This window comes from Escherichia sp. WS1152 (genome assembly GCF_046487665.1).
Taxonomy (GTDB): domain Bacteria; phylum Pseudomonadota; class Gammaproteobacteria; order Enterobacterales; family Enterobacteriaceae; genus Escherichia; species Escherichia coli.
The window spans coordinates 227,093-284,763 of the sequence record NZ_JBJQJA010000006.1; the positions used below are offsets into that span (position 1 = coordinate 227,093).

Annotated in this window: 50 protein-coding genes and 3 tRNA genes (1 of these 53 cut by a window edge); 23 read left to right on the forward strand and 30 right to left on the reverse strand. The window is 50.1% G+C overall.

The genetic code is table 11. The features are described 5' to 3' along the window. The first annotated feature begins 245 nt into the window (after positions 1-245). The 5 genes from fucP to fucR all read left to right on the forward strand — a co-directional run bounded on the left by fucP (position 246) and on the right by fucR (position 6,110). The gene (gene fucP / locus ACJHW7_RS12265) at positions 246-1,562 is read left to right on the forward strand and encodes an L-fucose:H+ symporter permease (RefSeq protein WP_000528603.1); all 1,317 of its coding nucleotides are present in this window, start codon (positions 246-248) and stop codon (positions 1,560-1,562) included. 32 nt (positions 1,563-1,594) lie between these two features. Continuing rightward, the gene (fucI, locus tag ACJHW7_RS12270; RefSeq protein ID WP_000724150.1) at positions 1,595-3,370 is read left to right on the forward strand and encodes an L-fucose isomerase; all 1,776 of its coding nucleotides are present in this window, start codon (positions 1,595-1,597) and stop codon (positions 3,368-3,370) included. A gap of 108 nt (positions 3,371-3,478) precedes the next feature. Then, positions 3,479-4,897, forward strand: coding sequence for an L-fuculokinase (gene fucK, locus ACJHW7_RS12275; RefSeq protein WP_000808376.1), 1,419 nt, complete (start codon positions 3,479-3,481; stop codon positions 4,895-4,897). A 1-nt stretch (position 4,898) separates the two neighbouring features. After that, the gene (gene fucU / locus ACJHW7_RS12280) at positions 4,899-5,321 is read left to right on the forward strand and encodes an L-fucose mutarotase (protein ID WP_000920840.1); all 423 of its coding nucleotides are present in this window, start codon (positions 4,899-4,901) and stop codon (positions 5,319-5,321) included. 57 nt (positions 5,322-5,378) lie between these two features. Further along, on the forward strand, positions 5,379-6,110 hold the full coding sequence (gene fucR / locus ACJHW7_RS12285) for an L-fucose operon activator (RefSeq protein WP_000642344.1): 732 nt from the start codon (positions 5,379-5,381) through the stop codon (positions 6,108-6,110). A gap of 43 nt (positions 6,111-6,153) precedes the next feature. Here fucR and rlmM read toward each other — a convergent pair whose 3' ends face one another. The 4 genes from rlmM to ACJHW7_RS12305 form a co-directional block, all read right to left on the reverse strand. Continuing rightward, complete coding sequence (gene rlmM, locus ACJHW7_RS12290; protein ID WP_001045520.1) at positions 6,154-7,254, reverse strand: 23S rRNA (cytidine(2498)-2'-O)-methyltransferase RlmM; 1,101 nt, start codon at positions 7,252-7,254, stop codon at positions 6,154-6,156. Continuing rightward, positions 7,247-7,642 (reverse strand): DUF423 domain-containing protein, encoded by a 396-nt coding sequence (locus ACJHW7_RS12295; protein ID WP_000203905.1) that lies wholly within the window; start codon positions 7,640-7,642, stop codon positions 7,247-7,249. Before ACJHW7_RS12295 ends, rlmM begins: the two co-directional genes overlap by 8 nt. An 18-nt stretch (positions 7,643-7,660) precedes the next feature. After that, positions 7,661-8,578 (reverse strand): glycine cleavage system transcriptional regulator GcvA, encoded by a 918-nt coding sequence (gcvA, locus tag ACJHW7_RS12300; RefSeq protein WP_000044401.1) that lies wholly within the window; start codon positions 8,576-8,578, stop codon positions 7,661-7,663. A gap of 350 nt (positions 8,579-8,928) precedes the next feature. Further along, positions 8,929-9,156, reverse strand: coding sequence for a YgdI/YgdR family lipoprotein (locus ACJHW7_RS12305; RefSeq protein WP_000750398.1), 228 nt, complete (start codon positions 9,154-9,156; stop codon positions 8,929-8,931). 191 nt (positions 9,157-9,347) lie between these two features. On the opposite strand from ACJHW7_RS12305, the gene csdA reads away from it, so the two are divergent. Further along, positions 9,348-10,553, forward strand: coding sequence for a cysteine desulfurase CsdA (gene csdA, locus ACJHW7_RS12310; protein WP_001307370.1), 1,206 nt, complete (start codon positions 9,348-9,350; stop codon positions 10,551-10,553). Next, positions 10,553-10,996: a cysteine desulfurase sulfur acceptor subunit CsdE gene (gene csdE, locus ACJHW7_RS12315; protein ID WP_000184251.1), complete on the forward strand. Its 444-nt coding sequence runs from the start codon at positions 10,553-10,555 to the stop codon at positions 10,994-10,996. The genes csdA and csdE overlap by 1 nt, the downstream gene beginning before the upstream one ends. Before the next feature lie 50 nt (positions 10,997-11,046). Here csdE and tcdA read toward each other — a convergent pair whose 3' ends face one another. Continuing rightward, positions 11,047-11,853, reverse strand: a complete 807-nt coding sequence (gene tcdA, locus ACJHW7_RS12320) for a tRNA cyclic N6-threonylcarbamoyladenosine(37) synthase TcdA (protein ID WP_000117728.1) — start codon at positions 11,851-11,853, stop codon at positions 11,047-11,049. A gap of 238 nt (positions 11,854-12,091) precedes the next feature. Next, positions 12,092-13,189: a murein transglycosylase A gene (gene mltA / locus ACJHW7_RS12325; protein ID WP_000678646.1), complete on the reverse strand. Its 1,098-nt coding sequence runs from the start codon at positions 13,187-13,189 to the stop codon at positions 12,092-12,094. A gap of 208 nt (positions 13,190-13,397) precedes the next feature. Between mltA and ACJHW7_RS12330 the strand changes: the two genes are divergently transcribed. From ACJHW7_RS12330 to ACJHW7_RS12340, 3 genes are all read left to right on the forward strand, one after another. Then, positions 13,398-13,474, forward strand: a tRNA-Met gene (locus tag ACJHW7_RS12330). A gap of 33 nt (positions 13,475-13,507) precedes the next feature. Beyond that, positions 13,508-13,584, forward strand: a tRNA-Met gene (locus ACJHW7_RS12335). Between the two features lie 33 nt (positions 13,585-13,617). After that, positions 13,618-13,694, forward strand: a tRNA-Met gene (locus ACJHW7_RS12340). A 74-nt stretch (positions 13,695-13,768) separates the two neighbouring features. Here ACJHW7_RS12340 and amiC read toward each other — a convergent pair. Next, entirely contained in the window at positions 13,769-15,022 is a 1,254-nt protein-coding gene (gene amiC, locus ACJHW7_RS12345; RefSeq protein WP_000016907.1) for an N-acetylmuramoyl-L-alanine amidase AmiC, read from the reverse strand. A 231-nt stretch (positions 15,023-15,253) separates the two neighbouring features. Between amiC and argA the strand changes: the two genes are divergently transcribed. After that, positions 15,254-16,585, forward strand: a complete 1,332-nt coding sequence (gene argA, locus ACJHW7_RS12350; protein ID WP_000237948.1) for an amino-acid N-acetyltransferase — start codon at positions 15,254-15,256, stop codon at positions 16,583-16,585. A gap of 61 nt (positions 16,586-16,646) precedes the next feature. Here the strand turns inward: argA and recD are convergent, their stop codons facing one another. From recD to ygdT, 13 genes are all read right to left on the reverse strand, one after another. After that, positions 16,647-18,473 (reverse strand): exodeoxyribonuclease V subunit alpha, encoded by a 1,827-nt coding sequence (recD, locus tag ACJHW7_RS12355; protein ID WP_000775946.1) that lies wholly within the window; start codon positions 18,471-18,473, stop codon positions 16,647-16,649. Then, positions 18,473-22,015, reverse strand: a complete 3,543-nt coding sequence (recB, locus tag ACJHW7_RS12360; protein WP_040234902.1) for an exodeoxyribonuclease V subunit beta — start codon at positions 22,013-22,015, stop codon at positions 18,473-18,475. Before recB ends, recD begins: the two co-directional genes overlap by 1 nt. Continuing rightward, a complete protein-coding gene (ptrA, locus tag ACJHW7_RS12365; RefSeq protein ID WP_021557154.1) occupies positions 22,008-24,896 on the reverse strand; it encodes a pitrilysin in 2,889 nt (962 codons plus the stop codon). Before ptrA ends, recB begins: the two co-directional genes overlap by 8 nt. A gap of 175 nt (positions 24,897-25,071) precedes the next feature. Beyond that, positions 25,072-28,440 carry an exodeoxyribonuclease V subunit gamma gene (gene recC / locus ACJHW7_RS12370; protein WP_021557155.1) on the reverse strand — a complete coding sequence of 1,123 codons (3,369 nt, stop codon included), beginning with the start codon at positions 28,438-28,440 and terminating at the stop codon, positions 25,072-25,074. A 12-nt stretch (positions 28,441-28,452) separates the two neighbouring features. Continuing rightward, positions 28,453-28,776, reverse strand: a complete 324-nt coding sequence (locus tag ACJHW7_RS12375; RefSeq protein WP_001276460.1) for a prepilin-type N-terminal cleavage/methylation domain-containing protein — start codon at positions 28,774-28,776, stop codon at positions 28,453-28,455. Next, positions 28,761-29,168 carry a DUF2509 family protein gene (locus tag ACJHW7_RS12380; RefSeq protein WP_021557156.1) on the reverse strand — a complete coding sequence of 136 codons (408 nt, stop codon included), beginning with the start codon at positions 29,166-29,168 and terminating at the stop codon, positions 28,761-28,763. The genes ACJHW7_RS12375 and ACJHW7_RS12380 overlap by 16 nt, the downstream gene beginning before the upstream one ends. Then, on the reverse strand, positions 29,165-29,728 hold the full coding sequence (locus ACJHW7_RS12385) for a prepilin peptidase-dependent protein (protein ID WP_001144322.1): 564 nt from the start codon (positions 29,726-29,728) through the stop codon (positions 29,165-29,167). The genes ACJHW7_RS12380 and ACJHW7_RS12385 overlap by 4 nt, the downstream gene beginning before the upstream one ends. Then, on the reverse strand, positions 29,719-30,189 hold the full coding sequence (locus ACJHW7_RS12390) for a prepilin peptidase-dependent protein (protein ID WP_021557157.1): 471 nt from the start codon (positions 30,187-30,189) through the stop codon (positions 29,719-29,721). Before ACJHW7_RS12390 ends, ACJHW7_RS12385 begins: the two co-directional genes overlap by 10 nt. Before the next feature lie 183 nt (positions 30,190-30,372). Further along, positions 30,373-31,167, reverse strand: a complete 795-nt coding sequence (thyA, locus tag ACJHW7_RS12395) for a thymidylate synthase (RefSeq protein ID WP_000816232.1) — start codon at positions 31,165-31,167, stop codon at positions 30,373-30,375. Between the two features lie 6 nt (positions 31,168-31,173). Then, a complete protein-coding gene (gene lgt, locus ACJHW7_RS12400; protein ID WP_021557158.1) occupies positions 31,174-32,049 on the reverse strand; it encodes a prolipoprotein diacylglyceryl transferase in 876 nt (291 codons plus the stop codon). Between the two features lie 150 nt (positions 32,050-32,199). After that, entirely contained in the window at positions 32,200-34,446 is a 2,247-nt protein-coding gene (gene ptsP, locus ACJHW7_RS12405) for a phosphoenolpyruvate--protein phosphotransferase (RefSeq protein ID WP_000957914.1), read from the reverse strand. A gap of 12 nt (positions 34,447-34,458) precedes the next feature. After that, positions 34,459-34,989 (reverse strand): RNA pyrophosphohydrolase, encoded by a 531-nt coding sequence (gene rppH / locus ACJHW7_RS12410; protein WP_000564489.1) that lies wholly within the window; start codon positions 34,987-34,989, stop codon positions 34,459-34,461. Between the two features lie 352 nt (positions 34,990-35,341). Then, a complete protein-coding gene (ygdT, locus tag ACJHW7_RS12415) occupies positions 35,342-35,488 on the reverse strand; it encodes a protein YgdT (RefSeq protein WP_000953278.1) in 147 nt (48 codons plus the stop codon). 185 nt (positions 35,489-35,673) lie between these two features. On the opposite strand from ygdT, the gene mutH reads away from it, so the two are divergent. From mutH to ACJHW7_RS12435, 4 genes are all read left to right on the forward strand, one after another. Continuing rightward, positions 35,674-36,363: a DNA mismatch repair endonuclease MutH gene (gene mutH, locus ACJHW7_RS12420; RefSeq protein ID WP_000082188.1), complete on the forward strand. Its 690-nt coding sequence runs from the start codon at positions 35,674-35,676 to the stop codon at positions 36,361-36,363. Positions 36,364-36,431: 68 nt separating this feature from the next. Next, entirely contained in the window at positions 36,432-37,145 is a 714-nt protein-coding gene (locus tag ACJHW7_RS12425; RefSeq protein WP_000895624.1) for a TerC family protein, read from the forward strand. Between the two features lie 137 nt (positions 37,146-37,282). After that, complete coding sequence (gene ygdR / locus ACJHW7_RS12430) at positions 37,283-37,501, forward strand: lipoprotein YgdR (protein ID WP_000758655.1); 219 nt, start codon at positions 37,283-37,285, stop codon at positions 37,499-37,501. 107 nt (positions 37,502-37,608) lie between these two features. After that, complete coding sequence (locus ACJHW7_RS12435) at positions 37,609-38,649, forward strand: NADP(H)-dependent aldo-keto reductase (RefSeq protein WP_001199299.1); 1,041 nt, start codon at positions 37,609-37,611, stop codon at positions 38,647-38,649. 31 nt (positions 38,650-38,680) lie between these two features. Here the strand turns inward: ACJHW7_RS12435 and lplT are convergent, their stop codons facing one another. Both lplT and aas read right to left on the reverse strand, forming a co-directional pair. Continuing rightward, positions 38,681-39,874 (reverse strand): lysophospholipid transporter LplT, encoded by a 1,194-nt coding sequence (gene lplT, locus ACJHW7_RS12440; RefSeq protein ID WP_000004606.1) that lies wholly within the window; start codon positions 39,872-39,874, stop codon positions 38,681-38,683. Then, positions 39,867-42,026: a bifunctional acyl-ACP--phospholipid O-acyltransferase/long-chain-fatty-acid--ACP ligase gene (aas, locus tag ACJHW7_RS12445; RefSeq protein WP_000899069.1), complete on the reverse strand. Its 2,160-nt coding sequence runs from the start codon at positions 42,024-42,026 to the stop codon at positions 39,867-39,869. Before aas ends, lplT begins: the two co-directional genes overlap by 8 nt. Positions 42,027-42,611: 585 nt before the next feature. Between aas and galR the strand changes: the two genes are divergently transcribed. After that, entirely contained in the window at positions 42,612-43,643 is a 1,032-nt protein-coding gene (galR, locus tag ACJHW7_RS12450; protein ID WP_000201064.1) for an HTH-type transcriptional regulator GalR, read from the forward strand. A 6-nt stretch (positions 43,644-43,649) separates the two neighbouring features. Here galR and lysA read toward each other — a convergent pair whose 3' ends face one another. Continuing rightward, positions 43,650-44,912: a diaminopimelate decarboxylase gene (gene lysA / locus ACJHW7_RS12455; RefSeq protein WP_021557159.1), complete on the reverse strand. Its 1,263-nt coding sequence runs from the start codon at positions 44,910-44,912 to the stop codon at positions 43,650-43,652. A gap of 121 nt (positions 44,913-45,033) precedes the next feature. Between lysA and lysR the strand changes: the two genes are divergently transcribed. After that, on the forward strand, positions 45,034-45,969 hold the full coding sequence (lysR, locus tag ACJHW7_RS12460; protein WP_000741819.1) for a DNA-binding transcriptional regulator LysR: 936 nt from the start codon (positions 45,034-45,036) through the stop codon (positions 45,967-45,969). Here the strand turns inward: lysR and ygeA are convergent. The 5 genes from ygeA to ACJHW7_RS12485 all read right to left on the reverse strand — a co-directional run bounded on the left by ygeA (position 45,956) and on the right by ACJHW7_RS12485 (position 51,605). After that, a complete protein-coding gene (gene ygeA / locus ACJHW7_RS12465) occupies positions 45,956-46,648 on the reverse strand; it encodes an amino acid racemase (protein WP_021557160.1) in 693 nt (230 codons plus the stop codon). The genes lysR and ygeA overlap by 14 nt on opposite strands. 128 nt (positions 46,649-46,776) lie before the next feature. After that, positions 46,777-48,195 carry an arabinose-proton symporter AraE gene (gene araE, locus ACJHW7_RS12470; protein ID WP_000256438.1) on the reverse strand — a complete coding sequence of 473 codons (1,419 nt, stop codon included), beginning with the start codon at positions 48,193-48,195 and terminating at the stop codon, positions 46,777-46,779. Between the two features lie 314 nt (positions 48,196-48,509). Beyond that, a complete protein-coding gene (kduD, locus tag ACJHW7_RS12475) occupies positions 48,510-49,271 on the reverse strand; it encodes a 2-dehydro-3-deoxy-D-gluconate 5-dehydrogenase KduD (RefSeq protein ID WP_000603529.1) in 762 nt (253 codons plus the stop codon). Positions 49,272-49,300: 29 nt separating this feature from the next. Further along, complete coding sequence (gene kduI / locus ACJHW7_RS12480; protein ID WP_001625819.1) at positions 49,301-50,137, reverse strand: 5-dehydro-4-deoxy-D-glucuronate isomerase; 837 nt, start codon at positions 50,135-50,137, stop codon at positions 49,301-49,303. A 286-nt stretch (positions 50,138-50,423) separates the two neighbouring features. Continuing rightward, positions 50,424-51,605 (reverse strand): acetyl-CoA C-acetyltransferase, encoded by a 1,182-nt coding sequence (locus ACJHW7_RS12485; RefSeq protein ID WP_000656026.1) that lies wholly within the window; start codon positions 51,603-51,605, stop codon positions 50,424-50,426. A gap of 254 nt (positions 51,606-51,859) precedes the next feature. On the opposite strand from ACJHW7_RS12485, the gene ACJHW7_RS12490 reads away from it, so the two are divergent. The 4 genes from ACJHW7_RS12490 to yqeJ all read left to right on the forward strand — a co-directional run bounded on the left by ACJHW7_RS12490 (position 51,860) and on the right by yqeJ (position 55,799). Continuing rightward, a complete protein-coding gene (locus tag ACJHW7_RS12490; RefSeq protein WP_000065946.1) occupies positions 51,860-53,089 on the forward strand; it encodes an amino acid permease in 1,230 nt (409 codons plus the stop codon). 459 nt (positions 53,090-53,548) lie between these two features. Further along, positions 53,549-54,181, forward strand: a complete 633-nt coding sequence (locus tag ACJHW7_RS12495) for a helix-turn-helix transcriptional regulator (RefSeq protein WP_001305805.1) — start codon at positions 53,549-53,551, stop codon at positions 54,179-54,181. A 333-nt stretch (positions 54,182-54,514) separates the two neighbouring features. Continuing rightward, on the forward strand, positions 54,515-55,324 hold the full coding sequence (locus tag ACJHW7_RS12500; RefSeq protein ID WP_001313226.1) for a transcriptional regulator: 810 nt from the start codon (positions 54,515-54,517) through the stop codon (positions 55,322-55,324). Further along, positions 55,317-55,799, forward strand: coding sequence for a protein YqeJ (yqeJ, locus tag ACJHW7_RS12505; protein ID WP_000568340.1), 483 nt, complete (start codon positions 55,317-55,319; stop codon positions 55,797-55,799). Before ACJHW7_RS12500 ends, yqeJ begins: the two co-directional genes overlap by 8 nt. A 32-nt stretch (positions 55,800-55,831) precedes the next feature. Here yqeJ and ACJHW7_RS12510 read toward each other — a convergent pair whose 3' ends face one another. Together ACJHW7_RS12510 and yqeK are read right to left on the reverse strand one after the other, a co-directional pair. Further along, positions 55,832-55,912, reverse strand: coding sequence for a hypothetical protein (locus ACJHW7_RS12510; RefSeq protein ID WP_072132081.1), 81 nt, complete (start codon positions 55,910-55,912; stop codon positions 55,832-55,834). Positions 55,913-55,947: 35 nt separating this feature from the next. Beyond that, positions 55,948-56,373, reverse strand: a complete 426-nt coding sequence (gene yqeK / locus ACJHW7_RS12515; RefSeq protein WP_000350601.1) for a protein YqeK — start codon at positions 56,371-56,373, stop codon at positions 55,948-55,950. A 429-nt stretch (positions 56,374-56,802) separates the two neighbouring features. On the opposite strand from yqeK, the gene ACJHW7_RS12520 reads away from it, so the two are divergent. After that, positions 56,803-57,294 (forward strand): hypothetical protein, encoded by a 492-nt coding sequence (locus ACJHW7_RS12520; RefSeq protein ID WP_001625828.1) that lies wholly within the window; start codon positions 56,803-56,805, stop codon positions 57,292-57,294. A gap of 225 nt (positions 57,295-57,519) precedes the next feature. Next, a protein-coding gene (locus ACJHW7_RS12525) for a tetratricopeptide repeat protein (RefSeq protein ID WP_001031495.1) crosses the window boundary here: on the forward strand, positions 57,520-57,671 show its beginning. 340 nt of this gene lie beyond the right edge of the window; only the first 152 of its 492 coding nucleotides appear in the window; it begins with the start codon at positions 57,520-57,522; the stop codon falls past the right edge of the window.

Below are 57,671 nucleotides of genomic sequence, written 5' to 3' on the forward strand. Positions count from 1 at the left end.
TGATTTATTTTCTGAAACGGGCATGAAATTTCGATTATTAAAGTGATGGTAGTCACATAAAGTCACCTTCCAGCTAATAAGTGTGACCGCCGTCATATTACAGAGCGTTTTTTATTTGAAAATGAATCCATGAGTTCATTTCAGACAGGCAAATATTCACTGATATGAAGCCCGAACTCGCTGGTTTTGCACTTTTGAAAACATAACCGATTACGTGCTTAAGCTTCTGAACCTAAGAGGATGCTATGGGAAACACATCAATACAAACGCAGAGTTACCGTGCGGTAGATAAAGATGCAGGGCAAAGCAGAAGTTACATTATTCCATTCGCGCTGCTGTGCTCACTGTTTTTTCTTTGGGCGGTAGCCAATAACCTTAACGACATTTTATTACCTCAATTCCAGCAGGCTTTTACGCTGACAAATTTCCAGGCTGGCCTGATCCAATCGGCCTTTTACTTTGGTTATTTCATTATCCCAATCCCTGCTGGGATATTGATGAAAAAACTCAGTTATAAAGCAGGGATTATTACCGGATTATTTTTATATGCCTTGGGCGCTGCATTATTCTGGCCCGCTGCAGAAATAATGAACTACACCTTATTTTTAGTTGGCCTATTTATTATTGCAGCCGGATTAGGTTGTCTGGAAACTGCCGCAAACCCTTTTGTTACGGTATTAGGGCCAGAAAGCAGTGGTCACTTCCGCTTAAATCTTGCGCAAACATTTAACTCGTTTGGCGCAATTATCGCGGTTGTCTTTGGGCAAAGTCTTATTTTGTCTAACGTGCCACATCAATCGCAAGACGTTCTCGATAAAATGTCTCCAGAGCAATTGAGTGCGTATAAACACAGCCTGGTATTATCGGTACAGACACCTTATATGATCATCGTGGCTATCGTGTTACTGGTCGCCCTGCTGATCATGCTGACGAAATTCCCGGCATTGCAGAGTGATAATCACAGTGACGCCAAACAAGGATCGTTCTCCGCATCGCTTTCTCGCCTGGCGCGTATTCGCCACTGGCGCTGGGCAGTATTAGCGCAATTCTGCTACGTTGGCGCACAAACGGCCTGCTGGAGCTATTTGATTCGCTACGCTGTAGAAGAAATTCCAGGTATGACTGCAGGCTTTGCCGCTAACTATTTAACCGGAACCATGGTGTGCTTCTTTATTGGTCGTTTCACCGGTACCTGGCTCATCAGTCGCTTCGCACCACACAAAGTCCTGGCCGCCTACGCATTAATCGCTATGGCACTGTGCCTGATCTCAGCCTTCGCTGGCGGTCATGTGGGCTTAATAGCCCTGACTTTATGCAGCGCCTTTATGTCGATTCAGTACCCAACAATCTTCTCGCTGGGCATTAAGAATCTCGGCCAGGACACTAAATACGGTTCGTCCTTCATCGTTATGACCATCATTGGCGGCGGTATTGTCACTCCGGTCATGGGTTTTGTCAGTGACGCGGCGGGCAACATCCCCACTGCTGAACTGATCCCCGCACTCTGCTTCGCGGTCATCTTTATCTTTGCCCGTTTCCGCTCTCAAACGGCAACTAACTGAACATATTTTCCGAATAAAGTGAGGAATCTGTAATGAAAAAAATCAGCTTACCGAAAATTGGTATCCGCCCGGTTATTGACGGTCGTCGCATGGGTGTTCGTGAGTCGCTTGAAGAACAAACAATGAATATGGCGAAAGCTACGGCCGCACTGCTGACCGAGAAACTGCGCCATGCCTGCGGAGCTGCCGTCGAGTGTGTCATTTCCGATACCTGTATCGCGGGTATGGCTGAAGCCGCTGCTTGCGAAGAAAAATTCAGCAGTCAGAATGTAGGCCTCACCATTACGGTAACGCCTTGCTGGTGCTATGGCAGTGAAACCATCGACATGGATCCAACCCGCCCGAAAGCCATTTGGGGCTTTAACGGCACTGAACGTCCCGGCGCTGTTTACCTGGCAGCGGCTCTGGCAGCTCACAGCCAGAAAGGCATCCCGGCATTCTCCATTTACGGTCATGACGTTCAGGATGCCGATGACACATCGATTCCTGCCGATGTTGAAGAAAAACTGCTGCGCTTTGCCCGCGCCGGTTTGGCCGTCGCCAGCATGAAAGGTAAAAGCTATCTGTCGCTGGGCGGCGTTTCGATGGGTATCGCCGGTTCCATTGTTGATCACAACTTCTTTGAATCCTGGCTGGGAATGAAAGTCCAGGCGGTGGATATGACCGAACTGCGTCGCCGTATCGATCAGAAGATTTACGACGAAGCCGAACTGGAAATGGCACTGGCCTGGGCTGATAAAAACTTCCGCTATGGCGAAGATGAAAATAACAAACAGTATCAACGCAATGCCGAGCAAAGCCGCGCAGTTCTGCGCGAAAGTTTACTGATGGCGATGTGTATCCGCGACATGATGCAAGGCAACAGCAAACTGGCCGATATTGGTCGCGTGGAAGAATCACTTGGCTACAACGCCATCGCTGCGGGCTTCCAGGGGCAACGTCACTGGACCGATCAATATCCCAATGGTGACACCGCCGAAGCGATCCTTAACAGTTCATTTGACTGGAATGGCGTGCGCGAACCCTTTGTCGTGGCGACCGAAAACGACAGTCTTAACGGCGTGGCAATGCTAATGGGTCACCAGCTCACCGGCACCGCTCAGGTATTTGCCGATGTGCGTACCTACTGGTCACCAGAAGCAATTGAGCGTGTAACGGGGCATAAACTCGATGGACTGGCAGAACACGGCATCATCCATTTGATCAACTCCGGTTCTGCTGCGCTGGACGGTTCCTGTAAACAACGCGACAGCGAAGGTAACCCGACGATGAAGCCGCACTGGGAAATCTCTCAGAAAGAGGCTGACGCTTGCCTCGCCGCTACCGAATGGTGCCCGGCGATCCACGAATACTTCCGTGGCGGCGGTTACTCTTCCCGCTTCCTTACCGAAGGCGGCGTCCCGTTCACCATGACTCGTGTCAACATCATCAAAGGCCTGGGACCGGTACTGCAAATCGCGGAAGGCTGGAGCGTGGAATTGCCGAAGGATGTGCATGACATCCTCAACAAACGCACCAACTCAACCTGGCCAACCACCTGGTTTGCACCGCGCCTCACCGGTAAAGGGCCGTTTACGGATGTGTACTCGGTAATGGCGAACTGGGGCGCTAACCATGGGGTTCTGACCATCGGCCACGTTGGCGCTGACTTTATCACTCTCGCCTCCATGCTGCGTATCCCGGTATGTATGCACAACGTTGAAGAGACCAAAGTGTATCGTCCTTCTGCCTGGGCTGCGCACGGCATGGATATTGAAGGCCAGGATTACCGCGCTTGCCAGAACTACGGCCCGTTGTACAAGCGTTAATACATTACTCCCTGATGTGATGCCCGGTCGCTCCGGCTACCGGGCCTGAACAAGCAAGAGTGGTTAGCCGGATAAGCAATGTTATCCGGCTATATTGCAGGAGCGATTATGAAACAAGAAGTTATCCTGGTACTCGACTGTGGCGCGACCAATGTCAGGGCCATCGCGGTTAATCGGCAGGGAAAAATTGTTGCCCGCGCCTCAACGCCTAATGCCAGCGATATCGCGATGGAAAACAACACCTGGCACCAGTGGTCTTTAGACGCCATTTTGCAACGCTTTGCTGATTGCTGTCGGCAAATCAATAGTGAACTGACTGAATGCCACATCCGCGGTATCGCCGTCACCACCTTTGGTGTGGATGGCGCTCTGGTAGATAAGCAAGGCAATCTGCTCTATCCGATCATTAGCTGGAAATGTCCGCGAACAGCAGCGGTTATGGACAATATTGAACAGTTGATCTCCGCACAGCGGTTGCAGGCTATTTCTGGCGTCGGAGCCTTTAGTTTCAATACGTTATATAAGTTGGTGTGGTTGAAAGAAAATCATCCACAACTGCTGGAACGCGCGCACGCCTGGCTCTTTATTTCGTCGCTGATTAACCACCGTTTAACCGGCGAATTCACTACTGATATCACGATGGCCGGAACCAGCCAGATGCTGGATATCCAGCAACGCGATTTCAGTCCGCAAATTTTACAAGCCACCGGTATTCCACGCCGACTCTTCCCTCGTCTGGTGGAAGCGGGTGAACAGATTGGTACGCTACAGAACAGCGCCGCAGCAATGCTCGGCTTACCCGTTGGCATACCGGTGATTTCCGCAGGTCACGATACCCAGTTCGCCCTTTTTGGCGCTGGTGCCGACCAAAATGAACCCGTGCTCTCTTCCGGTACATGGGAAATTTTAATGGTCCGTAGCGCCCAGGTTGATACTTCGCTGTTAAGTCAGTACGCCGGTTCCACCTGCGAACTGGATAGCCAGGCAGGGCTGTATAACCCAGGTATGCAATGGCTGGCATCCGGCGTGCTGGAATGGGTGAGAAAACTGTTCTGGACGGCTGAAACACCCTGGCAAATGTTGATTGAAGAGGCTCGTCTGATCGCGCCTGGCGCGGATGGCGTGAAAATGCAGTGTGATTTATTGTCGTGTCAGAACGCTGGCTGGCAAGGAGTGACGCTTAATACCACGCGGGGGCATTTCTATCGCGCGGCGCTGGAAGGGTTAACTGCGCAATTACAGCGCAATCTACAGATGCTGGAAAAAATCGGGCACTTTAAGGCCTCTGAATTATTGTTAGTCGGTGGAGGAAGTCGCAACACATTGTGGAATCAGATTAAAGCCAATATGCTTGATATTCCGGTAAAAGTTCTCGACGACGCCGAAACGACCGTCGCAGGAGCTGCGCTGTTCGGTTGGTATGGCGTAGGGGAATTTAACAGCCCGGAAGAAGCCCGCGCACAGATTCATTATCAGTACCGTTATTTCTACCCGCAAACTGAACCTGAATTTATAGAGGAAGTGTGAAATGCTGAAAACAATTTCGCCGTTAATTTCTCCCGAACTATTGAAAGTGCTGGCAGAGATGGGACATGGAGATGAAATTATTTTTTCCGATGCTCACTTTCCCGCCCATTCGATGGGACCGCAGGTGATCCGCGCTGATGGCCTGTTGGTGAGCGACTTGCTCCAGGCGATTATCCCGTTATTTGAACTGGACAGTTATGCACCGCCGCTGGTGATGATGGCGGCGGTAGAAGGTGACACTCTCGATCCTGAAGTAGAACGACGTTACCGTAATGCGCTTTCACTACAAGCCCCGTGTCCTGACATCATCCGCATCAATCGTTTTGCGTTTTATGAACGGGCGCAAAAAGCCTTTGCGATCGTTATCACAGGCGAACGAGCGAAGTACGGGAATATTCTTTTAAAAAAAGGGGTAACACCGTAATCTCATACCGGTACGCCCGCATGACGCGGGCGGTTATCGAATGATGGGGTGAAAAATATGAAAGCGGCACGCCAGCAAGCGATAGTCGACCTGCTGCTGAACCATACCAGCCTGACCACGGAAGCTCTCTCTGAACAGCTAAAGGTCAGTAAAGAAACCATTCGTCGCGATCTCAATGAATTACAGACGCAGGGTAAAATTCTGCGCAATCATGGACGCGCTAAATATATCCACCGTCAAAATCAAGACAGTGGCGATCCCTTTCACATCAGGCTGAAAAGCCATTATGCGCATAAAGCAGATATCGCGCGCGAGGCGCTCGCGTGGATTGAAGAAGGGATGGTGATAGCCTTAGACGCCAGTTCAACTTGCTGGTATCTGGCACGCCAGTTGCCTGACATCAACATTCAGGTCTTCACCAATAGCCATCCGATTTGCCATGAACTCGGTAAACGCGAACGCATTCAACTGATCAGTTCCGGCGGCACACTTGAGCGCAAATATGGCTGTTACGTCAATCCCTCGCTGATTTCCCAACTTAAATCGCTGGAAATCGATCTGTTTATTTTTTCTTGTGAAGGGATCGATAGCAGCGGCGCACTGTGGGACTCCAATGCGATCAACGCTGATTACAAATCGATGCTATTAAAACGTGCCGCGCAATCGTTGTTATTGATTGATAAAAGTAAATTTAATCGTTCAGGGGAAGCCCGCATCGGGCATCTGGATGAGGTAACGCACATTATTTCTGATGAGCGCCAGGTTGCAACTTCTTTGGTAACAGCCTGACGGAAAGGGTAGCAGGCCGGAGACGACGCCCCGGCCTTGCCTGTTATCGCTCGTCGCGACGACCACCCACCGCAGCCCAGATGCGGCGGACGTGCACCGTCACTTCTTCGCGATCGTGATACAACTGCCGCGCCTGAATCTGAGCATTTATGCCATGTTCATCAAGCTGTGCCTGAATATACGCCAGATTGTGTGACACTTCTTCGTAGCGTTTTTTCATCGGCAGTTTGAGGTTGAAAATGGTTTCACGGCACCAGCCATTAACCAGCCACTGCGCCATCAATGCCGCAACTTTCGCCGGTTTTTCAACCATATCGCATACCATCCAGGAGATATTGCTGCGCGTCGGACGGAATTTGAAACCGTCTTCCCGCAGCCACGTCACCTGTCCGGTATCCATCAGACTTTGCGCCATCGGGCCGTTGTCGACGGAATAAACCCACATGTTGCGCTTCACCAGTTGGTAGGTCCAGCCGCCAGGGCAAGCGCCTAAATCCACCGCCCACATCCCGTTCGCCAGGCGTTCATCCCACTCATCCGCAGGAATAAACACATGAAATGCCTCTTCCAGTTTGAGCGTGGAACGACTCGGCGCATCTGCCGGAAATTTCAGGCGCGGAATGCCCATATAGAACGGCGAATTATTGTTGCTGTATGAGTAACCGGTATAGCAGCAGCCTGGTGCAATAAAGAATACATGCACAACCGGACGCTTCGGCGTTTCATAGTTCGCCAGCACCCCGGCATCGCGCAAGGCAGCGCGTAGCGGAACAGTAAATTTACGGCAGAATTTCAGTAACTCTTTGCTTTCGTTGGTATCGGCAACTTCAACACGCAGTTCACCGCCCTTCTCTACTACGCCCTGTAACATGCCGACAATGGGGGTAATACGATCTTCTGGCGGCAAATGCTGCAGGAGTTCCCCCACCACAAACCACTGGCGGGCAAAAATTAATGAACTGAACGGCAGCTCACGGATTAACTTATCGCCATCATCAGGTTGATAACATTCATAAATGACATAACCCGCATTCTCTTTCACGCGGGCAAAACCGAAAATTTCCCGCTGGCCGGCTTTATCGGTAATTTCTGCGGCGCACTCTTTTTCAAAGCCCGGACGGCACAGCAATACAACCTTATTCATGACTTACGCCCTTGCGCTTTAAACGGATAGCACCAACTAACATTAACGCCCAGCCCGCGAGGAAGCTCACGCCGCCAACCGGAGTGACAAACGCCCACAAACGCAGATGGGACAGCGCCAGGCAATAAAGGCTGCCGCTGAACAACACCGTGCCTAACGCGAGGAAAACGCTACTCCAGTAAAACCAGATACTGATGCGACGCTGCATTGCCACCGCCAGACCTAAGATCGCCAGCGTATGAAACGCCTGGTATTCGAGGCCGGTCTGGATCCAGCCCATCTCAACGGCCCCCATGGTTTTACTTAACACATGCGCGCCAAAAGCGCCCAGAGCCACAAAAATGAAGCCGCTAATGGCGGCGAAAATCAGCATAAAACGGCTGGTCATGGTCGTACCCTACGTAAATTATTGTTCATAACGAAAGCGGAATTTTTCTTGTTCAGCAGCAGCTTTCGCCAGGATCCATTGACGAAAGGCGGCTATTTTACCCAGTTCTGCCTGGCTGTCATGACAAACCAGATAAAAAGCGTTTTTACTGACCAGAACATCATTAAACGGGCAAACAAGACGTCCGGCCTCGATTTCAGATTGCGCCATCACGTTATTTGCCAGCGCCACTCCCTGCCCGTGAATAGCCGCTTGCAGCACCATGGCGCTATGGCTAAAAATTGGCCCTTGCTGAACGTTGATATGATTTAACCCCAATTGTCGGGTATATGTCTGCCAGTCACGGCGTGACGCATCATGTAATAACGTATGTTTAGCCAGATCTTCCGGGGTCTTCAAGGGTTTTTCGCCAGTCAGCAGTAGCGGCGAACACACCGGCAATAAATATTCGGCGTAAAGTTTTTCCACCCGTAGCCCCGGCCAGTTGCCCCGACCATAAAATATCGCCACATCAACATCATCCGCCAGCTTATCTTCCTGACGATCAACCGCCTGGATTCGAACGTCAATTCCCGGATAAGCTGAATTAAAGCTGGAAAGTCGCGGAACCAACCAATGAATGGCGAAACTGGGGAGTAAACTGACCGTCAACGCCCCCTTGGCGCTACGGGCCTGGAGTTTACGCGTCGCTTCGGTTAATTGCGAAAATATCTCTTTGATATCGAGGAAATAGCTTTGCCCTTCCTCGGTCAGCAGGAGTGAACGATTACGGCGGCGGAACAGTTTTAGCCCCAAAAAATCCTCAAGAGACTTGATTTGATGACTTACTGCGGCCTGGGTCACAAAAAGCTCTTCTGCTGCGCGAGTGAAACTTAAATGGCGTGCTGCGGCATCAAAAACTCGTAAGGCATTTAGCGGTGGTAATCGTTTAGACATGGCTTTTAAACTTTGATGTTAAATGAATTTAACAATTAGATCACACTATGTAACCTATTAGTTTTTTTAATCTGAGCCATTATAAATTGTCCGTTGAGCTTCTACCAGCAAATACCTATAGTGGCGGCACTTCCTGAGCCGGAACGAAAAGTTTTATCGGAATGCGTGTTCTGGTGAACTTTTGGCTTACGGTTGTGATGTTGTGTTGTTGTGTTTGCAATTGGTCTGCGATTCAGACCATGGTAGCAAAGCTACCTTTTTTCACTTCCTGTACATTTACCCTGTCTGTCCATAGTGATTAATGTAGCACCGCCTAATTGCGGTGCTTTTTTTTACCTTGCGATCGCGAATTACTGATCCAGTTCGACCATCTCTTTCACGTCAGTACGGTTGATCTGCTGTTTGTTGCCATTAGCGTCTTTATACGAAATCATACCGGTATCGTTATCAGTCTGTGGTTTGCCGTCAGAGACGATGGTACGTCCGTCATTGGTGTGCATCACATAGTTCGAACCGGAACAGGCGCTCAGGGCAAAAGTCAGCATACAGGCAGAAATAATTGCGGCAGTCTTTTTCATCATCTTCTCCTTAAAGCGATTAATAAATCTTAATAGTATTGATTAACAGGCTAAAATTAACGCCTAACACTATTCAGCATATGTTACTTACGCGGCTTCGCCAGGATATCCAGATAATTCTGATGGTTAGCACTCTCCTTGTATCAAAGTGAATTTTGCGTCACGATCGGTGCATCAAGCCGAGGAGTACCATGAACGTTTTTAATCCCGCGCAGTTTCGCGCCCAGTTTCCCGCACTACAGGATGCGGGCGTCTATCTCGATAGCGCCGCGACCGCGCTTAAACCTGAAGCCGTGGTTGAAGCCACTCGACAGTTTTACAGCCTGAGCGCCGGAAACGTCCATCGCAGCCAGTTTGCCGAAGCCCAACGCCTGACCGCGCGTTATGAAGCTGCACGAGAGAAAGTGGCGCAATTACTGAATGCACCGGATGATAAAACTATCGTCTGGACGCGCGGCACCACTGAATCCATCAACATGGTGGCACAATGCTATGCGCGTCCGCGTCTGCAACCGGGCGATGAGATTATTGTCAGCGTGGCAGAACACCACGCTAACCTCGTCCCCTGGCTGATGGTCGCCCAACAAACTGGAGCCAAAGTGGTGAAATTGCCGCTTAATGCGCAGCGACTGCCGGATGTCGATTTGTTGCCAGAACTGATTACTCCCCGTAGTCGGATTCTGGCGTTGGGTCAGATGTCGAACGTTACTGGCGGTTGCCCGGATCTGGCGCGAGCGATTACCTTTGCTCATTCAGCCGGGATGGTGGTGATGGTTGATGGTGCTCAGGGGGCAGTGCATTTCCCCGCGGATGTTCAGCAACTGGATATTGATTTCTATGCTTTTTCAGGTCACAAACTGTATGGCCCGACAGGTATCGGCGTGCTGTATGGTAAATCAGAACTGCTGGAGGCGATGTCGCCCTGGCTGGGCGGCGGCAAAATGGTTCACGAAGTGAGTTTTGACGGCTTCACGACTCAATCTGCGCCGTGGAAACTGGAAGCTGGAACGCCAAATGTCGCTGGTGTCATAGGATTAAGCGCGGCGCTGGAATGGCTGGCAGATTACGATATCAACCAGGCCGAAAGCTGGAGCCGTAGCTTAGCAACGCTGGCGGAAGATGCGCTGGCGAAACGTCCAGGCTTTCGTTCATTCCGCTGCCAGGATTCCAGCCTGCTGGCCTTTGATTTTGCTGGCGTTCATCATAGCGATATGGTGACGCTGCTGGCGGAGTACGGTATTGCCTTGCGGGCCGGGCAACATTGCGCTCAGCCGCTACTGGCAGAATTAGGCGTAACCGGCACACTGCGCGCCTCATTTGCGCCATATAATACAAAGAGTGATGTGGATGCGCTGGTGAATGCCGTTGACCGCGCGCTGGAATTATTGGTGGATTAATGACAAACCCGCAATTCGCCGGACATCCGTTCGGCACAACCGTAACCGCAGAAACGTTACGCAATACCTTCGCTCCGTTGTCGCAATGGGAAGATAAATATCGCCAGTTGATCATGCTGGGGAAACAGCTTCCGGCTTTGCCAGACGAGTTAAAAGCGCAGGCTAAAGAGATTGCCGGATGCGAAAACCGCGTCTGGCTGGGATATACCGTGACTGAAAACGGTAAAATGCACTTCTTTGGCGATAGCGAAGGGCGCATTGTGCGCGGCCTGTTGGCGGTGTTGTTGACTGCCGTTGAGGGGAAAACCGCCGCCGAATTGCAGGCACAGTCGCCGCTGGCATTGTTTGATGAGCTGGGATTGCGTGCACAGCTTAGCGCCTCACGCAGCCAGGGGTTGAATGCGTTAAGCGAGGCGATTATCGCTGCGGCGAAGCAGGTTTAAGCACAGAACCAGGTCGGATAAGACGTTCGCGTCGCATCCGACCTGATTGTTTAACCCTGACGCGCCGCTTTCGCCATCATCTTCTTCAGCGCATGAGAAACCGCAACAAACCCAAAGGTGGCGGTCACCATCGTTGCCGCGCCAAATCCAGATGCACAATCCATCCGCTTCGGCCCTTCTGCCGTGGCTTTCATCGCACACACAGTACCGTCTGACTGCGGGTACACCAGCGCTTCAGTAGAAAACACGCAATCGACGCCGAGCTTACCTTTACTGTTTTTCACTACGCCAAAATCGCTTTTCAGGCGCTCGCGCAACTTCGCCGCCAGCGGATCCTGAATCGTTTTCGCCAGATCGGTAACCTGAATCTGCGTCGGGTCAATCTGCCCACCCGCGCCACCGGTCGTGACCAGCGGGATTTTATTGCGCCGACAATAAGCAATCAGCGCCGCTTTGGGCCGTACACTATCAATGGCATCAATCACGTACGAATAACCCACGCTCATATACTGCGCTACGTTATCCGGCGTCACGAAATCATCCACCACCGTTACACGGCACTCCGGGTTAATCTGGCGAATACGCTCCGCCATGACTTCCGCTTTTGCCAGCCCGACGTTATCGCGCAGAGCGTGAATTTGCCGATTGGTATTGGTGACGCACACATCATCCATATCGATAAGCGTGATTGCGCCAATCCCCGTGCGCGCCAGCGCTTCCGCCGCCCAGGAACCGACACCACCGATACCAACCACACAAATATGCGCGTCAGCAAACAGTTGCAACGCTTTTTCACCATACAGACGCGCTGTGCCACCAAAACGCTGACGCCATGCATCACTAATTACCACAGACATAGCACCTCAGAATTAAAAAGGGCGAGGTTATCCCTCACCCTAAACGCATAAATGCCTGATGCGCTACGCTTATCAGGCCTACATAACTCCTGCAATATTTTGGATTTGCATGATTTGTAGGCTGGATAAGGCGTTCACGCCGCATCCGGCATGAACAACGCGCACTTAGTCAATAATCAGGATGTGAGGTTATCCCTCACCCTGTCATATCCGTAAAAACGGCATACAGAATATCACATCAGCCGCTAAAGACGTTACCTGCGCCCGGAGCCGTTTTCAGCACCCAGACACGTCCATAGTGGTTGTACCAACCTGCGCGGTGTCCGGCTTCCGGCCCGATCCCTTGATAGATATCGAAGTGTTGGCCTTTGATTGCGCCACCGACATCCAGTGCCACCATCAGACGCAATTCGTACTGACCGTTAAATTTGCCGTTATTATCCAGCAGCGGCACTTCTGCCAGCAAGGTTGTACCTGGCGGAATAATGGAACGATCAGAGGCAACAGAAGCACGGCCAACCAGCGGCACCGCACTTGCCCCTTTCACCGGTGCAAAAGATTGCGGTTTAAAGAAAACGAAAGACGGGTTCTGTTCCAGCAGCTCGCGAACCTCGGCTTCACTGTGTGTTTCGCCCCAGTGACGAATCGCTTGCATCGACATATCTTCTTTTTTCACTTCGCCACGGTCGATCAGCACCTTACCAATGCTGCGATAGGCATGACCGTTTTTCCCTGCATAGCTGAAAAAGTTAAGCGGACTGCCATCACCAAAGTCGATATACCCACTACCCTGCACATCCATAATGAAGTTATCCATCAGGGAGTTACTGTAAGCGAGAATATATTTATCACTCAATGCCCCCGCGTAGATCTCCGCACGAGACGGCAGACGACCACGTTTTGGCGGCATACGGTAAATAGGATACTGGAACTCGCCCTGGCGGGTATGGCGTGCCTGAATTACCGGCGTGTAATAGCCTGTAAACTGCACGTTACCATAGTTGTCGGCACCTTCCATCTGCCAGGCATCAATGCCGAACTGGCGCATATTGCGGGTATCACCGCCTGCGCGCAGCCACTCTTGCACCGCGTTATAAACATTACTCTGGTTGCCATACAGACGCGGTGACGAATTACGGATATGGTTAATTTGCTCGGCAAAATCACCGGCGTTAATCGGCGCGCCAACGGCATCTGGCTGGTTCACCAGAGAGAAAGGCTGGGTAAATTTCCCGTCTTTATATTGCTGTCCGCGATCGGTTGGTTTGGAAGAGCAGGCGGCAAGCATTGCCACAACCGTGCCCATAAGAAGGTACTTTACCCAACGTCCTTTCATTGTTCTCTTCTTCAGGTTAAAAAATAAGGCGCAACGAAGATAACAAACCGCCGCGTTTAATGAAATGAGCAGCCTCTCCCTGACGCAAATTTTGCACAAAAAATAGGCTTTAGTGATTTGTTTTTGTTCAAAATCATGCCAAATCCGTGATCGGGGTAAAAAAAAGGTTGCATGAAAACGCGAGCGGAGTATAGTGCGCATCCACGGACGCGGGGTGGAGCAGCCTGGTAGCTCGTCGGGCTCATAACCCGAAGGTCGTCGGTTCAAATCCGGCCCCCGCAACCAATTAAAATTTGATGAAGTAAAGCAGTACGGTGACGCGGGGTGGAGCAGCCTGGTAGCTCGTCGGGCTCATAACCCGAAGGTCGTCGGTTCAAATCCGGCCCCCGCAACCAATCAAATTTGATGAAGTAAAAGCAATACGGTGACGCGGGGTGGAGCAGCCTGGTAGCTCGTCGGGCTCATAACCCGAAGGTCGTCGGTTCAAATCCGGCCCCCGCAACCAATTATTGAACACCCTAACGGGTGTTTTTTTGTTTCTGCTCTCCCATAAAAAAAGCGCCATTCAGCGCCTTTTTATCATCCCCTTCTCGCCAGCGTCGCCCCATCGGCAAAATACGCTTTAATTCCCGCAAGAATAGACTCCGCAACTTCCTGCTGGAAAGTCGCCGTTTTCAGTTTACGCTCTTCCTCAACGTTACTGATAAACGCCGTTTCGACCAGAATGGAGGGAATATCAGGCGCTTTCAGCACGGCAAACCCGGCCTGTTCAACCTGATTTTTATGCAGCTTGTTGATTTTACCGAGCTTATTCAGCACCGCTTTACCAAACTTAAGGCTGTCGGCAATGGTCAGCGACTGCACCATATCGAACATGGTGTGGTCGACATAGCGGTCACCGCTTTTGCTCACGCCACCAATCAAGTCCGAGGCGTTCTGGGTCTGTGCCAGATATTTTGCCGCAGTACTGGTTGCGCCTTTGGTTGAGAGCGCAAACACTGAGGAACCGCTCGGCTGGCGACTGGTAAAGGCGTCGGCATGGATAGAGACAAACAGGTCGGCACGCTGTTTCTGGGCTTTTGCTACGCGCACTTGCAACGGAATGAAGATGTCTTCATTGCGCGTCATGTACACCTTCATATTGCCCTCTTTCTCGATCAGAGAGCGCAGACGGCGAGCTATTTGCAATACCACGTCTTTTTCGCGCGTTTTGTATTTCCCCACCGCACCGGAGTCTTCGCCGCCGTGGCCAGGGTCAAGCATAATAACAATAGGACGATCGCGCCCTGCTTTACCCGGTTGTGGACCACTTTGTGCTGGCGGCACCTGCTTTTCGAGGTCGCCTTTGTTGTAATCCTCCAGCAGCGCCAGCAGCGGGTCCTGCATATCCTGTGCATTGGCCGGATAGAGGTCCATCACCAGACGCTCTTTAAACCCGGCGACCGGCGCAAGGGCAAACAGCTGCGGTTTTACGTTTTGCTTTAATTCAAAAACCATCCGTACGGTCTGCGGGTCAAATTGCCCGACGCGCGCCGACTTGATGAACGGGTCGTCTGCACGAATTTGTGCCGCCATCCCCTTGAGTACCGAGTTCAGGTTTACATCTTCGATATCCACCACCACGCGTTCCGGGTTACTCAACGCGAACTGCTTATATTTCAGCTGACGATTTGATTCTACCGTCACGCGGGTGTAGCTGGACGCAGGCCAGACGCGCACCGCCACGACCTGGCTAACCGCAGCCAGGCTGACCTGACTTACGCTCAATAGCCACATAGCGCCCGCGCCTTGCAGTAAACGACGACGGCTGATTGCAGTGTTGGATCCTGACATGCCTCTCCCGAGCAAAAGAAATCTAAGCTGTGTAACAAGTAAACGACTAATTTGACCGGAAACTTTAGCGAAAGACGCATAATCTGTCATCTAATAAACGGTAAACATTCTTTTTATATTCACGGCATTACTGATAAAAAAGTCGCTCTCGCATAAAATTTACACTTGCACCCTGCGAAAAAACAGAATAAAAATACAATAATTTCGAATAATAATGCAAAGGGGTGTGCCGTGGTAAAGGAACGTAAAACCGAGTTGGTCGAGGGATTCCGCCATTCGGTTCCCTATATCAATACCCACCGGGGAAAAACGTTTGTCATCATGCTCGGCGGTGAAGCCATTGAGCATGAGAATTTCTCCAGTATCGTTAATGATATCGGGTTGTTGCACAGCCTCGGCATCCGTCTGGTGGTGGTCTATGGCGCACGTCCGCAGATCGACGCAAATCTGGCTGCGCATCACCACGAACCGCTGTATCACAAGAATATACGTGTGACCGACGCCAAAACACTGGAACTGGTGAAGCAGGCTGCGGGAACATTGCAACTGGATATTACTGCTCGCCTGTCGATGAGTCTCAATAACACGCCGCTACAGGGCGCGCATATCAACGTCGTTAGTGGCAATTTTATTATTGCCCAGCCGCTGGGCGTCGATGACGGCGTGGATTACTGCCATAGCGGGCGTATCCGGCGGATTGATGAAGACGCGATCCATCGTCAACTGGACAGCGGTGCAATAGTGCTAATGGGGCCGGTCGCTGTTTCAGTCACTGGCGAGAGCTTTAATCTGACCTCGGAAGAGATTGCCACTCAACTAGCCATCAAACTGAAAGCTGAAAAGATGATTGGTTTTTGCTCTTCCCAGGGCGTTACTAATGACGACGGTGATATTGTCTCAGAACTTTTCCCTAACGAAGCGCAAGCGCGGGTAGAAGCCCAGGAAGAGAAAGGCGATTACAACTCCGGTACGGTGCGCTTTTTGCGTGGCGCAGTGAAAGCCTGCCGCAGCGGCGTGCGTCGCTGTCATTTAATCAGTTATCAGGAAGATGGCGCGCTGTTGCAAGAGTTGTTCTCACGCGACGGTATCGGTACGCAGATTGTGATGGAAAGCGCCGAGCAGATTCGTCGCGCAACAATCAACGATATTGGCGGTATTCTGGAGTTGATTCGCCCGCTGGAGCAGCAAGGTATTCTGGTGCGCCGTTCTCGCGAGCAGCTGGAGATGGAAATCGACAAATTCACCATTATTCAGCGCGATAACACGACTATTGCCTGCGCCGCGCTCTATCCGTTCCCGGAAGAGAAGATTGGGGAAATGGCCTGTGTGGCAGTTCACCCGGATTACCGCAGTTCATCACGGGGCGAGGTTCTGCTGGAACGCATTACCGCTCAGGCGAAGCAGAGCGGCTTAAGCAAATTGTTTGTGCTGACCACGCGCAGTATTCACTGGTTCCAGGAACGTGGATTTACCCCGGTGGATATTGATTTACTGCCCGAGAGCAAAAAGCAGTTGTACAACTACCAGCGTAAATCCAAAGTGTTGATGGCGGATTTAGGGTAAGCGATGAAAATTGTCGGATGCGACATGCGTAACACTCGTGCGTCGCATCCGGCAATTACGTTTATTCCCGCGAACTAAACAACGCCGCCAGACCACTGCGCCGCTCAGTACGAGTGGCGATTGCCGCACTTAATATACGCTCATCGGCATACAGCGACAGACGGCGACGCGCGCGGGTCACCGCGGTGTATACCAGCTCTCGCGTTACTACCGGCGTGCGTTGGCTCGGTAAAATCAACGCCGCATGGTCGAACTCCGATCCCTGCGATTTATGTACCGTCATCGCCCACGTAGTTTCGTGCTCTGGCAAGCGACTCGGTTGCACAGACTTAATATTGCCGTCCGGCATCGCAAACCAGACGCGCGTCCCCTGCCCGCGATCCAGCGCAATACCGATATCGCCATTAAACAACCCAAGCGCGCTGTCATTACGGGCAATCATTACCGGTCGACCTTCGTACCAACGAGAGTGCGGATGACGATGAATTTTGCGCTTCTGTTGCATAAACTGCTCAATTCGCTCATTCAGTCCAGCCACGCCAAACGGCCCTTCCCGCAGGGCGCACAAAAGTTGGTACTCATTGAACGCCTGAATGATTAAATCCGGCTCGGCACGCGCTTGCAGCAGATCCAGATAACGTCCATAACCCGCAAGAGCTTCCTCAAGCATCGCAATATAATCTTCTCCGCTCTGTAAAAGCCGTTTTTCGATATCAGTAAAATCCTGCTGAAAAACGGTTTTCACTGCCGTTTTATCACCACGGTTGATCGCCGCAGCTAACTGACCAATGCCAGAATCACTGCCGAAACGATAGCTTTTTTGCAGCAGGCAGAGACTGTCGCGCAAAGATGCCGCTTCTGTGCCAGTTCCTGCCGGAACGTGAGTTCCCGTCAGGCGGCTTAGCTGCCCGGCACGCTCGGCGGTAAAGCCGGCATTGGCATAAGCGCAGATATCGCCCAGCACAGCCCCAGCCTCAACCGAGGCCAGTTGATCACGATCGCCGAGAAAGATCACTCGCGCATGATCGGGCAAGGCGTCGATCAGTCTCGACATCATAGGCAGATCGATCATTGACGCTTCATCTACCACCAGCACATCAAGATGCAGCGGGTTACCGGCATGATGACGTAAACGCTGGCTACCCGGCTGCGCACCCAGCAATCGGTGCAAAGTACTGGCATCTTCCGGAATGCGTTTCTTTTGTTCATCGGTCAGCGGTAACTGTCGCAAAGCCTTGCCGAGAGATTCGGTTAAGCGCGCGGCAGCTTTACCCGTTGGTGCAGCCAGACGGATACGGCAGCGTTCGCCGTCGGCCATTTGAATTAACGCTGCCAGTAACTTCGCCACGGTGGTCGTTTTACCGGTGCCTGGGCCGCCGGAAATCACCGAGATCCGCCGCGTCAGCGCCACTGCCGCTGCAACTTTTTGCCAGTTAATTTCATCGCTTACTGGAAAAAGTTTGTCCAGGGTTTGCGCCAGTAGAGCTTCATCAACCTCAATGGCATGATTCACCTCATTGAAGAAGCGCGCTACCGTCCGCTCGTTACACCACATGCGATTCAAATAAAGACGATCGCCACAGAGGATCATCGGCGTGGGTTCATCTCCCCTGCTGACCGCTTGAGAAGCCAGCAAGCATTCTTCCCAATTTTGTAGCTCACCGATTTCACTGACACAGGTCGCCAACAGCGGATGCGACGCCTCGTTATTTTCCAGTCGTGAAAGCGGCAAACAGACGTGTCCCTCTCCGGCATCATGACTTAACAGTGCCGCCGCGAGGGTGACGGCAGGATGTTCATCTCCCGCCACGGTCAGGGCAAATTGCACATCCAGCGGGCGTAGCTGTTTGTGCTCCACAGCTTCCAGTAATTGCTTTTGCAATTTCATTACGCCTCCTCCAGGGTCATACCGGCAAACATCTCATCCATCAGGGCAATCAACCCGGCGTTGGGTCGGGTTGTGTAAATCCCTTGTTGCGGATGTTCTTTATCAACGCCACGCAGGAACAGATAGATAACGCCGCCAAAGTGACGATCATAGTCGTAATCAGCAATGCGATGGCGCAGATAACGATGCAGCGCCAGGGTATAAAGCTGATATTGCAGATCATAGCGGTGTGCCTGCATCGCTGCTGCCATAGCCTGTTGGGTGTAAGCCGAACTGTCTTCACCCAGCCAGTTGGATTTATAGTCGAGCAGGTAATAACGCCCTTCGTGGCGGAATACCAGGTCGATAAAGCCTTTTAACATGCCGCGTACCTGCATGAACTCCAGCGGCGGGCAGCCAGCGGATAGCGGGTCAAACTGGCGAATTAGTGCATCAAGCTGGCTGGCGATGAGCGGTTCGCTAATCGGCAGGTAAAACTCCATCTCCACCTGTTTATCGCGGTCGGAAAGCTGACTCAGGCTAACACCCGTTTCATTGAGAGGTGCCTGGAGGACAGCCGTGATCCACTCGGTCAACACCGGTTCCCACTGCGATTCAAAGCCGCCGAGTTCCAGTTTTTCCTGTACCCAGTTCGGGTCAACCGGCTGGGTAAAATCGAGGTCTTCAAACAAACTGTGCAAGAATGTCCCCGGTGACGCACCGCGCGGGAACTGATGCGGTGTTAACGTCGGTTCTTCAACGACGCTGACCACGCCTGCGGCATCAACATCCAGCCGTGGCATCAGATCCTGAGCGATACCGTGACCACGCTGCTGCAAGCCGGAGTAGCTGGTGACACGCCAGTTATCGCCGGGCAATCGTTGTAGTGTCCTCGCATTCAGTTCTGCAGTTAAAGCATCATTAACCTGCCAGGGCTGGTTATCACCAGTTTGTGCCGTTTGCCAGGCAATATCATCATCGCATAACGCTTCAATACAGGTGCGAAGCCCTGCCGCATCTTGCGGTTCCCCTTTTTGCAGCAAACGCCCGAGCGCACTTTGGTGGACGTCGGTGTCACCTTTTTTATCGCCACGACGGCGCACCAGCGGTGCAACGCCGAGACTGCAATGCCAAACCGAACGCGTCAGCGCCACGTAAAGCAAACGCAGATCTTCCGCCAGACGTTCGACCTCCGCGAGGTCGACGCTTTCTGGCGCAGCGTTAAGATCCAAAACTGCCTCAAACGAGTGGCGATCGTGATAAAACGCCTGATCCTGGACGCGGAAATTGGTGATAAACGGCAGCCAGACCAATGGATATTCCAGCCCTTTCGATTTGTGGATCGTGACAATCTGCACCAGATGTTTATCACTTTCGAGACGCATTTGTTGGCTGGAGGCATTACTGTCTGGCTCGAGGATATGTTGCGATAACCAGCGTACCAGCGCATGTTCACTTTCCAGCTGCGTTCCGGCTTCTTGTAGCAGTTCGCTGATATGCAAGATATCGGTAAGACGCCGCTCACCGCCTGCCGTTGCCAGCAAGTTTTCAGCAATGTTACGCGCCGACATCAGCGCCCGCAGCATCGGCATAACGCCACGTTTGCGCCAGATTTGCCGATAACCATCGAACTCTTCGACTACCACATCCCACGCATGTTCGTCATTGTTCAGCGTTTCGATATCCAGCGCGTTCAGCCCCATCATTGACGTTGCCAGCGCACTACGCAGGGTGTTCTCACGTTCGGGCGTCATCACCGCCTGCAACAACCAAAGCATTTCCTGCGCTTCCAGAGTTTCAAAAACACTGTCGCGGTTCGAAAGGTAAACGGAAGGGATTTCCAGCAACGTTAAGGCGTCGCGCACCTGGGCGGCCTCCTGGCGGCTGCGCACCAGCACACTGATGTCCGAAGCACGCACCGGACGCGCGTCGTCGCCGTTCATCAGCAACGCTTCGCCCCGCTGTCCGGCTTGTAGCCAGTCGCGGATTTGCGCAGCACATACCTGCGCCATGGTACTTTGATAGTCGCCAACGCCGCAGCTTTCGCCTTCCATCAGCCACATTTTCATCGCAGGCTGCGTTTCACCTTTAAACACAAAACGTAACGCCTGATTTTTCCCGGCTGATTTCACTGGAATAAACGGTATTTCGCGAAACATGAACGCGTCATCAGTCTGGCTGAAAAGCTTGTTCACACTGTTCACCATTCCTAGTGCGGAACGCCAGTTGGTGTCTAAAGTGTAGTGGGCGTGAACTTCGCTACGCGCCTTCATATAAGTGAAGATATCCGCACCCCGGAATGCATATATGGCCTGTTTCGGGTCGCCAATCAGCAACAATGCGGTTTCCGGCTGATGGTGCCAGATACGGCGAAAAATTCGGTACTGCTGGGGGTCGGTATCCTGAAATTCATCAATCATTGCCACCGGGAATCGCGTACGGATCGCCGCTGCCAACACCTCGCCGCTTTCGCTACGCAGCGCGGAATCGAGCCGACTTAACATGTCATCAAAACCCAATTCGCCACGGCGGCGTTTTTCACGCGCTACTGTTTCGCGGATCTCAGCCAATGCGCGGGTTATCACCAGATCACGGATCGACAATGGTTCTGCAAGCAGTTGTTCGATCGCCTCAAACAGTGGATGTCGCGGGGTTTCCCCCCCGGCTTTCGTGCGATCTTCTAAGAAACGCTGAGAGAATTTTTCCAGCGACTCTGGCAACTGATAACTGTTGGTCTCTTCTTCTGCCCAGGCGCTGATCTTGTCGATCCATTTAGCCTGATTGCTACGGTTAAACTTGCGTCGATCAATACCAGAAGATTCGATCAGCGCATCCAGTTCACCCACTGCGTCGCGCCACTGCTGTTTTACCGTATCAATACGCGCCACAATTTGCGCGTGGCGGGAAGCCAGCGTTTCATCATCGGGCGGCGGTGCTTTGATAACCGGCGCTTCGCCTTGCAGATAACGATTAATATCGCGCAGCAACGCCTGCGGCCCTTTCCAGGTTTCAAAGACGACCTGGGCTATTTCACGCGGCAGCGGGTAGCAGTGGCGACGCCAGAAATCGGCGCAGGCCTGGTAGCGTAGCAGAGACTCATCTTCAATCAGCTGCTGCTCAAACAGCATACCGGATTCAAAGGCATTCAGGTTGAGCATGCGCTGGCAAAAACCGTGAATAGTAAAGACTGCCGCTTCATCCATCTGCCGTTCGGCTAACAACAACCACTGCGCGGCTTGCGCTTTATCGTCGATCTCTTCCAGCAGGCGTTCGTACAGTGGATTGTCGGTGGTTTCACGCAGACAGGCGATGCGCAACTCGTGGATATTGCTACGGATACGACCACGCAATTCTGCCGTGGCAGCCTCGGTAAAGGTGACCACCAGCAGTTCTTCAACGGTCAGCGGGCGGGGAAAGGCGGCGGAACCGCCTAGTCCAAGTAACAGGCGCAAATAGAGCGCCGCAATCGTAAAGGTTTTGCCTGTGCCGGCAGAGGCTTCAATCAGGCGCTCGCCCTGTAAGGGCAAGCGCAAAGGATCTAGTGTCTCGGCGACATCACTCATTCTTTTCACTCATCAGGGGCATTGTTTGCTGCAACGCGCTGACGTTCTCCCACACTTTCCAGCCTTCAGGATGCACATATTCGGCTTTCCCGTTCTGGCTGCCGGAAATCTGCGACAGAATAGCCATGCCTTGCGGCTCGACCACCGCCTGATGGAAGAAATCAGCAAGTTTTTGCGGCGTCAGCAGTTTTATCTGGGCCACGATTTTATCACGCGAATCGAAGCGCATATTGCCGCGATCGAAATCTTTACTTAACTTCGATGCTTCTTCGCCGAGCGTTTGCGGTGCCTGCAGCATCTGGGTAATTACCGCCTGCTGGATTTGCGCAAACTCTTCTGGCTTCATCGCCCGCAATTTTGCCTCTGCGGTTGGGAAAAACGCCTTGTAACGCTCCCACAAGAAGGAAGGCTGTTTATCATTGCTTTGCAAAAGGAAGCCCATGCCCCACTGACGCCCCACGCTCATTGGAAATGCAAACACGGCATAGCCCAATTGTTCTTCGGTACGCAACTGATTGTAGAACCACGGCTGTACGATCTGCCCCAACAGAGAGCTATAGGCTGAGCTGGTGTATTCATCGTAGCCAGTCGGTACAAATACCGCTGCCAGTGCGGAGTCGGTGCTGTTACCAGCTTTTTCAAAGATGACGGATTGTTTTTTATCGACCACGACATCTTTGTTACGACACCACTCTGAACCATCAGCGCCCAACTGTTTTTGCACATCGCGTGCCAGCGTTGTTGCCTGGGCCTCGGTCATGTTGCCGATAACCATAAACTCTGGTCGAGCCCCTGATTTTAAGGCGTCGCGATAGGCCAGCACCTCTTTCAACGTAATGGAGGGCAAAATTTTGCGCCGTTCATCTCGCGAGAAGTACGGCACTTGCGAGAGCATCTGCGCGGGCATAATCGCCTGCTCGAACGCTTTGCCCTTTTCTGCGGAATCCATCATCTGGTTATACCAGGACTTCGCCTGCTCAAGCTGATCTTCCGTGGCGGTATAGCTAAAGTAGCCTTCCAGCAATGCCTGGAACAGCTGCGGCAGACGCTGGGTGTAACCATTAGCATTAACCATAAGGCCGTTGTTAGCGTTGGTGGAAAAACTTATGCCACCAACCGACGCCTGGTTGCTTAACTGATCAAGCGCCAGCCCTGCGAGATAATCATTGAGCGCAAACATCACCTGATTGCGGGCGCTGTCCATGGCTTTCGGATTACGCAAAATCAGGCTGACATCGGCTTTGGGCTCGCTGGCAAAATAACGGCTTGGCGCATACACTACTCGCAGATTCGACTCATCAACAATCAGCTCTGGATGGTCGTATTTCTTCTCTGACTTAATCAGCGAGAAATCGTCAGGAATATAGGGGTTAAGCTCCGGTAAGGAGAGCGCAATATTGGCAGCTTTTTGCTGCCAGTCAGCGAAAGTTTGTTCGCTGATTTTATCGACCTGATACGGCGCATCGACAAAGTAAGCCGTTTTGTTGTGCGGCTCTTTCGGGCTGATATACCAGATACGCGCATTCTGCGGCGTCATCATCGCCAGACGTTCCTTTACTGCTTTAGCATCGTACCGATCGGCAATATTGACTGCATCCAGCGTATGCTCAACAGGAACGCGAATCATGGTATCTGCCAGCCATTCGACGTAATCCATATCACGGGTGATTGACGGATAACGGAAGTCGATATCCAGCACATTCGCCAGTTCATCGAAGTATTGTTTATCGATCCCTTTTTCACGTAACAAATTGAGGTAGCTAAAAATAGCCGCCACAACCTGATCGCGATTCGCCAGACCTTTATCGGTTAAAGACGCAGAGATCGCTAATACGCCGCTGTTGCCGTTGACGATAGGATCGGAGTTGGCGCTAATGCCCTCAACTAATCCCTGCTTTTGCAGCCAGTCGGAAAGTGTACCTGGGCTGCGATTACCAATCAGATAGGTAATCAATTCATCGGTTTTGCTACGGAATTTCGCCGAGTTGTTATCAATACGAAACTCTACGCGCAACACTTTACGCGGCAGCGCCGGGACGTAATGTATGATAATGCCCTTTTGCGCGTCGGTGACTACCGGCACGGTGATTTCCGGTTTTTTGCTCTCTTTGTTCGGCACGCGACCAAAGGTGTCCGCCGCCATTTTTGCCAACTCCGGCAGCGGTTTATTGCTGTAAATAACCGCCTTCATCAGATTGGCGGAATAGTACTTCTCGTGGAAATCTTTCAGCGCCTGCTGCACCGGATTACCAGGTTTGTCGCTTAAAGTTTCGAGGTTACCACCAGAAAACTTTGAACCAGGGTGCGCCGGGTTAATGGTTTCTGCGCTGACCTGTGCCATGCGCATCCCGTCACGCGTACGCGCCATGGTTAATTCAGCGTTCACTGCATTACGCTCACGTTCGGCGTATTTCTTGTCGAGCAAGGGTTCTGCAATAGCATCGGCCAGGCGGTCTACCGCACCGGGCAAGGCGTCGTTCTCAACTTCCAGATAGAAAGCCGTGCGATACGGCGCAGTGCTGGCATTGTGACTACCGCCGTGCATTTTGAGATATTCGGCCAGACTGTCAGCCTGCGGGTACTTTTTCGACCCCATCAGACTCATATGTTCAAGGTAATGTGCCAGCCCCTGGTACGCCTCGGGATCTTCCAGCGACCCAACGGGCACCACCAGCGCCGAGAGCGATTTAACTGCCTGCGGATCAGAAACCAGCAAGACCACCATACCGTTATCCAGACGTATAGCCTGATACTGGCGGTTATCTTTATCACTTTTACGGATGGTTTCCTGAATCGGCTGCCATCCCGTTTCTGCCTGACTTAAGGGTGCCCAAAGGGCAACTAACAACAATAATGCTTTGAACCAGGTGCTGCGGGGCATTCACGGACCTCATAATCAACTTTATTTTCTGGCCAGATTCAACAGGTTAACGCAAATCATCTGCCAGAATTTAATCTTGTGCTGCACGAGTCAGCCTATGTTTATATAACCATCAGTCCGTGACTGGTGCGCATCATAAAGTAAGCGGATAGATTGCGCAATTTTTATACAGCACTCATGACTGATTAAAGCGAAACAGCGGTAACAGGAAACGTTGCGACTGTTCAACGATGGCCTCCATTGTCTCTGGTGTTAATTGCCGCCAGAGCCTTTGATACCAGATATCATCACCTTCGCCACGCACCATCATGTTGCCTTCGTAAGCCTGAAGGAATTTCGTACGGGCTTTTTGCAACGTGGAATCGTCATCCAGCATGGCATCGTTTTGCGCGTCATAACAGGTTTTTAGCCACGCGCCGCCACTTTCAGGTAACACCAGCAATGGCGCGGACATCCCTTCACGATACCCCTCAATCAGTTGTGAGAGGTAATGCAAAGCCTGTTCGGCTGCAAGCGGCGGAAAACGCCACTCGCCGTCTTTGCGTAGAAAAAGGCGACTTTCACCATTACCACCGCTGGCACAGTAGACAAGGTGTTCCAGCCAAAGTTGCATTCCCTGCGCCACACTTAATAAAGAGGGACGCCAGCGCAACAAGCCATCCGGCTGCACCTGCGGCAACCAGCCAGTTATCTGCACACCGTTGCAGGCGAGATCAATTTCCATACTCTGCCCCGGCTGGCGACAGGCAATGACTCTGTCGGCAAGCTGCTGCATCTCCTGGCACTGTGTTTCCCAGAAAATTTCACCAAAAGCGCCATACGGTAAATCCCCTGCCGCCCGGAAGCGGCGGAACAAGCGTTCGGCATCATCCTGCTCAACCAGTGCATTCAATAACTGCTGATTGATTTGATAACGACTAAGCCCTTCAAGAATAAATGGCTCGGTGTCGGGGATTTCGCTGTCTTCAGTACGGAAGTTCACCTGCAAACGCATCTGGAAGAACGCCCGCACCGGATGTGCCCAGAATCGTTGTAGCGTTTCCAGCGGCACGGTTTCCGGTAAGGTAAACGGCAGCGGCTGAACAAATTCAGAATGTGCTTTACCAGCCTGGCTGGCCGCAGGTAGCCATTCACGAGCATAGCTTTGTCGTTCGCCTGGCTGGTAGTTTTGTGGATCAAACGGCATCCGGGTATGGAGGCAAGTAAGATGCGCTTTTACCCTTGCCTCGCTTTCATCACAGTTGAGCGCTTCATCGTCCGGTAGATAATGACTTTGCCCGATGTAGTCGATCAGTTCCTGCACCAGTACCGACGGGAAACGTTCACTGTTATCCTGAATGGAACGCCCGATATAGCTGATATAGAGTTTTTGCTGCGCGGAAATTAACGCTTCCAGGAACAGGTAGCGGTCGTCATCGCGACGGCTACGGTCGCCACGCTTCGGTTTCTGGCTCATCAGGTCAAAGCCCAATGGCGCAAGCTGACGTGGATAAACGCCGTCGTTCATTCCCAGCAGGCAAACCACTTTGAACGGAATTGAACGCATTGGCATCAGAGTACAAATGTTAACCGGTCCGGCGAGAAAACGCTGGCTGATACGTTCTTGATCCAGACGCTGCGCCAGTTCATCACGCAATAGTGACAGCGGCACCGCGTCGCCATACTGCGCACCTAAACCTTCGGCGATAATCGCCTGCCATTGTTGTTCGATCAGCGTCATCGCCGCTTCGGTTTCCGCATCCGGCAGGAAGAAGGCGTTGAGCATATCGCGACAAACCGGCAACCACTCTTCTAGCGGACGCTCCTGTGCCAGCCCGCGACGCCAGATGTTTAGCTGCATTAGCAGTGAAGCCAGATGCCCCACCAGTTCTGCAATTAAGCCGCTCGATTCATCATAAGGTAGAACCGATTGCCACTCGCCCTGCGCGCTCTCCATCGCGTAACCCAGCAACATGCGCGTCAGGCCAAACCGCCAGGTGTGTTGACCGGTAGCGGGGAGTTCCAGCTCGCGAACGTTGTCGTCATCTATCCCCCAACGAATGCCGGATTCGTTGACCCACTGGCGTAAATAACGCAGCCCTTCTTCGGTGATGTCAAACCGCGCCGCCAGCACCGGCACATCCAGCAGCGCCAGCACATCCTCTGACACAAAGCGACTGTCAGGCAGTGATAACAGGCTGATAAACGCTTCCAGTACCGGATGTGACTGCCGCGCACGACGGTCGGAAATGGCGTAAGGCAGGTAACGATCCGCAGGTGCGCTACCAAACACTGCCTGAATAAACGGACTGTAGCTGTCGATATCAGCCACCATCACGATGATGTCGCGCGGAGTAAGTGTCGGGTCTTCCTCCAGCATCGCCAGCAGGCGATCGTGTAAAACTTCAACTTCACGCTGCGGGCTATGGCAAACGTGGAAGGTGATACTGCTATCCAGTGGATCAAGCGGGCGTTTGTTATCGCTACGGGAAAACTCTTCGATGTTCACACCAGCAACGGCGCGGTTTTCCAGTTCCAGAATGTCAGACTGAATGTTATGCAGCAGGTTATCTGGCATCACATCGACAAAGGCGTCCAGCTCCTGACTGCTATCCAGATCGGAAAGGAGATAGATATAGTCGCGCCCCAACTTGCCCCAGGAGGCCAGTAGCGGGTTGCCGACATCCTGTTCACCGTCGCTGTTAAAGAGCTGTCCGGCATTTTCGCTATCGCGAAATAGCGGCAATTCGCGATCTTCAAAACTGTGTCGACGCTGACGAGTCAGCAGTTTCGCCAGATAAGCAGGATCTTTAATATCGCCCCAGTAATAACGGCAGGGGTTGGTAAACAGGAGATGGATTTCAATATGTTTACCCAGCGCCTGGAGCGCCTGGAGATAAACAGGCGGTAACGCGGAAATACCGCATATAAAGACGCGCGAAGGTAACCCCGGCGGGCAGGTCGTCGCGGACTCCAGCGTTTCGATAAAGCGCTGATAGAGATTGGCGCGGTGCCAGCGCGGTTGCCCGAGTTGATGGGTATATTCCACCAACGCCTTCCACAACGGCGCTTGCCAGGCCTGTGCTTCTCCCAGCCCTTCAACCAAATGTCCTGTTTCCCACTGTGCCAGCCAGTCCGGACGATAGACCAGATACTGGTCAAACAGGTCCGCCGCTTTTGAAGAAAGCTGGAACAGTTTTCGCTTGTCGCTATCGTCAGTCAGATAATGCCGCAACAGGGTAAAGTCTTCGCGATCCAGCAATTGCGGCAGCAGAGTCATCAGTTTCCAGCTCATGCTCTGTTTGTTAAAGGCGCTCTCTTTGGGGATTTCCGGTAACACCCGGACGAACATATCCCAGATAAAGCTCGCAGGCAGCGGAAAATCAATGTTTGCCGCAATACCAAACTTTTGCGACAGGGTCATTTGCAGCCACTGCGCCATACCGGTACTTTGCACCAGAATCATCTCTGGTTCGAAAGGATCGTCCAGCCGTTCGCGTTCGACAATAAACTCCATCAACGCTTCCAGCACGTCCAGACGATTGGAATGGTAGACCCTTAACATAGCGGCTCCTGACTACTGACGATTCGGGCAATGCAGGCGGGTCATCTCGCCTTCTCTGCCCCCGGGTGAAACTAGCGTAACGCTGATGCTGACACATCCCGCCTGCGATGTCTGCATTCGGTTGACCTGCCAGTTGGCAGGTGGCGAAATCGCGCGCAGTTGCGTTTGCTGCCAGCCATGCCGCCAGAGCTGTTGGTACTGGTTTCTGCTGGCAAGACTGTTCATTAATGTTCGCTGGAAACCCGATAACGCAGTGACAATCATCACCATCAACACCATCGCCAACATTACCTCCGGCAGGCTAAAGCCTTGTTGATTCTTCAGGGAAGCTGACATAACGCCCTCTCTTTCAGCGGACAAAAATCGCTCCAGCCGCGTGGCGAAAAAACAATGTTTCCATCAATGACTTCGCCTGTTCGCCACAACGAAACGCCTTCATAATCGGCAATCAATAAGGCTTCATTATCTGCCAGTAAACGCAAACAAACCCGGGCATCGGTTCCAGCGTACTGCGAGCACTGAACTGCGGGCTGCGTCTGCCAGGAGTGCATTTTCCCCCACGCCAGCGCCGACTGAACGATGGCCTGGCGGCGCAATGACTGACTTTCCATGCTCACGCGAGAGGCAAAACTGCGATCCTGCTGACTCATTCCTTGCAATAGCAAGCTACCCAAAACCAGCAGCATCAGAACCAGAGCCAGTGACGAAACACCTTTTTCGCGGTTCACAGGTTGAATCCTGTCACGCTATAGCTGGCATCCACCACGGTTTGCGGTTCAGACTTACTGGCAGCACGCATATTAACCGTCAACACCGGCGAGAAGCCGCTGACATCCTGACGTACGACCTGAAAAGTGTCGATAATGATGGCATCCGGATTAGTGACTTTATCCCAGCCCTTACCTTCACAGGATGTCGCACCGCGTAGCGTTTCCAGCACATGCTCCTTCAGACGAAATCCAATCTGGTCAGACTCTTTTACCGGTTCGCGATCCCAGATACCGTTACTGTTAGCATCCCACTGCACAATGATACAGTCACCCTGTCCGACAATTTCCAGCCCTTCGCCGGTACAGCTGCCATGACAATAACCCGCCCTCTGGAGATGCTTCGCGACGGTAAATACCCGCAGCCAGATTTCATCTTCCAGCGCCAGCTTACGGGTGCTCGTTAAACTTTCACGCTGTAACGCAGGCAGAAAGCGTGCAGCCCCCAGCAACAATACGCTACTGATCGCCATAGCAATCAACACTTCCAGCAGAGAAAAACCTTGCTCTTTTACAGGCATCCTTCTGTTTCTCCTTGCTGACAAAGCCGGAGTCTTCCCCACGGCGAAACCACCAGCCACCACTCGCCCGTTGTGTTTTTGAAGCGAATATGCCCGGCCCATGCGGTATTGCGCAGGCCAAAGAAAGCAAGCGAAGGTGTCAGGTCGCTCATTTCGACTTCGGGCCAACGTGGCACAAAGACCAATGGTGAACTGCCATGACAGGTATTCGCCCCAGCAACGGAACTCACAAGGCACCATAACGTCCCCTCCCTGATAACGCTGATACTGTGGTCGCGGTTATGCCAGTTGGCATCTTCACGTAAATAGAGCAAATAGTCCCGCGCCTGGCTGGCGGTTTGCCAAAGCCGTTGCGACTGCTGCCAGTATTGCCAGCCATAGAGTCCACTTGCGCTTAGCATGACCAAAATCAGCATCGCGACCAGCGTTTCAATCAGCGTATAACCACGTTGTGTTTTCATGCCGGCAGTATGGAGCAAGGAGAAAAAAAGACGAGGGCCAGTTTCTATTTCTTCGGCGCATCTTCCGGACTATTTACGCCGTTGCAGGACGTTGCAAAATTTCGGGAAGGCGTCTCGAAGAATTTAACGGAGGGTAAAAAAACCGACGCACACTAGCGTCGGCTCTGGCAGGATGTTTCGTAATTAGATAGCCACCGGCGCTTTAATGCCCGGATGCGGATCGTAGCCTTCAATCTCAAAGTCTTCGAAACGGTAGTCGAAGATGGATTCGGGTTTACGTTTGATAATCAACTTCGGCAGCGGACGCGGTTCGCGGCTTAATTGCAGATGAGTTTGATCCATATGGTTGCTGTACAGGTGCGTGTCGCCACCGGTCCAGACAAAATCACCCACTTCCAGATCGCACTGCTGCGCCATCATATGCACCAGTAACGCGTAGCTGGCAATGTTAAATGGCAGGCCGAGGAAGACGTCACAGGAGCGCTGATAAAGCTGACAAGAGAGTTTGCCGTCTGCCACATAGAACTGGAAGAATGCATGGCACGGTGCCAGCGCCATTTTATCCAGTTCGCCTACGTTCCACGCTGAAACAATAATGCGGCGCGAATCCGGGTCGTTTTTCAGCTGGTTCAGTACCGTAGTGATCTGGTCAATATGACGACCATCTGGCGTTGGCCAGGCGCGCCACTGTTTACCATACACTGGCCCGAGGTCGCCGTTTTCATCGGCCCATTCGTCCCAGATGGTGACATTGTTTTCGTGTAGATAAGCAATGTTAGTGTCGCCCTGCAGAAACCACAGCAGTTCATGGATGATGGAACGCAGGTGGCAACGTTTAGTTGTCACCAGCGGGAATCCATCCTGCAGGTTAAAACGCATCTGATGACCAAAAATGGAAAGCGTTCCGGTTCCGGTACGGTCGTTTTTCTGTGTGCCTTCGTCGAGCACTTTTTGCATCAGTTCTAAATACTGTTTCATGGTTCCTCAGGAAACGTGTTGCTGTGGGCTGCGACGATATGCCCAGACCATCATGATCACACCCGCGACAATCATCGGGATGGAAAGAATTTGCCCCATGCTGATGTACTGCACCCAGGCACCGGTAAACTGCGCGTCGGGCTGGCGGAAAAACTCAACAATGATGCGAAACGCGCCGTAGCCAATCAGGAACAAGCCAGACACGGCTCCCATCGGGCGCGTTTTACGAATATACAGGTTGAGGATAATAAACAGCACCACACCTTCCAGCAGCAGCTCGTACAACTGTGACGGGTGGCGAGGCAGCACGCCGTAAGTATCAAAAATGGATTGCCACTGCGGATTGTTTTGCAGCAACAGAATATCTTCGGTACGGGAGCCCGGGAACAGCATGGCAAACGGGAAGTTCGGGTCAACGCGGCCCCACAGTTCACCGTTAATAAAGTTGCCCAGACGCCCGGCGCCAAGACCAAACGGAATGAGCGGTGCTATAAAATCAGATACCTGGAAGAAGGAACGTTTGGTGCGGCGGGCGAAGATAATCATCACCACAATTACGCCAATCAGGCCGCCATGGAAGGACATGCCGCCGTCCCAGACGCGAAACAGATACAGCGGATCAGCCATAAACTGCGGGAAGTTGTAGAACAGAACATACCCAATACGTCCGCCAAGGAAAACGCCAAGGAAGCCCGCATAGAGTAAGTTTTCAACTTCATTTTTGGTCCAGCCGCTGCCCGGACGATTCGCCCGACGTGTTGCCAGCCACATTGCAAAAATGAAACCCACCAGATACATCAGGCCGTACCAGTGAAGCGCCACGGGTCCTATTGAGAAAATGACCGGATCAAACTCCGGAAAATGCAGATAGCTACTGGTCATCTGTCACCACAAGTTCTTGTTATTTCGCTGAAAGAGAACAGCGATTGAAATGCGCGCCGCAGGTTTCAGGCGCTCCAAAGGTGCGAATAATAGCACAAGGGGACCTGGCTGGTTGCCGGATACCGTTAAAAGATATGTATATGATCCGCGCTATAACCCTCCGCGAATCAGCCCGCCCATGCCGCGACGCTCCATAAAGGCTGCAACCTGATGGCGAACTTCGGTCGCCAGTTGCGCTTCCAGACTACGCTGCGCAAGATTTTCTGCTTCGGCATAATCAATGCGCCGCAGCAGGTATTTTACCCGCGCTACAGAACGTCCGTTCATAGACAGATGGCGATACCCAAGCCCAATGAGGATTGCCACGCACATGGGATCGCCCGCCATTTCACCGCACAAACGGAGATCGATTCCATGTATTTCCGCTTCCCGGGCGATCATCGCCAGAGCTCGTAACATTGCAGGATGAAGACTGTCATAAATGTTCGCCACCCGGGTATTGTTGCGATCAACGGCCAGAATGTATTGAGTCAGATCGTTGGTGCCAACAGAGATGAAATCGACCCGCTTTGCCAGATGCGGCAGCATAAATACCATTGACGGCACTTCCAGCATGATGCCGATACGTGGTTTGGGAATTTCGTAACCGATCATCTCCTCGACTTCACGTCCGGCACGTTCAATCAGGCGGCGTGCTTCGTCAACTTCATCGAGGCTGGTGACCATCGGCAACAGAATATTCAGGTTGCCCGTAGCGGCATTAGCACGCAGCATCGCCCGCACCTGGATCAAGAAGATCTCCGGCTGATCGAGCGTAATGCGAATCCCACGCCAACCCAGGCATGGATTCTCTTCGCTGATCGGCATGTAAGGCAGCTGCTTATCTGCTCCGACATCCAGCGTACGCAAGGTGACGGGTTTATCATTGAACATTTGCAGCATCCCCTGATACTGCGCCACCTGTTCTTCTTCCGACGGAAAACCACTTTGCAGCATGAATGGGATTTCAGTGCGATAAAGACCGATGCCATCAATACGGCTGCCCAGTTTTTCTTCATGTTCCGGGCTTAAACCGGCATTGAGCATGACTTTTATACGCTCACCGCTTTTTAACTGCGCGGGTAAATTGACGTCATCTTCCGCCAGACGGCTAAGCTCAATCTCTTCACTAATTAGCCGCTGATATTCTTGCAGCAGTACCGGCTCCGGATCGACCAGCAATTCACCGCGATAGCCATCGACGATCAGCGTCCGACGATGCAGCACCGAAGGCTGAATATCCGCGCCCATCACGGTAGGGATCCCCAGCGCACGTACCATGATCGCAGCATGGGAGTTGGCTGCGCCATCTCGCACGACAACACCGACTAAGCGATCCTGGGGCAGCTCAGCAAGAGTTGTCGCTGACAGTTCATCTGCCACCAGAATGAAACGTTCCGGCCAGGCGTTCGGCCCTTGATTAGCGTCATCAAGATGAAACAGCAATCGCTGACCCAGCGCACGTAAATCGCCAGCCCGCTCTTTGAGATAGTTATCGCTTAGCGCGGCAAACTGTTCGGCAAATTTTTCAATGACCGTTTTTACCGCCCATTCTGCCACCGAGCCTTTATCAACCTCGGCAAACAATTCGCGACGCAGCCGGGTGTCCGAAAGCAGGTGCGAGTAAAGATCGAAAATAGCCGCCGTTTCTTTTTGTGCACCGGCGGCAAAGCGTTTGCTGTAGCGGCGAAACTCGTTTGCCGCTTCTTCCAGCGCCCCGGTCAGTCGTTCGCGTTCCAGAGCCGGATCCAGCGTTGATGCCTGATACACCTGTTCCATTAAAGGTAACGTGGCATCCTGCCAGCCTTCGGCAATCGCCACACCAGGTGCTGCCGGTAATGCGCGGATTCGCGTCTGGCGATATTGCCCAAACAAGGCAGTCAACTGCGACTGAGAAAGAATCGCTGCCATCTGGGTGGCAAGCGTCACCAGGAAGGATTCTTCACTTTCGTCATACTGGCGCAACTCTCGTTGCTGTACCACCAGTACACCAAGCAACTGGCGACGTTGAATAATTGGTACGCCTAAAAACGCGCGAAAACGTTCTTCTTTTACGGAGGGGATGTATTTGAAGCTGGGGTGCTTTTGCGCATCTGCAAGGTTTATCGGTTCCGCCAGCCTGCCAACCAGGCCGACGATCCCTTCATCAAACGCGAGCGTTACAGTGCGACCGCGTGGTTTTTTCAGCCCCCGGGTCGCCATCAGGTAGTAACAACGTCGATCATGATCGGCCAGGTAGACCGAACAGACCTCGGTATCCATCGCAAGACAGATGTCGGTAACCAGAATATTTAACGCCTCATTCAGGCGTGGTGCGCTGGCTACCTTTTCGACTATTTCGCGCAGGCGAGTGAGCATAATTGGCGTGACTTAACCTCTTTTACGTCGATAAGCAGATGCGTTTTGTGGTTTTGGCGTATTTTCCTGCAGTGACATCACCACGCTCGCGAACTCTTTCATTACCCTACGGTAGACATCACGTTTAAATGACACCACCTGTCTGACCGGATACCAGTAACTTACCCATCGCCAGCCGTCAAACTCTGGTGTACTGCTGGTTTGCATATTGATTTCTGCATCGCCGCTCACCAGCTGCAAGAGAAACCATTTTTGTTTTTGGCCGATACAAACCGGCTTCGTGTCCCAACGCACCAAACGTTTCGGTAATTTGTAGCGCAACCAGTTACGCGTTGAAGCAAGGATTCGAACGTCTTTGCGGCTTAATCCTACTTCTTCAAACAATTCACGGTACATCGCCTGCTCTGCGGATTCTCCGGGGTTAATTCCGCCTTGCGGAAATTGCCAGGAGTGCTGACCAAATCGCCGGGCCCACATTACCTGCCCCTGGCGATTACAAATCACGATACCTACGTTTGGGCGGTAGCCATCGTCATCAATCACCGGACTACCTCAATATAAAGCTTTATATACGAATGATTGTTTCATACTCCAGGAAGACGGTAAACCACTCTCTGCAGGGCATTACACACTAATAACAATTGAATAACTCACAGTTATGTGCAGAGTTATAAACAGAGGAAGGGGTGGATAGCCGTTTTTATTCACCTTTTCTGTGGATAGAGTTGTGAAGAACTACGGAATTACTACGGGAAAACCCGGAGCATTCTGAATAAGCCCGATATAGACATTTTAAAATATTCATTATCAGTCAATGCATTACATGTAATTTAAGTAATGAAAAAGAGTAATTCGTGACCCAGGTCACACCTCTCATTTACGGGTTGGCGAAAGATCAACCAATGCCGTATTTATCCACAGAATGTGCCACTAAGTTAAGCACTGAACCACTAAAAACTGGAGTTTCGTCGCACGTCAAGGCTGTAAATGGAAACAGTAGTGGAGGTTTTTCACAGTTATCCCAGCTTTCTGTGGATAACATGGTGTAAGATCCTGTTTATTTTCAGTGACCAGATTTGGAAAACCCGTTGCAGTGTTGCGCAACTCGATTACCGGCAACCTAAAAAGCAATATAAATCAGAGAATTGAACAACGCATGTGGAAAAAGTTACACTGCGAATATTCGGCACATAATTGCTGTTTGTTTTTTAACCAAGGTATCATGACATGTCCCAACCTCGCCCACTGCTCTCTCCTCCCGAAACTGAAGAACAGTTGTTAGCGCAAGCACAGCAACTTTCTGGTTATACATTGGGAGAACTGGCGGCACTTGCCGGGCTGGTTACGCCAGAGAATTTAAAACGCGATAAGGGCTGGATTGGCGTGTTACTGGAGATCTGGCTAGGTGCCAGCGCAGGGAGTAAACCTGAGCAAGATTTTGCTGCTCTGGGCGTGGAACTTAAAACTATCCCTGTGGATAGTCTTGGTCGTCCGCTGGAAACAACATTCGTTTGTGTTGCCCCGTTAACGGGCAATAGCGGGGTGACCTGGGAAACCAGCCACGTGCGCCACAAACTCAAACGCGTACTGTGGATACCGGTTGAAGGCGAGCGCAGCATCCCGCTGGCGCAGCGTCGCGTTGGATCACCGTTGCTGTGGAGCCCGAATGAAGAGGAAGACCGGCAGCTACGCGAAGACTGGGAAGAATTAATGGATATGATTGTTCTCGGTCAGGTTGAGCGGATTACCGCTCGTCACGGGGAGTATTTACAGATACGACCGAAAGCAGCGAATGCGAAAGCGCTTACCGAAGCCATTGGTGCCCGGGGCGAACGGATTCTGACGCTGCCGCGCGGCTTTTATTTGAAGAAAAATTTCACCAGTGCGCTGCTGGCCCGTCATTTTCTGATCCAGTAGCCATCGCTTTGACCTGCCGCTTTCCGGGCATATAATTACCGCTTCATTTTTTTGGCAGGGCTTTTTAGATGTTATTTGCATGGATAACCGATCCTAACGCCTGGCTTGCGCTCGGTACGCTGACGCTGCTGGAGATCGTTCTTGGGATCGACAATATTATTTTCCTTTCTCTGGTGGTGGCAAAGCTTCCCACAGCACAACGTGCTCATGCGCGCCGTCTGGGGTTGGCGGGAGCCATGGTTATGCGTCTGGCGCTGCTGGCATCAATCGCCTGGGTTACGCGCCTGACAAATCCGCTTTTTACAATATTCAGTCAGGAAATTTCTGCCCGTGACTTGATTCTGCTTCTGGGTGGCTTGTTCCTTATCTGGAAAGCCAGCAAGGAAATCCACGAATCCATTGAAGGTGAAGAAGAAGGGCTGAAAACACGCGTTTCATCATTCCTCGGCGCTATCGTGCAGATTATGCTGCTGGATATTATCTTCAGCCTCGATTCAGTGATTACCGCTGTGGGTCTGTCAGATCACCTGTTTATTATGATGGCAGCCGTGGTGATTGCCGTAGGCGTGATGATGTTCGCCGCGCGCTCGATTGGTGATTTTGTCGAACGCCATCCTTCGGTAAAAATGCTGGCTCTCTCTTTCCTGATTCTGGTGGGCTTTACCCTGATTCTGGAAAGTTTCGACATCCACGTACCGAAAGGTTACATCTACTTCGCGATGTTCTTCTCTATTGCGGTTGAAAGCCTCAACCTGATTCGCAACAAAAAGAATCCGCTCTGATACTCCGTACGCTCTCCTGCGGGAGGGCGTACTCACTCCTGTTACCCTCACAGTTTAAGATTTTCCTGCTTTCAAGATATATAACGTCGGTTTATAAACAGACTATTATCATAGGTGGGCCAAATGAGGATAACCGGATGAAAAAATGGGCAGTAATAATTTCTGCAGTCGGACTGGCGTTTGCTGTTTCCGGGTGTTCCAGTGATTACGTCATGGCGACCAAAGATGGCCGTATGATTTTGACCGATGGAAAACCTGAAATTGATGATGATACCGGGCTGGTGAGTTATCACGATCAGCAAGGTAACGCGATGCAAATTAACCGTGATGATGTTTCGCAAATAATTGAACGTTAACAAATAAGGTCAGCATCCGGCTGGCCTTAAGATTTTTCTCTTTCCCTTTTCCCTTCCCTCTGCCATTTTTATATTCCTTATGTCGTGATTATAAAAAGGAAACGGCTATGCAATATCACCGTATACCCCACAGTTCGCTGGAAGTCAGCACGCTGGGGCTTGGCACGATGACGTTTGGTGAACAGAACAGCGAAGCCGACGCCCACGCACAACTCGACTATGCCGTCGCTCAGGGCATTAACCTTATCGACGTTGCCGAAATGTACCCAGTACCTCCGCGCCCCGAAACGCAAGGGTTAACCGAAACCTACGTCGGCAACTGGCTGGCGAAACATGGCAGCCGCGAAAAGTTAATTATCGCCTCCAAAGTGAGCGGACCGTCGCGCAATAATGACAAGGGCATCCGCCCGGATCAGGCGCTGGATCGGAAGAATATCCGCGAAGCGCTGCATGACAGCCTCAAGCGTCTGCAGACTGATTACCTCGATCTTTATCAGGTGCACTGGCCGCAGCGCCCAACCAACTGCTTCGGCAAACTCGGTTATAGCTGGACAGATTCTGCGCCTGCGGTTTCGCTGCTGGATACGCTGGACGCACTGGCAGAGTACCAACGAGCGGGAAAAATTCGTTATATCGGCGTGTCGAACGAAACTGCATTTGGCGTAATGCGCTACCTGCATCTGGCGGACAAACACGATCTGCCGCGTATTGTCACCATTCAGAACCCTTACAGTCTGTTAAACCGCAGTTTTGAAGTAGGTCTGGCAGAAGTCAGCCAGTATGAAGGGGTCGAACTGCTGGCCTATTCGTGCCTGGGTTTCGGCACGCTGACCGGGAAATATCTCAATGGTGCAAAACCCGCTGGCGCACGTAATACGCTCTTTAGTCGGTTCACCCGCTATAGCGGTGAGCAAACGCAAAAAGCCGTCGCGGCGTATGTTGATATCGCCAGACGTCATGGCCTGGATCCTGCTCAGATGGCGCTCGCTTTTGTACGTCGTCAACCGTTTGTTGCCAGCACTCTGCTGGGCGCAACCACGATGGAGCAGCTGAAAACTAACGTCGAAAGTTTGCATCTGGAGTTGAGCGAAGACGTATTAGCTGAAATTGAAGCGGTGCATCAGGTTTATACGTATCCTGCACCATAAGATTAACGCCGGTTAAAACCGGCGTTAAATATTAATGACGGCGCTGCCAGATCCACAGCGCCGTTATTGCCAGCGCAAATAGCGCACCGAAGCCAATGCCAATGGGCACGACCGGGATGCCTACCATTACCGCCAGCGAGTAAATGCCCAGCATCAACAACATGGCGCTATTTTCGCCAAGGTTTTGTACTGCAATCGCATTCCCCGCCCCGACGCTTTTTTTACCCCGCTCCTGTAGCAACGCATTGAGCGGAACGACAAAAAAGCCCCCCAGCACGCCAATCAGCATCAACAAGGCATAGGCTGGCAGCAGCTCGTGTTGCAGGGAGAAAATCAGTACCACCACGCCAATCAAAATCCCGGCTGGCATACAGCGTGACACGGTTTCCAGCGTAACCAGCTTCGCTGCCGCACCTGCGCCAACCACGATACCAATCGCTACCATCGCGTTGAGATAGGTCGGCGTAGCGTTATCGGTAATGCCCAGCGCCACCGGTACCCACAGCACCAACAGGAAACGCAGCGTGACACCCGCTCCCCAGAATAAACTGGTGCCCACCAGCGAAAAACGCGTTTCACCATTGCACCATAGCGAGGTGCAGGCATTCAGGAAACTGCGGGTCATGTTGATGAGATTCCAGGACTGCCCCGGACGCGCCGCCGCCAGTTTGGGAATGTAGATATTGGCAACGACCGCACCACCGTAGGCCAGTGCGCATGCGGCCAGGGCGACCAGGACATGCCAGTCAGCCAGCACACCACCGGCTACGGAACCGAGCAAAATCGCCGCTATGGTAGAAGCTTCCATTAAACCGTTAGCTTTTACTAACTTACTACCCGTGGTTAATTCGCCGAGAATACCGTATTTCGCCGGTGAATAGGCTGCAGCACCAACACCCACCAGCGTATAGCCGAGAAACGGATTGATACCAAAGCAGATACTGGCTGCGCCCAGCAGCTTCAGGCCGTTGGCAAACATCATCACCCGGCCTTTGGCGAAGCTATCCGCCACCTGCCCGACAAATGGCGCAAAAAGAATGTAAGCACCTACAAACACCATTTGCAGGATGGGCTGGCTCCACTCCGGATAGAACTGCGCTTTCAGTAACGCCAGAGTGGCAAACAGTAGTGCATTATCGCCAAACGCAGAGAGAAACTGCGCCACGATAACCGCTTTCATCCCCTTCGACCACAACGAAGTATTAGTGTGCACTGACTCACTCATCGTGTTGTTCCGCTTCGTCTACCCAGCTTTTCAACGTGACAAAGTCAGGTTTGCCGCTGCCAAGTAATGGCATCTGTTTCAGATAGCGAATATCACGCGGTACAGCAAGCTCCGGCACACCGTGCTCGCGGGCATACTGTTGCAACTTATCGCGCGTCAGTTCGTTATCTGTGGTGAAAAGCACCAGTGCCTCGCCTTTGCTGGCATCGCTCTTAATTGCAGTGGCATGGACTTTATCTGGCGAAACACCAAGTGCCAGTTGTTCCACCATTTCCAGCGACACCATTTCGCCTGCAATTTTGGCAAAGCGTTTTGCGCGACCCTGAATCTGCACAAAGCCCTGCTCGTCAAAACGCACGATATCGCCAGTGTCGTACCAGCCGCGCTCCATTTCGCCGCGCACATTCTCGGCGGTGGGCACTTCCAGTACACCTGGCTTCTCCACCCGCAGATAGCCGTTCATTATGTTCGGCCCTTTCAGTTGCAGGCGTCCGCCCTCTTCGATACCAGGAACCGACAACAGGCGCGCATCCATTCCTGGTAGAATACGCCCTACCGTACCGGGTTTCGCCGCCATCGGTACGTTGATAGAAACGACAGGCGCGCACTCGGTTACACCATAGCCTTCAAGGATGCGCAGGCCAAATTTATCCTGCCAAAGCTGTTTGGTACTTTCTTGTAGTTTTTCTGCGCCTGCCACCACATAGCGTAGACGATAGAAGTCATACGGGTTGGCGAAACGCGCGTAGTGACCGAGGAAAGTGGAGGTACCGAACAACACGGTGCAACTGCGGTCATACACCAACTCCGGCACAATGCGGTAATGCAGCGGGCTTGGATAAAGGAACACTTCTGCACCTGTGAGCAGTGGCGTAAACAGGCCTACCGTCAGCCCAAAGGAGTGAAACAGCGGCAACGCCGACATAAAGCGATCGTTGGTGGTGAAGTCGGCAATCGTTTTAATCTGCTCGACATTCGCCAGAATGCTTTTATGGCTATGGACGACGCCTTTCGGATGGCCTTCAGAACCGGAGGTAAAAAGGATCAGCGCCTCTTCTTCCGGCTGCTGTTTTACCTGTGCCAGACGCGGCATCAGCAAATGAGCGAAGATCCACACTTTGTCGGCAGTGGTGACATCTGCTTTTAAATCTTCCAGATAGACCCAGCGCACCTGAGTAAGTTGCTCCGGCAGATGCCAGAGTTTGCCTTTATCGAGAAACTGGCGGGAAGTGAAGATGGTTTTGATTTCAGCCGCCGTAATGGCGCTGGTCAGCCCTTTTACCCCAGCGGTGTAGTTCATCATTGCGGGAATGCGGCGACGGGCGATGGCCCCAAAAATCACTGCCGCACTGATGCCTGCATTGGGCAGCATTAAGCCGATACGTTCGCCTTCAACACTGTATTTTTCAAGGATGCGTCCAACAAACAGCGTTTTAGTAAGCAATTTGCGATAGGAGTCTGGGGTAAAGTTGACGTCTTCGACACATTTCTTCCCGGCTCCGAAGCGGTACATTGCACTCAGTAAAGATTCGTACAGCGTTTCACGCGGGCGCACCGCCATACGCGCTTCCATCATTATTTGATGCAGCATTTCGCCAGCGATTTTGCGACGGTCACGGGCACGCGGCGCATCCGGCATCTCCACCTGCGTTGGTGGCAAAATATGCAGAGTAATTTGCGGGAACAAGCGACGTTTAACCAGACCTTTCAGGCGGCTGAAGTGCGTAAGTTCCGCCCCTTCGATACGCACAGGAATAACCGTTGCACCAGACTTCGCCGCGACAAAACCCGCGCCATCGTAGATTTTCATCAGCGAGCCTGTGGTGGTGATGCGTCCTTCAGGGAAAATCACCACTGGTCGGCCCTGTTCCACCAGACGTACCAGATGTTTAATCGCCATAGGTTGCGTCGGGTCGAGAGGAACAAAGTCGATAAATGATTTCAGCCAACGCATATACCACTGTTGGCTTATTGAGGTGTAAACGGCAAACACTGGACGCACAGGTAAAAACAGTCCAAGCAAAATGCCATCAATAAAAGAGACGTGATTAGGCGTGATTAGAACGCGCTCGCCCTTCAGTGCCTGGGTGTCACCCGTAACGCGAACGCGATACAAAACACGGCACAAATTTCGAAAAAAGCTAAAAAGCATTCCAACTCCCTTTGCTCTGATTCAGTAAAAGCGAATGGAGGGAGATTACACGAGATAAAGAACGCGAGCGACAGTAAATTAGGTGCGAAAAAAAACCTGCGCATCCGCGCAGGTTGGTGCAAGAGACAGGGTACGAAGAGCGTACCGAATAATCTCACCAATCAATACCTCTGGGATCTTGATTGTGGTCTGCACGACGACTCTTCGCCAGCGAGAAAACGCAAAGGAATGAAGGGAAATGCAACGAGGTGTGTAAATTGTCGGTTACTGTTACAGATTGATGACCGGCAAAAAAAAACCTGCGCATCTGCGCAGGCTGGTGTAATTCATGTGCTCAACCCGAAGTTGACTTCACCTATCAATACCTCTGGGATCACCACTTTAGCAACCTGAAGCCAAACGTCACCAGCGGTCAATCGCAACAGCGTTTCGCAAAGTGTAACCAAAGGTTTGCAATCTCTTTTTTTGTCTTACTTATTTGCGTTTGGCTCACATTCCCACGATGAAAACACGCCACCCCTTGAACCAACGGACGTTTTCCGTAACACTGAAAGAATGTAAGCGTTTACCCACTAAGGTATTTTCATGGCGACCATAAAGGATGTAGCCCGACTGGCAGGCGTTTCAGTCGCCACCGTTTCCCGCGTCATTAATAATTCACCCAAAGCCAGCGAAGCTTCCCGGCTGGCTGTGCATAGTGCAATGGAGTCTCTTAGCTATCACCCGAACGCCAACGCCCGTGCGCTGGCGCAGCAGACCACTGAAACGGTCGGTCTGGTCGTTGGTGATGTTTCCGATCCGTTTTTCGGTGCAATGGTGAAAGCGGTCGAACAGGTGGCTTATCACACCGGTAATTTCTTATTGATTGGCAACGGTTACCACAACGAACAAAAAGAGCGTCAGGCTATTGAGCAACTGATCCGCCATCGCTGTGCTGCGTTGGTCGTCCATGCCAAAATGATCCCGGATGCCGATTTAGCCTCATTAATGAAACAAATGCCCGGTATGGTGCTGATCAACCGTATCCTGCCTGGCTTTGAAAACCGTTGTATTGCTCTTGACGATCGTTACGGTGCCTGGCTGGCAACGCGTCATTTAATTCAGCAAGGTCATACCCGCATTGGTTATCTGTGCTCTAACCACTCTATTTCTGACGCCGAAGATCGTCTGCAAGGGTATTACGATGCCCTTGCTGAAAGTGGTATTCCGGCCAATGATCGGCTGGTGACATTTGGCGAACCAGACGAAAGCGGCGGCGAACAGGCAATGACCGAGCTTTTGGGACGAGGAAGAAATTTCACTGCGGTAGCCTGTTATAACGATTCAATGGCGGCGGGTGCGATGGGCGTTCTCAATGATAATGGTATTGATGTACCGGGCGAAATTTCGTTAATTGGCTTTGATGATGTGCTGGTGTCACGCTATGTGCGACCGCGCCTGACCACCGTGCGTTATCCAATCGTGACGATGGCGACCCAGGCTGCCGAACTGGCTTTGGCGCTGGCGGATAATCGCCCTCTCCCGGAAATCACTAATGTCTTTAGTCCGACGCTGGTACGTCGCCATTCAGTGTCAACTCCGTCGCTGGAGGCAAGTCATCATGCAACCAGCGACTAACCGCAGTTAAAGCAATTCCAGCGCCAGTAATTCTTCGATGGTCTGGCGACGGCGAATCAACCGCGCCTGACCATTATCAAACAGAACTTCTGGTAACAGCGGACGGCTGTTGTAGTTGGATGACATTGATGCGCCATATGCCCCTGTATCATGCAGTACCAGATAATCACCCGCCTTCACTTCCGGCAAGGCGCGGGTTTCGACATTTCCCCCTTCCTGCTGGGTAAAGACATCGCCCGATTCACATAACGGCCCGGCGACGACGGTTTCCACCGTTGGCGCGTGTTCCAGAGAACGACCATCAGCTGCCAGAGCACTGATATGGTGGTAACTACCGTACATTGCCGGGCGCATCAGATCGTTGAACCCGGCATCAACAAGCACAAAGTGGCGGCTACCCATTTGTTTGACGCTCCGCACCTGAGTAATTAATACGCCAGACTGCGCTACCAGGAAGCGACCCGGTTCAATTTCCAGTTTCACAGGGTGGCCCAAATGGCGGGCAATTTGCTCACGCGCGGCATTCCACAGACCATAATAATGTTCGGTATCAACCGCCTCTTCACCCTGTTGATAAGGAACAGAAAGCCCACCGCCCGCAGAAATAGCCTGTAAATCCTGACCGAATTCGAGGACCTGACGCACCATCGCACCACACACCTGTTCCAGATGGGCATAATCAACGCCAGAACCAATGTGCATGTGAATGCCGACCAGCTGCAGATGATGACGTTGTATCACGTCCAGTGCGGCGGGCAGATCGGTGTACCAGATACCGTGCTTGCTGTTTTCGCCACCGGTATTGGTTTTTTGGCTATGTCCGTGACCAAACCCCGGGTTAACGCGCAGCCATACCCGATGCCCTGGCGAAACCTGGCCCAGTTGGTCGAGCATATCAACAGAACCCGCATTCACCGGAATTTGCAATTCACTGACGCGTTCAAGCGTCGCCCGATCGATAACATCTGCCGTAAAAACAATATCATCGGGGTGCGTTTGCGGATTGTAACCCGCCGCCAACGCACGCTCTATTTCGCCTAACGAGACGGAATCCACTTTCACGCCCTGCTCACGCATTAAGCGCAAAATATGAATATTGGAACAGGCTTTCTGTGCAAAGCGCACCACATCAAACTGTTTCAGCGCTGCAATCTGCCGACGAATAATTTGCGCATCGTAGACCCACACCGGGCAGCCAAATTCAGCGGGCAAACGCAGCAGATTTTCGGCGGTGAGAGCGGTATCGGTGCTGAACAGTGAATGTGGCATAGCAAACTCCAGATAAGTGCTTTTTTATGATTACGCCACATCATAAAAAGAATAAAAAATATCGATTTATGTCGAGTCTATGCAAAAATGATATGGATTACCGGATTGCGAGAGAGCGCTAATGGCCGCCGTTAACTTACGTCATATTGAAATTTTTCATGCGGTAATGACCGCCGGAAGCCTGACTGAGGCAGCACACCTGCTACACACCTCACAGCCAACCGTCAGCCGCGAACTGGCGCGCTTTGAGAAGGTGATCGGGCTGAAATTGTTTGAGCGCGTACGTGGACGATTACATCCTACCGTGCAAGGACTGCGTCTGTTTGAAGAAGTGCAACGATCCTGGTACGGACTGGATCGCATTGTCAGCGCCGCAGAAAGTCTGCGCGAGTTTCGCCAGGGAGAACTGTCTATTGCCTGCCTGCCGGTCTTTTCGCAATCTTTTTTACCGCAGCTCCTGCAACCCTTTCTGGCACGTTATCCCGATGTCAGCTTAAATATCGTGCCCCAGGAATCACCGCTACTTGAAGAGTGGCTCTCGGCCCAGCGTCATGATTTAGGACTCACTGAGACACTCCATACGCCTGCGGGAACAGAACGTACCGAATTACTCTCTTTAGATGAAGTGTGTGTGTTACCTCCGGGTCATCCGCTGGCGATAAAAAAGGTATTAACGCCGGATGATTTTCAGGGTGAGAACTACATCAGCCTTTCCCGTACTGACAGCTATCGCCAGTTGCTGGATCAGCTATTTACTGAACATCAGGTTAAACGACGCATGATCGTAGAAACCCACAGCGCCGCGTCAGTGTGCGCAATGGTACGGGCGGGGGTAGGTGTTTCGGTGGTTAACCCGCTCACCGCACTGGATTATGCGGCAAGCGGTTTAGTGGTGCGGCGGTTCAGTATTGCGGTTCCGTTCACCGTCAGCCTGATCCGCCCCCTGCACCGCCCGTCATCAGCGCTGGTGCAGGCGTTTAGTGAGCATTTACAAGCGGGTTTACCGAAACTGGTCACTTCTCTTGACGCTATTTTGTCGTCAGCTACGACAGCATAAAAGCGACAGCATCCTCGGCATGGATCGCCGCAGTATCAAACACAGGCAAAACACTGCGCTCTTCTGGCACCAGTAAACCAATTTCTGTGCAGCCAAAAATGACGCCCTGTGCGCCCTGTTCTGCAAGGCGAGCAATCACTTGCGCATAATAAGCGCGTGACGCTTCGGTAAATTGCCCCAGACACAGTTCTTCAAAAATAATCTGATTAATTTTCGCCCGTTCATCCGCTTCAGGAATAAGACAATTGATGGCAAATTGTTCTGTCAGCCGCCCGCGATAAAAATCCTGTTCCATGGTGTAACGCGTACCCAGCAGCGCCACACGAGTCATTCCGGCCCCGGTAATTGCACGTCCGGTGGCATCCGCAATGTGTAAGAAAGGCAGAGTGCAACGTGACTCAATGGCATCCGCCACTTTATGCATCGTATTGGTACATAACACAATACCTTCTGCGCCCGCCCGCTGTAAGCCAAGCGCCGCCTCAGCCAGAATGTCCCCGGTTTTATCCCATTCCCCGTGACGCTGGCACTCTTCTATTTCATGAAAATCGACGCTATGTAGCAGCACTTGCGCAGAGTGAAGCCCACCAAGCCGCTGTTTAATGCCTTCATTTATCAAACGATAGTAAGGAATAGTGGATTCCCAGCTCATTCCTCCCAGCAAACCAATTGTTTTCATTCCTCTCTCCTGATGTGTGTTACCGCAACAAGGCTGAATAAGGAACGAGACAAACGCCTCAACGGCCAGGTGCCCAATCTCTATTAACGAAAAAAGGGCCGGATGTACAGCACATCCGGCCCGTGAAATCAGACGCCGATATTTCTCAACTTCTCGCCTGCCATCAGTTTGCGTTCGATATGTTCCAGGGTGACATTTTTGGTTTCCGGAATGAGCCAGAAAGTGATGCCCACAAACGCAATGTTCAGCGCAGTGTAGAGCCAGAACGTACCGGCAGCGCCAATGCTGTCGAGCAGCGTCAGGAAGGTCGCGCCGATAATCATATTCGACACCCAGTTCGTGGTGGTCGAACAGGTAATACCGAAATCGCGGCATTTCAGCGGCTGAATTTCAGAGCACAGGATCCACACCACTGGCGCGGCGCTCATCGCATAACCGGCAATACACATCATCGTCATGCCAACAGAGAGCCAGGACAAGCCACTGGAAGCCGTACCGTTATCAAACTGCATCAGGCAGTAACCCAGCACCAGAGTGCCTAACGCCATCACGCTGAAACCAATTTTCAGAGCCGGCTTACGCCCGGCTTTATCTACCGTAAACACCGCAATAAAAGTAGCGAACATAAAGGTCAGCCCCACGACCAGAGTCGCAATCATCTGTTGTTCTGTGGTCGTAAAGCCCGCCATTTTGAAGATACGCGGCGCGTAGTACATGATGATGTTCATACCGGTAAACTGCTGCATCGCCTGCAACAACATACCGAGAAACACAGCACGACGGACGTTACGGTTGATCTTAAACAGTGCCCAACCGCCCTGTTTTAACTTCAGGCTTTCACGAATTTCGTTGAGTTCTTCTCGCGCTTTTTCCGACGTATCGCGCAGCATACGCAACACTTCTTCCGCCTCAATATGACGCCCCTTTTCCGCCAGCCAGCGCGGGCTATTTGGCAGGAAGACCACCAGAATAATCAGCAGGACTGCTGGTAAAGCAAGAACCCCCAACATTGCGCGCCAGTTACCGCTATAACTGAACGCTGTATCGGATAAAAACGCCAGCACGATGCCGAGTGTGACCATCAACTGGTACATACTGATCATCTTACCGCGAACGTTTTCACTTGCCATTTCAGAAAGATACAGAGGAGCGGTGTAAGAGGCGATCCCGACAGCAATGCCCAGCACCACACGAGCGGCGATTAACATCTCTACGCTGGTCGCAAAAGCGGACCCTATCGAGCCGAGCACAAACAGGATGGCCCCCGCCATCAGGCTGTATTTACGCCCCAGGCGGAACGACAGCCAACCATTAAACAGCGCACCAATTGCTGCGCCGAGCATCATGCTACTAACCACCCATTCCTGCAAACGACTGGTCAGCACAAAGTGATCGGTAATGAACGGCAACGCTCCGGCGATTACGCCGATATCAAGACCAAATAACAATCCTGCGACCGCAGCAGCTACCGAAACAAACATATTCATACGCCGCGTATCACGCAAAGAACGTGGCGTTAAAGCAGATTCCGTATTGATAGTAACCATTTTTTCCTGCCAGCAGAGAGTAAGACATAGTGAAAAAATACGTGAACAATTCACACAGGTGTCAGGTCGGAAACAGCATAAATATGGATTAAATTGCTGCGACATGTCGTTATGTGATGGATATTCCAATTTTCAATTTAAGTTGAATTATTGAGATTATTATTAACCACCTAATTTTACAGCAGATAAAATTCATAAAGTTCATTAATTGATAATTGATATGGATTATTTCATAACCATGATATGGATTATGATGATCTACAGGTATAAAAAACCCTGCCATGCGGCAGGGTCATAAAAGTAAGAAGAATGAATTAACGCGCCAGCCAACCGCCATCCACGGCAATGGTATAACCATTCACATAATCTGAAGCGCTGGAGGCAAGGAACACTACCGGCCCCATCAGGTCACTCGGCAGTCCCCAACGGCCAGCTGGAATGCGGTCGAGAATTTCCGCGCTACGTTGTTCATCTGCCCGTAGTTGTTGAGTATTATTGGTCGCCATGTAACCCGGAGCTATCGCATTAACATTAATGTTGTGTTTAGCCCATTCGTTCGCCATCAATCGCGTCACGCCCATAACACCGCTTTTTGATGCGGTATAAGAAGGCACACGGATCCCGCCCTGGAAGGAGAGCATTGACGCGATATTGATAATCTTGCCGCCATTGCCTTGCGCAATAAAGTGTTTCGCCGCTGCCTGAGACATGAAGAATACGCTCTTGATATTCAGGTTCATGACATCGTCCCAGTCTTTTTCGCTGAACTCGAGAGCATCTTCGCGGCGAATCAATCCGGCGTTATTCACCAGGATATCAATATGACCAAACTCAGCTACCGCGCGATCCAGCAGTGCTGGAATGCCATCAATCTTTCGCAGATCGGCGGTCAGGCTTAAAAAACGACGCCCCAGCACCGTGACCTGCTTGATGGTTTCAGTCGGTTCAACGATGTTAATGCCAACAATGTCACAGCCCGCTTGCGCCAGCCCCAACGCCATCCCCTGGCCCAGTCCAGTATCACAACCAGTGACGACCGCAACTTTACCTTCGAGAGAAAATGCACTTAAAATCATAACAATACCTTATTCGTTTATGCCCACAACTAGCGCAAATCTTTAACGGCCACATGGTCCATATCATCAAAGACCTGGTTTTCACCGACCATGCCCCAGATAAAGGTATAAGCTTTGGTTCCGACGCCGGAATGGATCGACCAGCTCGGGGAGATCACCGCCTGCTCGTTATGCATCACAATGTGACGCGTTTCTTGTGGCTGCCCCATCATGTGGAAAACGCAGGCGTCATCATCCATATTGAAATAGAAATAAACTTCCATCCGGCGCTCGTGGGTGTGACACGGCATGGTGTTCCACAAGTTACCTGGAGCCAGCTCCGTCAGCCCCATACTCAATTGGCAGGTTTCCAGCACATCCGGGACAAAATATTTGTTAATCGTGCGACGGTTACTGGTGAGGTTATCACCTAACGTGACAGGAGATACTTCGTCCGGTGTGACTTTTTTGGTGGGATACGTCGTATGCGCGGGTGCGCAATTGTAATAAAACTTCGCCGGAGTGCCGGTATCAATACTGGCAAAGACAACTTCTTTTGCACCTTTACCCACATACAGGGCGTCGCGGTGACCGATTTCATAGCATTGACCATCGACAGTAATCGTACCGGCACCGCCAATATTGATAACACCTAACTCGCGACGTTCAAGGAAATAACTTACGCCGAGTTGTTTACCAACTTCCCCGCCAACGGAAACCGTTTTAGTTACCGGCATAATGCCGCCAACAATAATTCGGTCAATGTGGCTGTAAACCATGGTGTACTCATCGGCGACAAATACCTTTTCAACCAAAAATTCATTGCGCAGCCCTTGGGTATCCAGTGTTTTTGCGTGCGCACTGTGGATGCTCTGTCTTACGTCCACATCAACCTCCGATAATCAGTGAAGCGTGAAAATAGAAAACGATAGTGAAACACTGTTTCGTTTTCTCTATAAGGGGATGATATGCCCATGGGATAGGGTTTTCAATTAAAAATAAAACAATGTTTCATTTTTAAGTTAAGGATTAAAAAAAGTGCCGTGTCGATCACGAATATGTCATGAGAATGGAAAAATCAGGGAGTCCTGAAAAGGTATGTCGACTCACCAGCCATCATTATTCAACAGATTAATGACGGCAGATATTTATCGGTAAGGAGGAAATGCAGAGCTACTCGTCACGTTCAATGGTCAATGCTACGCCCTGGCCCCCGCCGATACAAAGCGTTGCCAGTCCTTTGCGGGCATTACGTTTCACCATTTCATGAACCAGAGAAACCAGGATTCGGCAACCGGAAGCGCCTATCGGGTGACCGAGTGCGATCGCGCCACCATTGACATTGACCCGACGCTCATCCCATTCAAGCATCTTGCCAACCGAAAGCGCCTGTGCAGCAAACGCTTCATTAGCCTCGATAAGATCGACATCAGCCAACTGCCAGCCTACACGCTCCAGGCAACGGCGGGTCGCATACACCGGCGCAATTCCCATCAATGCTGGATCTACACCAACGCTGGCAAATGCGCGGATGCGGGCCAGCACGGGTAAATTCAACGCTCGTGCTTTGGCTTCGCTCATCATCATTACCGCAGCTGCGCCATCGTTTATGGATGATGCATTACCCGCTGTCACAGAACCGAGACTATCAAATGAAGGATTTAAACGGGCTAAGCCTTCTGCACTGGCGTCAGTGCGTGGCTGTTCATCGGTATCAATAACCAACGTCTGACCATTACTTTGGGTCATTACCGGGACGATCTCATCTTTAAATCGTCCGGCGTCAATCGCCGCTCGCGCTTTTTGTTGCGAGCTAAGTGCGTAAGCATCCTGCAACTGACGGCTGATGCCATATTCGCGAGCCAGATTTTCGGCGGTGACACCAATATGATAATCATTGAAGGCATCCCACAACCCATCATGCACCAGACTGTCAACCAACTGGCTATTGCCAAGCTGTGCACCGGTGCGGCTATCAGTCAGAACATGTGGTGCGCGGCTCATGTTTTCCTGGCCACCGGCGATGACAATATCAGCCTCGCCACACTGTATCGCCTGAGTAGCCAGATGCAGTGCTTTAAGCCCGGAACCGCAAACGTCATTAATCGTGATTGCAGAAACGCTATTAGGAAGACCACCTTTAATAGCCGATTGCCTTGCCGGATTCTGCCCTGCCCCTGCAGTCAACACCTGACCAAGAATTACTTCATCCACCGCATATGCAGGAACGCCGGTACGTTCTATTAACGCTTTCACGACCAGACTACCAAGTTCCACGGCGGAATGACCCGCTAACGCACCACGAAAGCAGCCGATAGGTGTCCGTAACGCCCCGACAATCACAACGTCTTTCATCACAACCTCGCACCAATTAACAGTGCAATAGTAAATGATTGTTAATTACAGTTATCTTAATTGTTTAAAAAAAGTGATTTTTATCACAAAGGAAATATGCCTGAGCAGCAGTCAGAGACATAACTGGCACGTAAGGTTTGCAACCACTAACCCACCAATAGAGGGGTAGATAGGGCGTTAATCTCCCATACTTAACCTGGTTTATGGTAAATTGCCCTCTATTTTGTTTAATTTGTAGATGATACGTTCAGATAATGTCTAATATTTGGTCAAAAGAAGAAACTCTGTGGAGTTTCGCGCTCTACGGCACAGCCGTTGGTGCAGGCACGCTCTTCCTTCCTATTCAGTTAGGTTCGGCAGGGGCAGTGGTCCTGTTTATTACTGCTCTGGTCGCCTGGCCTTTAACATATTGGCCACATAAAGCCTTATGCCAGTTCATCCTCTCATCGAAAACATCAGCAGGTGAAGGGATAACGGGCGCAGTAACACACTACTATGGCAAGAAGATTGGTAATCTGATTACCACGCTGTACTTCATCGCCTTTTTTGTCGTCGTGTTGATATACGCAGTGGCAATTACCAACTCACTTACAGAACAGCTGGCAAAGCATATGGTGATTGATCTTCGCATCCGTATGTTGGTGAGTCTGGGTGTTGTATTAATCCTGAATCTCATTTTTCTGATGGGACGTCATGCCACTATTCGGGTAATGGGATTTTTGGTATTCCCATTGATTGCCTATTTCTTATTTCTTTCCATTTACCTTGTCGGTAGTTGGCAACCTGATCTATTAACAACCCAGGTAGAGTTCAATCAGAATACCCTTCACCAGATATGGATATCGATTCCCGTGATGGTTTTCGCCTTTAGCCATACGCCCATTATTTCTACGTTTGCCATAGACAGACGTGAAAAATATGGCGAACACGCTATGGATAAATGCAAAAAAATTATGAAAGTCGCTTATCTCATCATCTGCATAAGTGTACTGTTCTTTGTCTTTAGCTGCCTGCTTTCTATTCCACCTTCGTATATTGAAGCGGCTAAAGAAGAAGGGGTTACCATTTTATCGGCGCTTTCTATGCTGCCGAACGCCCCAGCATGGTTGTCAATTTCCGGGATTATTGTCGCAGTAGTTGCCATGTCGAAATCATTCCTGGGTACGTACTTTGGCGTTATTGAAGGTGCCACAGAGGTCGTCAAAACAACACTACAGCAGGTTGGTATAAAGAAAAGTCGTGCATTTAACCGCGCACTATCAATTATGTTGGTATCGCTGATTACCTTCATTGTTTGTTGCATTAACCCGAACGCGATTTCGATGATTTATGCGATCAGCGGCCCGCTCATTGCCATGATACTTTTCATCATGCCTACGCTATCAACATATCTCATCCCGGCGCTTAAACCCTGGCGTTCCATCGGAAATCTGATTACGCTGATCGTGGGTATCCTGTGCGTATCGGTAATGTTCTTTAGCTAATATCCATTGTGAATGGTTCAAAATTGCTACAATTTTGAACCATTCCATTTTTCATAATGTTCATTTGTTATTATTCCGCCCTATCACTTCTCTCGTCATATCCTAGAATTATCAGTTAGTTAAACACACAAAGAGATCTGAACATCTTAAATAAGACTATTTAAGATGCATAACTTAGATTCGCAAGATATCTTCTGGTCATTCAAAAACAATTTGCGATATAGATATTCTCATACTATGAGATAGTTATCTGGACCACTCTCAACCATACAAGATTAAATCAGTGAAACATAATCATATTTAATAACGAGAAATGCATTTTTAAATGTCTTAATCAGAATTATAGCAAATACAGATTAATCACAATTTTTCCCAGCAAAATTACAAAATCATGGTGTATTGACATCATCAATAACCGATGAAATTATGCAATTATATACGGATAGGGAGGTTCTTAACATGGGGCTTTGTAGTCGTTATAAAAGTCTTACATGCAATAGTTGCTCAATGCATTGCCAAATAATGCCAGAAGAGTCACCGCGTTTGCAGTATTGCGCAAACTCGTGTTTTTGTATGTGGCCCGAAGAAAGTTCATATTTTAATCGTGGTGTGGTAGAAGGTATCTTAACAAAAAACCACAATGCGAGATTAAGCGGATATATTTTTGTCGATTTTTCAGTAAGTTTTTTACGTCTATTCCTTGAAAAAGACTGGATTGACTATCTTGCAAGTACTGACATGGGGATTGTTTTAGTCAGCGACCGCAATATGCAATCGTTAGCTAATTACTGGCGAAAACACAACTCTGCAATATCTGCTGTCATATATAATGATGATGGTCTTGATGTTGCCAATGAAAAGATCAGACAACTATTTATTGGTCGTTATTTATCATTTACCAGAGGTAACACATTAACTCAGATGGAATTCACCATAATGGGGTATATGGTTTCTGGTTATAATCCATATCAGATTGCTGAAGTTCTGGATATGGATATCCGTAGCATCTACGCGTACAAGCAACGAATCGAAAAGAGAATGGGTGGTAAAATAAACGAATTATTTATTCGTTCACATTCGGTCCAACATTGATACTCAAAAATCTGCCAGAATCATACTCTGTTTATACGGGTATTTATTGAAATGCCCGTATTTTATAAATAGGCCGTCCCCTCAAGAGTAAACATCATAGTATTTAAAACCATCACACGAAAAATTCAGAAGCATTACGTAATATGAATTTACAAACAATAGTGGCATAAATGTTAACCATGTTAATTTACATAAAGTTTTACGTTGCGACATTAAAGCCTCATTTCAATCATCTTGATAAATATAAAATTAATATATATTTATGCCGTAAATACCAATATACTTAGCAAACTATGTGATTTCCATTTCGATTGATTTAGTGTTTATTGACGTATGTACTGGATTATTAACGATAATATCGAGTTCTGGCCTGAGCACCGAAAATTAATATCGGTACATAACGCCGATCTTAACGTCGTTCTGACAACGCCAGCCAGTCGTTGTTTATCACTTCTACTTGAAGCTTTTCCTGATGTGGTTGCACAACAAGATTTTTTCACCAGAGTCTGGGAAGAAGAAGGTATGCGTGTGCCTACTAACACGTTATATCAGAACATATCCATTATCAGACGCGGATTTCGCGCTGTTGGTGATACTACCCACTCGCTTATTGCAACCGTGCCGAGAAGAGGATTCAAGATCCATAATGACATTAACATACAAAATCATGTAATAAACTCGTCAACAGACGCACATACACACAATGCCCCACCTGCCATAAAAGTTAATGCGGGATACAAAGAGAGCATTGGTGGCGCAAAGAATTTCAATAACAAAATCCTCAAACATATAAAAAGTTATCTAATTATGTTGAGCGCATTTGTCATAGGCGCATATTCTGCATATTGGCTATGGAATAATAATCAACCGAAGCCATTTTTCAAGGATTACAAGACTGTTGCGGAAATTAATGGCTGCCATTTTAATGTAACAGAAGATACAATTGATGGGTTGAAAGAGTTCGATAAATATAAAACACGGATACTGGATTCGGGGATTAACTGTAAAAAATATCCGTGGTTATACTTCCCTCTTGCAAAATCCTCACCGGGGATGATTGTTATGGCATGCAATAAAAACTATAACCAACATGAAGTGGCAGGCTGTTTAACCCTGTCTTACCGTGAGGTTAATCGTGATTGATTATAAAAAAAACTTATTATTTATTTTAGTTTTTATCAGTGGGTTTATTCTCTTCACAGTCTATTCTTACACTGCAGAAAAAATGATATATAACGAAACATGCACTGCAAATTGGGTGATTTTTAATGACCAGGGGCGAGCAAATCTTACTATCGACTTTATGTATAACCAAAAAAATAAAACAGGAACTGTTGCGTTGAGTGGGACCTGGCAACAAGGTAACAGAGAAAGTAAATCAATACGGCGAAATATTGAATACACATGGGTTGAAAACTATGACACAGCCCATTTAACTTCAAAAAAAGTTAATAAGTTTGAGATTATGGATCAAGTCGATGATGATAGACTTGCTGAACTTATTCCTGATTTTTATGTCTTTCCAGAAAAAAGTGTAAGCTATAATATACTAAAGCAAGGTAAACATGCTTTTATTTTGAGTATTGGTAACAGAGCAATAATGCATTGTGCAAGGTAAACTAAAATAGATAACAAAAAGATGGAACCTCGTTAATCATAAAATAATAAAATTAAATATGCTTGCAGTATATGCCAGTATAAAGCATCAAAGTTTTGATCAACATCTTTCATTTTAGACATCACCTTGCAATGTAAAATATCATGTATCAACAACATCTGGTGCATATCCATGAGTCGAACTCAACATTCATCTTAGCTCGATTATTATTCCTTCGTACAGTCGATGTAAACAATACAGAAAGAGGATTATTAAGAACCAGTTTACTCAGTGAATCAATAGAGGAAAGGATTAACGTTTCTTTAAAAGAATTAATTTCATCATCTGTTAAACTAAACTCATCATTGACAGATCGTGAGATATAACTGTTTTTAACTTTACTCTTTACGTTGACTTTACTGACAGAATTAACATTCACATATCTTGAATTTAATGCCCATGATGTTGTTTGCGTGAGAACCTTCTCAGCATTAAGGAATTTTTTTAACGGAATCCTTGGTTTCTTTTTCGAGTCCGAATTAACTATATCATGCATATAGACCATTTCATGAATCTGCGAAAACTCAATGTCCATTATATACCTCACATTTTTACCGTGACTCGATGTTACTGTTCAATAATCACCTTCCATCAATACTAAAATTAATACCCCAAATGTGCCGATAACAAATATAGTCATTCTACGTAACGTCTCCATAAGGTGATAACCTTGATCAAATGAATTTTGAATATAATAAAGGAAATCTTTTGAGATGTTTATCACGAATAACGCTATTTATGTTACCAATATCATTTCGAGTGCGCACACTATCCATCTGTTTTTTAAGGATATAAAAAACAACATGTAAGTTATGTAAATTGCCGATGCTACTAAGTAACATTATGGTAAAAAAAGTAAAAATGAGCGATTTTTGATAGAATAAAGCAAGAGAAAAGGTGATATTTGACATTATCAGAAGCTGCGAATTCGGATTTTGCTCTAATCAAATGAGAGAAATGTAAAATGAAGCCACGAAATATTAATAATAGCCTACCACTGCAACCATTAGTTCCTGATCAGGAGAACAAAAATAAGAAAAATGAAGAGAAATTCGTTAATTCAGTTAAAATTACCATGGGGTCTGGTTTAAATTATATTGAACAAGAATCTCTTGGAGGAAAATACCTAACACATGATTTGTCAATAAAGATAGCGGATATTTCTGAAGAGATAATTCAGCAAGCAATATTATCTGCTATGTGCATATATAAATTACCGATTACAGATGATTTAATGAGTATGGCTACAAATGAACTCATAAAACTGACCAAAATAGAGAATAATTTAGACCTGAATAAATTCGCTACTATATGCACAGACGTTCTATCCCCCCTCGTCACCAGACATAATAAACAAAAAAACCAAAACGACATTCTACCCTTCGCAAAAATCCCCTTTTTAATTTTCATTGAAAAAAAGGAAATTGATAATATGAATCCAGGTCATGCACATTAAGGCATTTTGAAATGTCGTAATTAAGACAACTAATAAGGTAAATATTAGTAAAACAACTAATGATGTTATTATTTTGCAGCGGTAAGTATTTTTACTAATAACGAAGAAATATACTCATAAGCAATGCAAGCTTAAAACTAATAATTTAAAAAAGATAAATGTAATAATATTAATGAGTCAATCAATAATAATTGAGCATCACGAGACACATCACAGAGGAATATTATGAACAAAGAAACAATTGAAATATTCAATAATAGTGATGAATGGGCAAATCAACTAAAACACGCATTATCGAAAGGAGAAAACCTGGCATTACTGCATGGTTTAACTCCTGATATCCTTGATAGAATATATGCATATGCATTCGACTACCA

Coding starts and splice junctions, on each gene's coding strand:
- fucP (WP_000528603.1), top strand. CDS start 246: ATGGGAAACACATCAATACAAACGCAGAGTTACCGTGCGGTAGATAAA.
- fucI (WP_000724150.1), top strand. CDS start 1,595: ATGAAAAAAATCAGCTTACCGAAAATTGGTATCCGCCCGGTTATTGAC.
- fucK (WP_000808376.1), top strand. CDS start 3,479: ATGAAACAAGAAGTTATCCTGGTACTCGACTGTGGCGCGACCAATGTC.
- fucU (WP_000920840.1), top strand. CDS start 4,899: ATGCTGAAAACAATTTCGCCGTTAATTTCTCCCGAACTATTGAAAGTG.
- fucR (WP_000642344.1), top strand. CDS start 5,379: ATGAAAGCGGCACGCCAGCAAGCGATAGTCGACCTGCTGCTGAACCAT.
- rlmM (WP_001045520.1), bottom strand. CDS start 7,254: ATGAATAAGGTTGTATTGCTGTGCCGTCCGGGCTTTGAAAAAGAGTGC.
- ACJHW7_RS12295 (WP_000203905.1), bottom strand. CDS start 7,642: ATGACCAGCCGTTTTATGCTGATTTTCGCCGCCATTAGCGGCTTCATT.
- gcvA (WP_000044401.1), bottom strand. CDS start 8,578: ATGTCTAAACGATTACCACCGCTAAATGCCTTACGAGTTTTTGATGCC.
- ACJHW7_RS12305 (WP_000750398.1), bottom strand. CDS start 9,156: ATGAAAAAGACTGCCGCAATTATTTCTGCCTGTATGCTGACTTTTGCC.
- csdA (WP_001307370.1), top strand. CDS start 9,348: ATGAACGTTTTTAATCCCGCGCAGTTTCGCGCCCAGTTTCCCGCACTA.
- csdE (WP_000184251.1), top strand. CDS start 10,553: ATGACAAACCCGCAATTCGCCGGACATCCGTTCGGCACAACCGTAACC.
- tcdA (WP_000117728.1), bottom strand. CDS start 11,853: ATGTCTGTGGTAATTAGTGATGCATGGCGTCAGCGTTTTGGTGGCACA.
- mltA (WP_000678646.1), bottom strand. CDS start 13,189: ATGAAAGGACGTTGGGTAAAGTACCTTCTTATGGGCACGGTTGTGGCA.
- amiC (WP_000016907.1), bottom strand. CDS start 15,022: ATGTCAGGATCCAACACTGCAATCAGCCGTCGTCGTTTACTGCAAGGC.
- recD (WP_000775946.1), bottom strand. CDS start 18,473: ATGAAATTGCAAAAGCAATTACTGGAAGCTGTGGAGCACAAACAGCTA.
- recB (WP_040234902.1), bottom strand. CDS start 22,015: ATGAGTGATGTCGCCGAGACACTAGATCCTTTGCGCTTGCCCTTACAG.
- ptrA (WP_021557154.1), bottom strand. CDS start 24,896: ATGCCCCGCAGCACCTGGTTCAAAGCATTATTGTTGTTAGTTGCCCTT.
- recC (WP_021557155.1), bottom strand. CDS start 28,440: ATGTTAAGGGTCTACCATTCCAATCGTCTGGACGTGCTGGAAGCGTTG.
- ACJHW7_RS12375 (WP_001276460.1), bottom strand. CDS start 28,776: ATGTCAGCTTCCCTGAAGAATCAACAAGGCTTTAGCCTGCCGGAGGTA.
- ACJHW7_RS12385 (WP_001144322.1), bottom strand. CDS start 29,728: ATGCCTGTAAAAGAGCAAGGTTTTTCTCTGCTGGAAGTGTTGATTGCT.
- ACJHW7_RS12390 (WP_021557157.1), bottom strand. CDS start 30,189: ATGAAAACACAACGTGGTTATACGCTGATTGAAACGCTGGTCGCGATG.
- thyA (WP_000816232.1), bottom strand. CDS start 31,167: ATGAAACAGTATTTAGAACTGATGCAAAAAGTGCTCGACGAAGGCACA.
- lgt (WP_021557158.1), bottom strand. CDS start 32,049: ATGACCAGTAGCTATCTGCATTTTCCGGAGTTTGATCCGGTCATTTTC.
- ptsP (WP_000957914.1), bottom strand. CDS start 34,446: ATGCTCACTCGCCTGCGCGAAATAGTCGAAAAGGTAGCCAGCGCACCA.
- ygdT (WP_000953278.1), bottom strand. CDS start 35,488: ATGTTATCCACAGAAAGCTGGGATAACTGTGAAAAACCTCCACTACTG.
- mutH (WP_000082188.1), top strand. CDS start 35,674: ATGTCCCAACCTCGCCCACTGCTCTCTCCTCCCGAAACTGAAGAACAG.
- ACJHW7_RS12425 (WP_000895624.1), top strand. CDS start 36,432: ATGTTATTTGCATGGATAACCGATCCTAACGCCTGGCTTGCGCTCGGT.
- ygdR (WP_000758655.1), top strand. CDS start 37,283: ATGAAAAAATGGGCAGTAATAATTTCTGCAGTCGGACTGGCGTTTGCT.
- ACJHW7_RS12435 (WP_001199299.1), top strand. CDS start 37,609: ATGCAATATCACCGTATACCCCACAGTTCGCTGGAAGTCAGCACGCTG.
- lplT (WP_000004606.1), bottom strand. CDS start 39,874: ATGAGTGAGTCAGTGCACACTAATACTTCGTTGTGGTCGAAGGGGATG.
- aas (WP_000899069.1), bottom strand. CDS start 42,026: ATGCTTTTTAGCTTTTTTCGAAATTTGTGCCGTGTTTTGTATCGCGTT.
- galR (WP_000201064.1), top strand. CDS start 42,612: ATGGCGACCATAAAGGATGTAGCCCGACTGGCAGGCGTTTCAGTCGCC.
- lysA (WP_021557159.1), bottom strand. CDS start 44,912: ATGCCACATTCACTGTTCAGCACCGATACCGCTCTCACCGCCGAAAAT.
- lysR (WP_000741819.1), top strand. CDS start 45,034: ATGGCCGCCGTTAACTTACGTCATATTGAAATTTTTCATGCGGTAATG.
- ygeA (WP_021557160.1), bottom strand. CDS start 46,648: ATGAAAACAATTGGTTTGCTGGGAGGAATGAGCTGGGAATCCACTATT.
- araE (WP_000256438.1), bottom strand. CDS start 48,195: ATGGTTACTATCAATACGGAATCTGCTTTAACGCCACGTTCTTTGCGT.
- kduD (WP_000603529.1), bottom strand. CDS start 49,271: ATGATTTTAAGTGCATTTTCTCTCGAAGGTAAAGTTGCGGTCGTCACT.
- ACJHW7_RS12485 (WP_000656026.1), bottom strand. CDS start 51,605: ATGAAAGACGTTGTGATTGTCGGGGCGTTACGGACACCTATCGGCTGC.
- ACJHW7_RS12490 (WP_000065946.1), top strand. CDS start 51,860: ATGTCTAATATTTGGTCAAAAGAAGAAACTCTGTGGAGTTTCGCGCTC.
- ACJHW7_RS12495 (WP_001305805.1), top strand. CDS start 53,549: ATGGGGCTTTGTAGTCGTTATAAAAGTCTTACATGCAATAGTTGCTCA.
- ACJHW7_RS12500 (WP_001313226.1), top strand. CDS start 54,515: ATGTACTGGATTATTAACGATAATATCGAGTTCTGGCCTGAGCACCGA.
- ACJHW7_RS12510 (WP_072132081.1), bottom strand. CDS start 55,912: ATGAAAGATGTTGATCAAAACTTTGATGCTTTATACTGGCATATACTG.
- yqeK (WP_000350601.1), bottom strand. CDS start 56,373: ATGGACATTGAGTTTTCGCAGATTCATGAAATGGTCTATATGCATGAT.
- ACJHW7_RS12520 (WP_001625828.1), top strand. CDS start 56,803: ATGAAGCCACGAAATATTAATAATAGCCTACCACTGCAACCATTAGTT.